We start from the raw sequence: 57,671 nt of genomic DNA, 5'->3' as shown, positions 1-57,671 counted from the left end.
CGATAAATAAATGGCACGGCACCGACCGTGCCTTTTGCGTTGGTGTCTGAGAAAATGCCCGCACTTTTTTTCCGGATGCCGACATGACTGCCCTGAAGAACGACCGTTTCCTTCGCGCCCTGCTCAAGCAGCCTGTTGACGTCACGCCTGTATGGATGATGCGCCAGGCTGGCCGCTATCTCCCGGAGTACCGCGCCAGCCGCGCCAAGGCCGGAGACTTCATGAGCTTGTGCATGAACCCGGCGTTCGCCTGTGAAGTCACCCTGCAGCCCCTTGAGCGCTATCCGCTCGACGCCGCCATTCTGTTTTCCGATATCCTCACCGTTCCCGACGCCATGGGCCTAGGCCTGTACTTCGAAACCGGCGAAGGCCCGCGCTTCCGCAAAACCGTCACCACCCTGGCTGATATCGAAGCGCTGCCGATCCCTGACCCACAAAAAGATCTCGGCTATGTCATGGACGCAGTCAGCACCATCCGCCGCGAGCTCAACGGACGCGTTCCGCTGATCGGGTTCGCCGGTAGCCCGTGGACCCTGGCGACCTACATGGTCGAAGGCGGCTCGTCCAAGGACTTCCGCAAATCCAAGGCCATGCTCTACGACAACCCGCACGCCATGCGCCTGCTGCTCGACAAGCTGGCGCAATCGGTGACGGCGTACCTGAACGGCCAGATTCTCGCAGGCGCTCAGGCGGTGCAGATCTTCGACAGTTGGGGCGGCAGCCTGTCGGCCGCGGCGTACCAGGAGTTCTCACTGGCCTATATGCGCAAGATCGTCAACGGCCTGATCCGTGAGCACGACGGGCGCAAAGTGCCGGTCATTCTGTTCACCAAGGGCGGCGGTATGTGGCTTGAAAGCATTGCCGACGCCGGCGCCGACGCACTGGGCCTGGACTGGACCTGCGACATCGGCGAAGCCCGCCGTCGTGTCGGCAGCAAAGTCGCGCTGCAAGGCAACATGGACCCGACCGTGCTTTACGCCAACCCAAACGCCATCCGCCAGGAAGTCTCGAGCATCCTCGCCAGCTACGGCAGCGGCACCGGCCACGTCTTCAACCTCGGCCACGGCATCACCCCCGAAGTCGACCCGGCCAACGCCGGCGCCTTCATCGAAGCAGTGCACGAAATGTCGGCCAAATACCACCAGTAAGCGCTTTGCAGCTATGAAAACGCCCGGCAATTGCCGGGCGTTTTTATGTGGGGTCAGGCTGCGGTAATCGTCGGGGCGATATACAACGGCGTTATGGGCGGCTGCTCCCGATGCTCGGCCTGCCAGAGGTCGTGGCTCATCTGTACAGCTAGCCAAAAGCGAGCAGTGCTTAAACCTGCACGTTCCAGTCGTACCGCCAGATCTGGGCTAACCGGAGCACGGCAATTGATGACCCGAGACAACATTTCACGTGAAAAATGGAGCCGCCGTGCCATTTCGGCAATTTTGATGTTCATCTCCGGCAGCATCTCCTGGATCATTTCGCCAGGGTGGGGAGGGTTGTGCATTCTCATGCATGAACTCCTGTCAGTGGTAATCGAGATAATCGACAAGCTCGACATCGTTCTCGATAAATCTAAAAATAATTCGCCAGTTCCCGCTTACTGATACTGACCAATATTGCGTCAGATTGCCTTTCAATGGATGCAGCTTCAGTGCTGTTAAGCCCAGTTCATGGGGTCCTTTAGCGATCTCTAGCGCACCCAAGATAAATCGCAGGCGGTTTGCGTGAGCCGCGCGAATCCCTTGCGTCGTTCCAGTGTGGAAGAAAGCCCTAAGGCCCTTATGTTTGAAAGATCTAATCATAGCAGCAGAGCGTGAATCAATTAGTCACGCTTTGCTGTCAGGCGATGTAGATGCGGGGGATGTGAAACGATGCCGCGTTTTGTGTGAAAACGCCTATATCCATCAAACCTGCACATTCACCGCCAACGGCTTCACTTTCGCCAGTTTCAGCGCCACAGCGAGGGCGATCAGCAGGAGGGTGCCGATGAAGGCGCCGATGCCGTTCCAGCCGGCGTAGTGCCAGAATACGCCGCCGCCGGTGCCGGCGACGCTGGAGCCTACGTAGTAGCTGAACAGGTACAGCGACGAGGCCTGGCCTTTGGCTTTGATGGCGCGGCGGCCGATCCAGCTGCTGGCGACGGAGTGGGCGCCGAAGAAGCCGAAGGTGAACATCAGCACGCCGACGATCACCACCAGCAGCGGGGTGAACATGGTCAGCGCGACACCGACGAGCATCAGCACGATCACGGCCCACAGGACGTTACGACGGCCCAGTTGGTCGGCCAGTGCGCCGATCTTCGCCGAGCTGTAGATGCCGGACAGGTACACCACCGAAAACAGGCCGACCACGGCCTGGCTCAGGTTGTACGGGTCGGCCAGCAGGCGGTAGCCGATGTAGTTGAACAGCGTTACGAACGCGCCCATCAGCAGGAAGCCTTCAAGAAACAACCACGGCAACCCGGCGTCACGGAACTGCAGGACAAAGCCTTCCAGCAGGCTGCGGCCATTGAGCGGGCGGGCGCGGAAGTTACGCGACGGCGGCAGGATTCTCCAGAACACCCCCGCCGCGCCCAGCGCAATGATGCCCATGATGAACAGCGCCGTGTGCCAACTCACGTAATCGCTCAAGACCCCGGTGATCACCCGGCCGCTCATGCCACCGATGGCGTTGCCGCCGATGTACAGGCCCATTGCCAGGCCGATGTGCTGTGGGTGGATTTCTTCGCTGAGGTAGGTCATCGCGACAGCGGCCAACCCGCTCAGCGACAAGCCCACGAACGCCCGCGTGATCAGCACGCCCTCCCAAGTGGGCATCAGTGCGCTGGCGATGGTGAAAAGGGCGGCCGAGAACAGCGAGAACACCATCACCGACTTGCGCCCGAGGCGGTCGGAGATAGGGCCGGTGATGAGCAATCCGATCGCCAGCATCGCGGTGGACACCGACAGAATCATGCTGCTCTGGGCAGCGTTGATGGAGAAGTCCCGCGACAGCACCGGCATCATCGGTTGCACGCAGTACAGCAGCGCAAACGTCGCGAAACCGCCGGAGAACAGCGCCAGCACCGTGCGGATGAAAGCGGGCGTGTCCTTCTCGATGTAGGAATCGCCCAACGGGATGGCCGCTGTGGCGAACTCGGCAGACGCGGCGGGGGATGCAGCAGTATTCACGGGTGACCTCAGGCGGGAGAGCGGGGAGCAGTGGCAAAAGAATATAGCCGCCTAACGATCGCTTCCAATATATTGTTCGACCTGTTTGATAGGTTTGACGACCTAATGGAATGACTGTGGAATTACGACACCTGCGTTACTTCATCGCTGTCGCTGAAGAGCTGCATTTTGGACGCGCTGCTCAGGCGCTCGGCATCTCTCAACCGCCGTTGAGTCAGCAGATTCAGGCGCTGGAGCAAGAGCTCGGCGCGCGTCTGTTTGAGCGAACCAATCGAAGGGTGGAACTGAGCGAGGCGGGCCGGTTGTTCCTCGCTGAAGCCCGTCTGGTGCTGGCGCAGGTCGAGAAGGCCTCGGACGTCGCTCGGCGTGCGCAATTGGGAGAGCTGGGCGAACTGAAAATCGGCTTCACGGCATCCGCGCCGTTCACCTCAAGCATCCCGCAGGCCATCTTCGCGTTTCGCCAGCGTTATCCGGCGGTGCACCTGGCGCTTCAGGAAATGAGCAGTCGGGAAGTCGCTGAGCGGCTCGAGAACGAGTCGATGCAAGTGGGCATCATGCGGCCGCTGCCGTTGCCGGATTCACTGGTCGCCGTGGAGCTGCTGCACGAACCCTTGGTGGCGATATTGCGCTCGGACCATCCACTGGCCGAAGGCTCGGAACGCGGCATTCATCTGCGGGAACTGGCCAGTGAGCCGTTTGTGTTCTTCCCGCGCAGTTACGGCAGCGGGCTCTACGCACAGTTGCTGGATCTGGCGCGGGAGGCGGGCTTCAGCCCATTGTTTACTCAGGAGGCGGGGGAAGCCATGACCATCATTGGTCTGGTGGCGGCGGGACTGGGCGTGACCGTGTTGCCGGCGTCGTACCAACGCATGCGCATCGACGGTGTGGTTTACCGGACGCTGCTGGACGCGCAGGCTACGTCAGCGGTGTGGCTGGTGCAGCGCAAGGATCAGAAATCGCCCATGGCCAAGGCGTTTGTCGAACTGGTGACGCGCAAGGCGGGGTAACTGACCCAGAGCAAAGCAGATGGGGTTGTGGGAGTGAGCTTGCTCACGAACGTGGCATTACAACCACTGAAGATGGGGTGAATGTACTGACCTCTTCGCGAGCAAGCTCGCTCCCACACGGCCTGCGTCGCCCAGTGACCCGTGACGAATGCAAATCTGCAGACTCCCCATTGTTCTGACACCGCACTGGGCTGCGGCAAACGGCGCTCATGTGGGAGTGAGCTTGCTCACGAAGGCTCAGGTGGGTTCGCCGATGATTTGTCGGTTGAACGACCATTTCGCAACCTCCCTCCCATAGCGCAGCCATCCAAGCCAGTGAGCGAGGCAAGACGCCTCAACTCACTGGCAAAAACTTACTGCACCTTCGCCAGATCACCCTTCAACGCAACGCCTGCCATGATGGCGCCGGCGTGGCACTCATAGGTGGCCGGGTCTTTGCGTTCGATCTTTTTGTAGTAGCTGGCGATGTTGACCACCGCGTTGGCGCCTGCGCTTTTTGCGGCCTCGTTCAACTGCAGGATGGCGGACTGCAAGACCCACTCGCAGGCCTCGTTGTCGCTCTTGTTGAAGGCGTTGGTTTTCTTGTTGGTCACCGCATTGGCTGACAGTACCGACACCTTGCCTTTTGGCTGCACGCCAGCGAGGTAGAACTTGACGCTGCCGTCGAGCTTCTTCTCTTGGGTCATCTGTGCGACCACCTTGTCGAACGGCAGATACAGGGCCGTGTCCCGAGCCTGGCTGATGCCCGGCAGTGTGCACAAAACGACGGCGGCCGTTGCTGCCCAGACTTTCAATTTCATGGTTTCGCTCCTTGAGGTGGTTAACGGGTGTAGAAGATCAGTGATGTGCCCCGCCGGGAGCGTCTTCCGTTGCGCCGGCGGGTTGAACGAATTACGGGGTCAAGACCAACGCCGGAAGATCAGCGACGTGTTGACCCCGCCGAACGCAAAATTGTTGTTCATCACAAACTCGTGACTCATGTGGCGGGGCTCGCCGCGCAGGTAGTCCAGTTCGCCGCAGCGGCTGTCGACCTCGTCGAGGTTGAGCGTGTGGATGTAGCGGTCGCGGTTCATCATCTCGATGCTGAACCAGGATTCCAGCGCACCGCAGGCGCCGAGGGTGTGTCCCAAAAAGCTCTTCTGCGAACTGATCGGCATGCGCGAGCCGAACAGGCTTTGCGTGGCAAGCGTCTCGGCGATGTCGCCCTGTTCCGTCGCCGTGCCGTGGCCGTTGACGTAACCGATGGCCTCGGGCGGCAGGCCCGCGTCTTCCAGCGCCAGTTCCATGGCACGACGCATGGTCACTTGTTCAGGGCGGGTGGTGTGGACGCCGTCGGCATTGCTGCCGAAGCCGACCACCTCGGCGTGAATCTTCGCCCCACGCGCCAGCGCGTGTTCCAGCTCCTCGAGCACCAGCATGCCGCCGCCTTCGCCGATCACCAGGCCGTCACGCCCATTGTCGTAGGGACGCGGGCTGGTGTGGGGCGCATCGTTCTTCAGGCTGGTCGCGTACAGCGCGTCGAACACCATGGCTTCGGTGGGGCACAACTCTTCGGCGCCACCGGCCAGCATCAACGGCAGACGCCCGAACTTGATCGCTTCATAGGCATAGCCCACGCCCTGGCTGCCGCTGGTGCAGGCGCTGGAGGTCGGGATCAGGCGGCCGGTGAGGTTGAAGAAGATGCTGATATTCGCCGCCGTGGTGTGCGGCATCATGCGCACGTACGAGTTGGCATTGAGGCCTTCGGCGACGGAATTCAGCAACATGTTGCCGAACGCCTTGATCTCGTCGGTGCTGCCGGTGGACGAACCGCAGGCCACGCCCATGCGCCCGTCGCGAATGATCGGGTCGCCCAGCAAGCCGGCGTCACGCAGCGCCTGTTCTGCGGCGCCGACCGCCAATCGCGACACCCGGCCCATGCTGCGCAGCTGCTTGCGCGTCCAGTACGACGGCACCGCGAAATCATCTATCGGGCCGGCCAGACGGGTGTTGAGCTCGGTGAAGCGATCCCATTCGTCCATGCGCCGGATGCCGCTGCGATTGCCGCTGAAATTGGCCTCGATACTGGCCCAGTCGCTGCCCAGTGACGTAATACCGGCCATGCCGGTGACGACAACGCGTTTCATCAGCACAGGCCTCCATTGACGGCCAGCACCTGGCGCGTGATGTAGGAAGCTTCCGCCGACATCAGGAAATTCACGGCGCCGGCGACTTCTTCCGGCGTGCCCATGCGTTGCGCGGGAATCATCTTCATCAGTTCATCGACCGGCACGTTTTCGTCGAGCATGGCCGTGTCGATCAGCCCGGGCGCGACGCAGTTGACGGTGATCTTGCGTTTGCCCAGTTCTATTGCCAGCGCCTTGGCCGCGCCGATGACGCCCGCTTTCGATGCGCTGTAGTTGACCTGGCCACGATTGCCGATCAGCCCGGACACGGACGTGATGCAGATGATGCGCCCGGCAGCTCGGCGGCGGATCATCGGCATGATCACCGGATGCAGCACGTTGTAGAAACCGTCGAGATTGGTGCGGATGACCATGTCCCAGTCGTCATCGGTGAGCGCCGGAAAAGCGCCGTCACGGGTCAGGCCGGCGTTGCAGACCACGCCGTAATAGGCACCATGGGTTTCGACGTCGGCTTCGAGGATCACCTTGCACGCAGCACGGTCGGCGACGTCGAATTGCAGCACGCGCGCCTGACGCCCGAGCGCCTCGACTTCACGCTGTACAGCGTCGGCTTCAGCGCGGCCACTGCGGCAGTGCAGCACGATGTCGTAGCCGGCCTGGGCCAGGCGCAGCGCAATGGCGCGCCCGATACCGCGGCTTGAGCCTGTGACCAGAATTGATTCAGTCATTTACGGCTCCTTCGGCCAGATAGCTCGCCGATTGCGGCGGGCAATAAACATTGAGTCGGGCGCGGACCTGAATGCCGGCACCGCTCAGAGAGCACTCGAACACGCCCATGCCGCTGTCATCCTGCAAGGACCGCCGTGCATGGATGATCAGATCGCTGCCGACCGGGAAGTGCTCGACATTGCATTCGAATTTGCGCGTGCCCAGCAGGAAACCCAGCTCGACCGGGTCACCCTTCACCCGTGCCTGACAGCCGGCAAACGCCGCAACGCTTTGGGCCATCAGCTCGACGCCGACCCAGGCCGGCATGCTCCCGTCGGGGCCATTGAACAGCCCGCCGGGTCGAACGATGACGCGGGTGTGAATCTGCTCTTCGTCGAACGACAGCACTTCGTCGATGAGCACCATGTCGCCAGCGTGGGGCAGTAAATCAGCCGGCGGCCACGGGCATGAAGGTACAGCGGTCATGGGTGCTCCCCGATGATCAGGCTGACGTTGTTGCCACCGAAGGCAAAGGAATTGCTCATCATCCGGCGTGGTGAATCACGCAGCAGGGTGTCGTTTGCCTTGACCCAGTTCAGCGCGGGCAGGCTTGTATCGGCTTCGCCATCCCACACATGAGGCGGCAGCTGATCCTCGTTATTTTCAGGGGCCAGCGCCAGCCAGCAGAACGCGGCTTCCAGTGCCCCGGCGGCGCCAAGGGTGTGGCCGCTCATGGGTTTGGTCGACGAGCACGCTACGCCGTGGGGGAATATGGCGCTGACCGCCAGACTTTCCATTGCGTCGTTGTGCTGGGTTGCGGTGCCGTGCAGGTTCACGTAGGCGATGTCGCTGGCGGTCAGTCTGGCGCTCGTCAGCGCCTTGCTCATGGCTTCTTGCGCGCCGTGCCCGGTGGGTTCGGGAGCGGAAATGTGGTGGGCGTCCGAACTGGCACCGGCGCCCAGCAAGGCGATGCGATGATCGTCCGCTGGCTCGCGCGTCATCAGAAACAGCACGGCCGCTTCGCCGATATTGATGCCGTTGCGATTGCGCGAGAACGGGTTGCAGCGCTCGTTCGATACCGCTTCAAGGGACGAGAAGCCGTTGATAGTCAGCTTGCACAGGCTGTCGACGCCGCCGCACAACACCGCGTCGCACAGGTTCATGTCGAGCAGCCGACGCGCGCTGAGCAGCGCGCGGGCGCTGGAGGTGCAGGCGGTGGAAATCACGTAGGCCGGGCCGCTGAGGTCCAGCCACGCCGCGAGGAAGTTGGCCGGAGCGCTGAGTTCCTGCTGGCGATAGTCGTAGCTGTCCGGAAAAGTCTGATCGGCCAGGTAACTGGCGATCCCGCGGCTCGCTTCGTCGATGCCCGACGTGCTGGTGCCCAGAATCACGCCGATGCGGCCACGACCATAGCGGGTGATCGCCTGCTGAATGTCAGGCTCGATCTGGAGGGCGGCGGCAAGCAACAGCTGGTTGTTGCGGCTGCTTTGCTGGCCGAGCGCCGCTGGGATTGTCGGCAACAGGCTTTTCACGCCGGCCACGGGCAGCGAGCGATCAGGTATCCAGCCGCTTTCCGTGCGCATGCATGAGGCGTCCCCGGCGAACAGCGTCCGGGCCACGCTCTGGCGGTCGTCGCCCAGTGCGCAGATCAGCCCCAGGGCATTGAGGTATGCCGTCATTGACTCGCCTTGCCTTCGAGCGGGCTGACGACGTATTTCAGTTCGCCGCTTTCCATGCTGATCTTGAAGAAACCCTCGGAGGCGTAATCGACGATCCAGCGATCATCCAGACTGCGGCCATAGGGACGCAGCTCGACGCCAGGGTATTCAAAGCGCACTTCTTTCAGTGACGTCAGGGCAAACAGCACGGCCGCGAACAACTCGCGCGCTTCAGGATTGGGCGGCAGCAGACCATCGGCCTTCCAGCGATCTTCGCGAAGCTGCTGGCGCGCCACCGGAATACCGAGGGGGTCCATCAACGAGAACCGCAGGCCGTGGCGTTCTTTCTGGATCACCATCACCCAGTCCTGGCGCTGACCCGCCTGTTCGCGCTGCACGTGCAGCTGCACGGGGAATTTGATGTGGGGCGTTTGCGCGGGCAGCGGCGCGTGGCTGGCGCAGCCACTCGCCAACAGGACGCAGAGCAACAGAAAGGCGCGAATCATAAGGCTTTACCTTCTAGGATGGCCGAGAGAGGTTTGCGTGCGACGACATTGATCAGCGTCTCTTCACGTTCCCCAAAGGCCTTGGGTTTGACCAGTTTCAAACGTTCCAGCAGACCGAAATCTTTGGCCCGGCTCCACCAGAGATAGGGGTAAGAAACGTTGTGCGCAGTGAAATGAAAACCTTCATCGCTCAGCATGTCCAGGTATTGCGCGGCGCTTTTCTGGACGTGCATCGGATGACGGAAGAGCCAGCGAATCACCCACGTGTCGATGTAGGCCTCGGTGGACTCGGCGAACAGCAGGTAACCGCCGGGCTTGAGCACCCGATAGAACTCGGCGAGGGATTTTTCCTGCTCGACCAGATGATGGAACGTCTGATGGCAGAAGACCATGTCGACACTCGCGTCCGCCAGTGGCAAGGCTGCGCAATCACTGCCGATCAGCTCAACGTTCAAACCGCGACGCTGGGCTTCTTCAGCGCTGAGTTGCAGGCTGAGGGGGTCGGCGTCGATGCCGAAAATCTTCGCCGGATTGAACGCGCTATGCAGGTACTGAAACGACTTGCCCTGCCCGCAGCCGGCGTCCAGCACCACCGGGTTCTCAGGCAGGGGCTCACTGAACAAGCTGCGCAGGTCGTCGATGGCCACTCGCAAAACGTGGTGCTGCCACGTGTGACTGCGCAGAAACAGAAAGCCCAGGCGCGTTTCTTCAACGTAACTGTCGCTGAAGTACTGGCCGCTCATGGGCGAGGGCTCGCACAGATTTCGGCGAGCATGCGCAGGCGCCGCTTGGGCTCGGCGACGAACGGGTTGCGCTCGTCCCACGCGTAGCCGGCCAGGATCGAGCTGATCATGCGGCGTATGTCGGGGCGGCTGTCCGGATAGAAAATCACATCCTGAAAACTGCCCTCGTACCAGCCTTCGACGTAGGCGCGGAAGGTGTCCACACCGCGTTTCAGCGGCGCGGCGAACTCGCTTTCCCAGTCAACGCTTTCGCCTTGCAGCTGACGATGCAAAACACCGGCCGCCATGCTCGCCGAGCGCATGGCGATGGTGACGCCAGACGAAAACACCGGGTCGAGGAATTCCGCCGCGTTGCCGAGCAAGGCAAAGCCTTCGCCGTGCAGGGTTTTGACGTTGGCCGAATACCCGCCGATGCTGCGCGCCGGGGTGTCCCAGACAGCGTTTTGCAACACGCGGCTCAAGCTCGGGGTCTCGTCGATGAACGCGCGCAGGCAGGCGTCGAGGTCATCGGGCTTGCCCGCGAAACGCTCGGCAGACGCCACGACGCCGACCGAACAACGACCGTTACTGAACGGAATCGACCAGAACCACACGTCCTTCAAGGTTGGGTGAACCGTCACCAGAATCTTTTCGCGATCAAAGCGTTGGTCGTCGATGCGGTCTTCGACGTGGGTGAACACCGCCTGACGCAGAGGGAAGTTCGAGGGTGCTTCCAAGTCCAGCAAGCGTGGCAGCACGCGGCCATAACCGCTGGCGTCGAGCACGAACGTCGCTTGCACGCGGTAGGCCGTACCGTCTTCGCGCTGCACGTCGAGGGTCGGCTGCTCGCCGGAGAAGTCTGCGGCGGTGATGGTTTCCCGGTAGCGAACTTCAACGCCTTGGCGCTCGGCTTCGTCGGCCAGCAGTTTGTCGAAGTCGGCGCGCTGCACCTGAAAGGTGGTGGGCTTGCCGTTGCTGAAGGTGTCGCCGAAGTCGAAGGCGCTGTACTGCTCACCGCAGGCGAAGGCCGCGCCGTTTTTCATCTGGAACCCGGCGGCATTGACCGCTTCCAGCATGCCCGCTTCTTCGACGAAATCCAGGCAATGGGACAGCAGGCTCTCGCCGATGGAGAAGCGCGGGAATTCCTGGCGCTCGATGATCAGCACATCGTGGCCCTGACGTTTGAGTAACGCAGCAGCGATGGCTCCGGCTGGCCCGGCGCCGATCACGACGACCTGACGACATTCCATTTCAGCTATTGGCACAAGGTTTCCTTTTCGAGTGTTCGACGACATCGACGTCATGCAAATCAAGAGGGCGGTTCATGCCCAGGAGGGCTGGCAACAGGGTGGCGATCAGGCTCATGAGCATCAGCGCGAAATACAGCGACGGGCTGATCAGCCCCTGTTGCAACAGCAGGTTGAGAAAGACGATTTCGCTGAGGCCACGGATGTTAAGCAGCAGGGCTTCTTTCCAGCGCACGGCACCTGCAAACGATGGCGCCGCCCAGCGCACGCCGATCCAGTTGCCCAGCAGTTTGCTGGCGATCGGCAGCACGAGCAGCCCCAGCAGAGTCAGCCAGCCCAGTTCGCCGATGGCGCTGTGAATATTGATCTGGACGATGCCGAACATGAGGATCAGCGGGATCGCCACGTAGTGCTGCAGCGCCTTGAACCAGGCGGCTTTCAGCGGCAGCGCAAAGGGTTGCTTGAGCGCGTTCATGCACAGCAGATAGCCGATGCCGACGATGAGCGCGTTGAGGCGGTAGTGCTCGGCGACCATCAGCAGCAGAAAGAAAACAGCCCCGTAAACCTGTGGCTGGCGAACCCGCAGCAGCCGTAACAGCAGCGGCACGCCGGCGAGCAGCAGCGGGATAATCAGACTGGTCAGGTGCAGGCTGCCCTGGGCCAGCCCGAACAGCCCCCAGCAGGCCAGATCGATCAGGATCGCCGTCTGCACCAGACGTCGCGTGGCGTGCAGCGGGTAGCCGATGTGGTTGAGATAGAGATACAGCACCGGAATGGCAGTGATGGCGAACACCAACCCCAGCGCCAGGCTGCTCAGCCAGCTCGACGCCGGTAGAAGCCACACGGCGCAGGCTATGCCGCAGAGAAAGGGTACACAGAAGCTGGGCAGCGCGACTTTGAGGCTCTGCGGGTCGAGACGCACATCGATCACGTCGCTGAGGATATGCCCGAGCACGACCGCGAAACTCACGCCGTACAGGGTTTTCAGCCAGACCGGCGCGACCAGTTGCGCGCCGGTGAGCTGCCACTGCGGTTCGACGAGGAACAGCATCAGCAGCGGGATGGCAAACGTCGCCAGCAGCAATTGGCTGACGATGGGGATCAGGTTCAGTCGGGCGCCGAGCCGGCTGGCCAGCGCAAACAGCCCGAGCACCATCGCCCAGAACGCGACGGTTATCACGAGCGTTTCTCGTGCTGGTTGTTCGCGGCGCTCTCATCCTGACGCGCCGCATTCTCATGCTGACGCCCTGCCCAAGGCGCCAGAATGAAGCTGAAGGCCAGACCGAGGCTCACCGACAGCCCGAAATTGCTCACTGCCGGGGTGCTGGAGATCGCCAGCAGACCGAACGACAGCCACGTGGTCGCCGCCGCCAACAGCGTGCCCAGCAGGCTCACGGCCGCGCCGCCAATCTGCTCGCGCATGAGGATCGCGTAATCGACGCTGATCGCAGTGACCAGCAGCAGACCGAACAGGCTGAACAGCGTCAGCGGCTGACCCAGCCAGCCGAGGCTCGCCAGACTGCACACTGCCGCGAGCAGTGGCAGGGCGATCACCCTCAGTGCCCCGCGCAGACCGAATGGCAAAATCAACAGCAGAACGATCAGCACGCAGGACGCCAGCTTCAGTTCGGCGGCGCTGATCTGGGTGGCGGCGAACACCTTGTTCAGGTCGCCAAGGCGGTCCACCAACTGGACGCCCGGAAGGTCCTGCGCCTGCACGCGGAGCAGCGCCGCATCGTTCAGGCCCTGCAGGCTGACGATTCCGGCCACGCCTTGATCGTTGCTGCCCAGCCATAGCAGACGCCAGGGTTCGCCCAAAGGCCCGGCCAGTACATCGTCGATGCCTTGGACGGGAAGGGCGCGCAGGTTTGCCAGTTCGTTATTGAGCACTTCCGGCGGCACACCCAGTGCGAGCAACGGCTGCCAGTGCGCAGGCAGCGTGTCGAGGGCGGCGCGCGCAGCCTGTTGTTCGGCGGGCGTCGCCACCAATTGGTTGAGGGACAGATAGCCCTGCAGTTTGCCTTGGGTGGCCAGTTGATCGAGTCGCTGGCTCAGCGCGGTCTGACGTTCCAGTAATTGTTGCTGATCGGCGCCGCGCACCAGGAAGAACTGGCTGGTGGGTTGGTAGCCGGTGATGCGCGCCACGGAGCGCGCTTCGTCGGTCAGGCTTTGCGGCGCGGCGATCCATTGGCGGATGTCATTCTTGGTGGTCAATTGCAGCAGGCCGGCTGCGCAAAAAATGAGCAACGCCCCCAACAGCACCGGCGTGCCCACTCGAGTGAGCAGTCTGGCGCGTGCGTTCATCAAGGCTTCAGCGATCTTCAGCGGCCATTGCGCAGGCCGCAACTCGACACCGTTGAGCAGCGCCGGGAGCAGGCACACCGCCGTCAGATAAGCGCCGACCAGACCGGCCGCCGAGAACACGGCGATCTGGGTCAGGGCCGGGAAGGGTGTCCAGGCGAGGGCCAGATAGCCAATGCAACTGGTGGCCAGACTCAGGCTCAGGCCCGACAGCGTCAGGCGCAACGCCGGCCAGCTGCGCCAGGGTTTCAGGCTCCAGCTTTTGGAGAGGTAGTGCAGCGGATAGTCCACCGCCACGCCGATCAGGCTTGAGCCCAGCACCAGCGTCATGACGTGCATCTTGCCAAACAGCGCGACGCAGGCCGTGGCGCCGAACAGCATGCCGACCATCACCGGAATGAACGCCAGCAACACACGCCAGCGTTTGAACGCCAGCAGCAACAACAACAGGATGCCCAGGGTGGCGCCGCCGCCGACCCAGGTGATTTCCCGGGTGGCCTGTTGCTGGCCGTGGGCGGCGTACAACAGGCCGCTGGCCGCCAGCAATCGTGCATCGCTTGCGCTCGCCTGTTGGCGCGCTTCGTCCATCAGCGCGGAGACATGCAGCGGCAAGCGCATGTCGAACGCATCGGCGCGGGTGCGGGCGCGGAGCAGGACCCAGCTTTTGCCATCGGCTTTGGCGATCAGCGCGCCGCTGCCGATGTCCAGTTGCACCGAGCCGTGCATCGGCTGCCCGTTCTGAATGCGCCCCGTCAGCCCGAGCCAATCCTCCTGGCTGGGCACCAGACTGAAACTGCCAAACGGATCGAACAGGCTTTGCACGCGCTTTTGAATAAAGGCTTCCGGATGCTCGATGAGCTCGGAGCGGTCCTTGGGCGGCAGCATCGCCAGACGACCGTGCAGCAGTTGTTCACGCAGCGCCGGAAGATCAGCCTGCACGTTCCACTGGACCTTTTCGAAGAGCCCACTAGCCTGCCATTTGTCGCTCAACTGCCGCGCCAGCTCGACGGCCTTTTCGGCATCGGCGTGACCCACCAGCACCAGCATCTCGCGGTTCATCGGCTCCTGAATGCGCTGTTCGGCGCGCAGCTCCAAGGCATCCGGCGTGCTGCCGGGCACCAGTTCCATGAGGTTGGCCGACAGCGGCGCGCCATGACGCCATTGCCAGCCGGCGAGTGCGAGCACGGCCAGCAAGGCAATCAGGAAAAGGCGCGGCAGCAGGCGTTCAATCGGCAAAGTCAGCGCGCTCCGAATCGCTCAGCGGTTGGGCGCTGGAGCTGTCGATCATCTTCAGCAGCGTGCTGTCGCCCTGGGTTTCAAGCAGCTCGATACGTTGCACCAGTGCGCCGCCATTGATGTTGATCTGGTTGAACACCTGTTTCAGCAACATCGAGCGCGGCACCAGGGTCAGTTGCCAGGCCTGGGCGTCGCCGCTCAACTGCACGTCGAAATCACGCTGCAGGCCGCTGCTGTCACCTTGTAAAACGGCGAGAAACAGCCGGTTCTGCTCGGCGCCTGCGCTTTTGCCCGGCAGCATCTGCCAGCTGCCATCGGCATCGCGGCGGGCGATGCCGGCGGCGGTGATGCGGTAATCCTGTTTCAGCGGCGTATCGAGCAGCCACAGCAGACCTGAATCTTTCGCCAGTACGAAGTCGCCCTTGCTGGTCAGCGGCTGGGGCAGGGCGCGCAGGTGTTTTTCCTGCACGAAGGCGCCATGAATGACGGCAGGTTTGGCCAGTTGATCGCTCAGTTGCTGCAGATCGAAGGCGTGGGCCAGCGAGGTCAGCGTGAGCAGCATCAAGCTGAGGAGGCCTTTAAAGGCGCTCATTTCAAAGCCCTCTCGACCGCTTCCACAAACACCATGGGGCAGGCCAGTTGCATTTCGCGGGTGTTAACGTCGACGGCCACTTGCACGGTGCTGGCGCGGGTCAGGCGCTCGCCGGTCGCGATGTCGGTGATCAGATAATCGATCTTCAAGCGGTTCTCCCACTCCACGAGACTGGCGCGCACGTTGATGCGCTGACCGAACACCGCGCCGCGCACATAGCGCAGTTGCAGATCGATCACCGGCCAGGCGTAACCCGAATCGAGCATGTGCGTGTAGTTGTGGCCGAGCTTGTCGAGGAGCGCGCAGCGCGCCACTTCCAGATACTTCACGTAGTGCCCGTGCCAGACGACGTGCATGGTGTCGACGTCGAAAAACGGCACCAGGATTTCGGTGTCTTCGTGGATCACGCCTTTACTACGCATGCAGCCTCCAATGTTGTTCGGCGATGCGCTTCAAGCAAAGCCGGAGTTCGCCTTCCAGCGCGCGGTCTTCTATTACCGGCGGGAAGTCCTCGCGCAGTTGTTCGTGCATCGCTGCGAGAGCAGGCGGCAGCGGGCGCGCATCGGCATCGCGGCTGCGCAACCAGACGCCCTGATTGGCGGCGATCAGCGTGGCGGCGGCGACCTGCTCGGTCAGCTCCAGCACGCGGATGGCGTCTCGGGCGGCGATAGTGCCCATGCTCACCTTGTCCTGGTTATGGCATTCGGTGGAGCGGGAAAACACGCTGGCCGGCATGGTGTTTTTCAGCGCTTCGGCGGTCCAGGCGCTGGTGCCGATCTGCACGGCCTTGAAGCCATGGTTGATCATCGCGCGGTCCGCCGGGGCGCCGGACAGGTTGCTCGGCAGGCCGTGGTTGTAACGCTCGTCCACCAGCAAAGCGAGCTGGCGGTCCAGCAGGTCGGCGACGTTGGCAACGAGATTCTTCAGGCTGTCCATGGCAAAGGCGATGTGGCCGCCATAGAAGTGGCCGCCGTGGAGCACGCGTTCGGCTTCGGCGTCGATGATCGGGTTGTCATTGGCGCTGTTCAGTTCGATTTCGATGAAGCTGCGCAGCCAGTTCAGGCTGTCCGCCAGCACGCCGAGCACATGGGGAGCACAGCGCAGGGAGTAGCGGTCTTGCAGGCGATGCAGCGGGGCGGTCGGCGCGTCGATGGCCAGATCCTTGCGCAGCCAGGCGGCCACTTGCATCTGCCCCGGATGGGGTTTTGCAGCAAACAGGCGCTCGTCGAAATGCTCTGGGTTGCCTTGCAGCGCCACGACGTTCATCGCGGTAATGCGGGTTGCCAGTTGCAGCAGATAATCGGCACGGGCGAAAGCCAGGCACGCCAGGCCGGTCATGACTGCGGTGCCGTTCATCAAGGCCAGCGCTTCTTTCGGACGCAGCACCAGCGGGTCCCAGCCCAGTTGACGATGCACATCGGCGGACTGCCGACGCTCGCCGTTGAACAGCACCTCGCGCTCGCCGGACAGTGTCGCCGCGACATACGAGAGCGGCGTCAGATCACCACTGGCGCCCACCGAGCCTTCTTCCGGAATCAGCGGCAGGATGTCGTGGTCGAGAAAGGCTTGAAGACGCTCAAGCAATTCGACCCGAACGCCGGACACGCCGTGGCACAGCGAGCGCAGACGTGCGGCCAGTACCGCGCGGGTGGCCTGGGCATCAAGCAACTTGCCGAGCCCGCAGCCATGAAAGGTGTACAGATGACGAGGCAGCGCTTCGACGTGTTGCAGCGGTACCGCCACCACGCACGAATCGCCGTAGCCGGTGGTCACGCCGTAGATCACGCCTTCCTTGTCCAGCAGCGAATCAAGAAACTGCGCGCCCTTGGCGATGCGCTGGCGGTAGGCACTGTCGTTCTGCAACGCCGTCGGCCGCTGGCGGTTGGACAGCGCCAGTACGTCTTCGATGCGCAGGTGGCCTTCGCCGAAAATAATGGGCTCAGGTGCTTGGTTCGTCATCGGATTTCCAGAACGGGTAGAAGTTGAACCACTGCTGCGGCGCTTGCACGCAGTAGTGCGCCAGACGGTCGGCGTAGCGTTGGGTCCATTGGGTGATCACTTGCTGGCGATCGCTGCGCCGCCATTCGATGGCAGTGGCGAACGGTTCGAGGATCACCCGGTAGCCGGTCGCGCCCTTGAGGCAGAAAATCAGGTTGATCGGGCATTTCAGCAACCCGGCCAGCAGCCATGGGCCCTGGGGGAACGCCGCCTGATGGCCGAGAAAATCGACCCGCGCGTTGCGCCCGCCGTGCAGCGGAATCCGGTCGCCGGCGATGGCCAGCCATTCGCCGCGATCCAGGCGCTGACTCAGCTGCAGCATGATCGCCGGGTCCAGTTCGCTGACCTGAATCAGCCGCAGATTAGTCGCGCCGGCCTCGCCCAGCAGGCGGTTGAAACGCTCGGCATGCTTGGTGTGCACCAGCACGTTCATGGTGACTTTTTCGCCCAGCTCGGCCAGCGCCCGACAGACTTCAAGGTTGCCCAAATGCGCGCCGACCAGCATCTGCCCGCGCTCGCCGCGCAACTGATCACGCAAGTGCGCGTCGTCGATGATTTCGATCTGCTCCAGACCGAGCTTGCCGTTCCACACGTCCAGCTTGTCGAGCAGGGCGTCGGCGAAGGCCATGAACTGCCCGAACACGCGCCAGTGCGTGGGTCGCAGCTCCGGTTGCTGGGTCCAGTCGGCCAAGTGCCGTTGGTACTGCCAAGCGCTGCGGCGAGCGCGGCGGCCGAACAGGAAAAAGTACAGCACAATGCCGTGCAGGATCGGGCTGAGCACCCGTCGCCCCAGGACTTTGACGCCCCAGGCTGTGAGCTTCATCAGCAGGAAACTGCCACGCTCTTCGTGGGCTGCCCAGTGCTGCTTCTGATCGGCGTCACTCATGGCAACCACCGCCGCCAGAGGATCAGCGGAAAGCGCCCGAGCATGCCGAAGAACAGCTTGGCGTGCATCTTCGAGATGAGGGCGTTGTCGTGAAACAGCCGAAAATGCGAGAGGCCGTCCTGGGGATAGTGAACCTTGGTTGGCAGCCAGCGCATCGGCTGATTGCGCCACGAAAGGCGCACGAGGATTTCCGGGTCGAAGTCCATGCGCTTGCCCAGATTCACGGTGTCGATCAGGTGCAGCACCGGCTTGAGCGGGTAAACCCGAAAGCCGCACATGGAATCGGGAATCTGCAGTGACAGGCTGTTGATCCAGACCCAGACGTGGGTCAGGTAGCGCGCATACAAGCGCCCTTTTGGCACGCTGGCGTCGTACTGCGGATAACCGCAGATCAGCGACGTCGGGTGCTCGCGGGAATGATCGAGAAACACCGCGATGTCGTTCAGATCGTGCTGGCCGTCGGCGTCGACTTGCAGGGCATGGCTGAAACCCAATTTCGACGCCTCGCGCAGGCCGGCCATGACCGCGCCGCCCTTGCCCTGATTGACCGGCAGCTTCACCAGAAAGACATTGGCCTGTTGGGCGAGGGATTCAAGCACGGCGGCGCAGGCCGGGCTGCTGGCGTCGTCGACCAGCACGCAGGGCAAGCCGGCGTGCAGCAACTCCTGAACGACAGCCGGTACGGCGAGTTCGTGGTTGTAGACCGGAATCACGGCGCAGGGGTTATGCATAAGCGACCTCTTCCTTGAATGTGCAGAGCTCATGCATCCGCGTTCACCAGTAAAATCCGCCCGCTGGAGCAGGCCGCTTCGCCGTTGCGATAGGCAAAATGCAGCTTGCTGCGCTCGGGGTCGAAACGCAGGGTCAGGCTGATGCGATCGCCGGGGCGCACCAGTTGTTGAAACTTCAGCACTTCCATGCCGGCAAACCGCGGCGGCAGGTCCATCAGACGCTGTGCCAGGTTCATCGCCCAATCGACCTGAACCACGCCGGGTAAAATCGGCGTGCCCGGAAAGTGGCCGGGGAAATGGGCGAGGTCCAAGGGGACGATCAACTCCAGTCGCAACTCATCGTCGCGCTGCTCCTGGGCGACCAGATCAGGGGCTTGAGTGCGCGGCGACACCAGCAGGGTCTCAATCAGCGCTTGTGGCAGTTTCCCTTGGGCGTTGAGGGGCAGATGGCCCAGCAGTCGCCAGCGACGCGGCAATGCCAGCGCCTCGCAGTGCGGCACCAGATGCTGACGCAGCGCCTGGGTCAGCGCGCGCCGCCCCTGATTGCGCAACGCGTGCACGCCGCTGGCGCTCAACACCACCAATGCGCCCAGCGACGCGCGGTTTTCCCGGACCACGCCGAGGCGTGCTTCGCTGACCCACTCATGGGTCGCGAGCGCTTGCTCCAGAAGCGGCAGGGAGATGCGCTTTTCTTCCAGTTTGACGATGCGGTCCAGTCGGCCCAGCAGCTCGAAACGACCGTCTTCCAGAAAGCGCACCGCGTCGGCTGTCTGTTCGACATGGTCGCTCGGCAGGTACGGCGACTCGATCCGCAGGGCGCCGTCGGCATCCTGGCTCAAGGTGACGTCGTCGAAAGCGCGCCACAGCGAGTCGCCCTGGCGCCAGGCGATGCCGCCGGTTTCGGAGCTGCCGAGTATCTCGCTCGGCCACTGCCCGAGTCGCTGATGGAGGCTGGCTGCGGCGTCGGCCGGCAGCGCACCGCCGGAAGAGAACACCCGGCGCACGACGCTCAGGTGGCTCCAGTCGAGATTGTCGCCCATGCGCTTGAGCAGTGCAGGGCTCGCCACCCAGGCGAAGGATTCATGCTCGCGGCTGGCGCGTTGCAAGTCTTCGGGAAACGGCAGTTGCTGGCGCACGAAGCTGCGTCCGGCGCACAACGGCCACAACACCCGGAACAGCAGGCCATAAATGTGCTGCGCCGCCACGCTGCCGATGATGCAGGCATCGCCCAGTTCTGCGCCCCACAAGCGTTCGAGTGCACTGACTTCGTTGGCCAACTGGCGCAGGTGTTTCTCGATCAGCTTGGGTTCGCCGCTGGAGCCGGACGTGCACAGGCTCAAGCTGCACTGATCCAGATCGAGCGCGGCAGGGGGCAGCGGATCGGCGTTCAGTTGTTCGAGGCGGGTGTCGTCCGGCAGATCCGTCAGCCACAGGTCGACATGACTGGCCCAGCGCTGTCTCGTCTGCGCCTGCAGATCGGACGGCAGCAACACCGCCACATCGGCGCGCCAGGCCGCAAACAGCGCGATGGCCAATTCAGCGGCGTCTTCGAGGTGGACCGCCAGGCGTGTCACGCCACGCTGCTGCAATGCGGCGGCGACACACAGCGCGCGTTCCTGCAATGCGGCATGGCTGAACGCCGGAGCATGGGCAACAACGCGCTTTGGATGAGCGTCAAGCAACAAGTGTTCGAGATCGATCCAGCTCATGCCCGACCCCGGACGCGCTGACGAACGATCCATTCACCCGCAAACAGAAGACCCATCAAACCGTAGGCAATGAGCCCTGTGTATAACGTCCACCAGCTCAGCGGCGCCCAAAGGGTCAGCGCGGCGGCGACAAGGCCATTGAACAGGAAAAACAGGCACCAGACGCGGGTGACCTGGAGGGTGTAGCGAACCACAACGGGCGGCAGGTCAGGCTCCGTCAGGCGTGCCAGTCGCTCGATCAGCGGCATGCCGCGCATCAGGCTCAGCCCGAACAGGGTCAACATGAAACCGCTGATCAGCACGGGGTACCAGCGTAGCAATTGCGGGCTGTTGAACAGCCCGAGCAGCAGGCAAAAACCCATCGCCGTCAGCGCCATCGACACGCCGCCCGGACGTCGCTCGCTGGTCAGCGCACGCACCGCCCACAGCGCGCCGAGCAGCAGTGCGAACTGCCAGGGGGCGAAGTGGCCCATGCCGAAGTAGACGGCAAACGGGTACAGCACACCTGCAAGCACCAGGACCAGGCCAATCAGTCGACTCATGCGGCGCTGTGGACCAGGCGATAGACCGCGTCGACGACATCGCCCACGGTGCGCACTGACTTGAATTCTTCGGCGGCGATCTTCTTGCCGGTCTTGCGCTTGATGTGGTCGATCAGGTCCACGGCATCAATGCTGTCGATTTCCAGGTCCTGATACAGGTTGGCTTCGAGGGTAACGCGCTCGGGTTCGAGCTCGAACAGCTCAACCATCGACGAGCGCAGGGTGTCGAAGATGTCTTCACGGGATTGCATGTTCTGTCCTCAGGCCACTTGGCGCGCGCTGACGAATGCCGCGAGGCTGTCGACGCTGGTGAAGTGATTGCGAGTGTCTTTGGCGTCGGCGTCGATCTTGATGCCGTAGCGTTTCTGGATGGCCAGGCCCAACTCCAGCGCGTCGACCGAATCCAGTCCCAGGCCTTCACCGAACAGCGTCTGGTCGTTGCCGATGTCGTGGGTGCTGATGTCTTCGAGGCCCAGGGCATCGATGATCAGCTGTTTAATGTCCTGGTGCAGATCGCTCATCTGTGGCGAGCTCCTTGGTGAAGTGTTGATGCAGATAGTCGTTGAGCTTGCGCGACGCCACAGGGGCCGGGCCAAGCGCGGCGAATGCCGCTGGATCGATATCGTTGCCCACGCGCAGGTGAAAATGCGGGCGGCGCAGGGGAATGCGGTACCACGGCTCGGCCTTGGTCAGCGTGGTCGGCGACACGTGGATGGTCACCGGCGTAATGACGTGGGCGCCACGCAGGGCAATGGCCGCAGCGCCGCGATGGAAAGCGGGCGCATGGCCTGGCTGGGTCCGCGTGCCCTCAGGGAAGATGATCAGGGTTTGCCCGGTCCGCAGCAGATGCGCGGCTTGCTCCAGCATGTCGGCGCTGCCGTCGTTGCTGACGTAGCCGGTGGCCCTGACCGGGCTTCGGGTGAATACGTTTTGCCACAGGCTCTGCTTGACCACGCAATTGGCGTCACGCACCAGCCCGATGAGAAACACCACGTCGATCAGCGACGGATGGTTGGCAATGATCATCTGCCCCGGGCGGCCCAGGCGCTCGGCGCCCTGGATTTCGTAGGTCAGCACCCCAGCGTTGCTCATGATGCGGATAAATGCCCAGAACAGGCGGCTGATGGTCCGCCGGGCGCAGCGTTGATGGCTGCAGGTATCGCCGGGCAGCAGCGCCAGCAGGGGAAAGACGAACACACGCAGGCACAGCCCGCCCACACCGAACAGGGCAAAGCTCAGGGCCGTGGCCAGCAGGCGCCAGTAATAGGCGTCGCGGCTTTTGCTCAGCGGTTGTGTTGCCAATTCCATAGCCGATTTTTCCAGGGATGTTGCAGAGCGCTCTGTTGTGTCGACAGCGCACGTAAAAGGTTGAGCGCGTGGGGCCATTGGCTGCGCTCGGAATCCGTCTCGATCGGTTCGCGGGTCGTCAGCGAAAGCTGCCACTCATCCCCCGGCGTCAGCAGCAGGCCGAGCGCATAGGGAAACGGCACATCGTCGATCCACGGCGCGTACGCGGCAGGCGGCTGCTCTTCGGTGATCACCAGCAATACCGCCGGCGCACCTTCTTCAAGCAGGGAGGCCGCCTCGATGACGCCATGTTCAAGCCCGTCGCCCGCACAGGCCAGGGCCGTCATCTCGCTGGTCTCGCCGCGCAGGATCGACCACAGGCCAATAACGGCGTTGTGCACGGACAGGCTGAACTGGGTGGGCGACAGCGGCTCGTCTTTGGCCAGATCGCTGAGGATGTCGAAGGTCCGGGGCGTTTCGCCGTGGCGCGACACGAACACCAGCGGCAATCGCTCCAGACCCTCCGCCAGCGGCCAGCCTACGCCGAAGGCCATGCGGGCCAGACGGCTCAACCGGCGGCGCTGCATGGCCGGCAAAAATGAAACGTCCGGCGCTGCGTCCGTCGGGGCGGGGATCACGGGTTCGTGGCTCCATTGGCGCCACTCTTCGACCGACGTCAGCCCCGGCGCCCACGCGCGCCACTGTGCAATGTTGAACTTGATCACAAAATTATCCTGCCCTGACACGGGCATACTTCCGGGCTTCGAGTCTCCGAAGTGGCACCAACCATGGCGCGGCGCTATCACCGAGTGGCGGGCATTATCCCGATGCCCAGGCACCGAGGCAAACGTTGAAACAAAAGGTTTGTTTACTGGCGATTATTCTTACTGGTAGGGCAGCGGCGTCTGACACTGTTTTGTAGGATCAATAGGACTGTATGCGTTGCAGGCTTCGCCTTTGCAGTCAGATTTTTCCGAGAGACTCGCCCTACTCATCGCGATTGCCTAGACTCGGGACCATTCATCGGGTCGCTGGCGATCCTTTACGGCTAGACAGCAACAGGGAGTCTTACATGCGGCGTGTGGTGTTCAATCAGAAGGGCGGCGTTGGCAAGTCCAGCATCGCCTGCAATCTGGCGGCTGTCAGTGCTCATGAGGGTTATCGGACGCTGTTGATCGATCTTGATGCCCAGGCCAACTCGACGCAGTACCTCACCGGTCTGACCGGCGACGAGATTCCCATGGGGATCGCCGATTTCTTCAAGCAAACCTTGTCTTCCGGGCCTGGCGCCAAGAAGAATCAGGTCGACATCTACGAAACGCCCTTCGACAACCTTCATGTCGTGACCGCCACGGCGGAGCTGGCGGATCTGCAGCCCAAGCTGGAAGCCAAGCACAAGATCAACAAGCTCCGCAAACTGCTGGATGAGCTGAGCGAAGACTACGATCGCATCTACCTGGACACGCCCCCGGCGCTGAATTTCTACGCGGTATCGGCATTGATCGCAGCGGATCGTGTGCTGATTCCGTTCGACTGCGACAGTTTCTCCCGCCAGGCGCTGTACGGGTTGCTCAAGGAAATCGAAGAGCTCAAGGAAGATCACAACGAGGATCTGGAGGTGGAAGGCATTATCGTCAACCAGTTCCAGTCGCGGGCGAGCCTGCCCCAGCAGATCCTTGATGAGCTCATCGCTGAAGGGCTGCCGGTGCTGCCGGTCTACCTCACCAGCTCGATCAAGATGCGTGAATCTCATCAAGCCAATATGCCGCTGATCCATCTGGAGCCGCGGCATAAGCTGACCCAGCAATTTGTCGAGCTGCATCACTTGCTGGAAACGGGTGCGGGTAATCGGTAGCTGCTAGGCGAGGGGTTCGGGGCTCTCTCGACGGGCTCGCGTCATCTGCTTGGCTCGCTTGCGCGCCTTTTCGGCCATGTCCTTGGGAATGTCGATGGTCGCGTCCATGTCGGCCTGAAGCTGAGTCTGGCTGGCGATCAAACGATGGGTGCCTTCCTCGCAGCCGCAGCGCACTGCCTGGCCATGGGTCGCCACGGCCACGAGTTCGTCGATGAAGGTCGGATTGCCTTGGGCAATGAAGCCGATCTGCGCGCACAGCTCGCACCAGACCGGATCGCCCATGCGCGCCAGGCGCCGGTCCTCCCATGTGTGCGAGCCTGAGGCCCGCAAAACCACGCCGCCGGTTGTTGTTGAATCGCCCTCTCTGACCACGTATGTCATTGCTAACCACTCCAGGGTGCCGATAGGAGTGGCGAAGCCTAGACTCAGAATTCGAAGAATTCGGGGCAAAAGAGCGCTTTCAGAACATGCCTACAGCGCTGGCTGTCACGCACTTCGATCGCTGAAGAAACGCCCCTCATATTCCCTGACTGGTCAGCCAGGCCATCAACTGTTGCAACGGCATCGCGCCACTCTGCCGGGCGATTTCACGGCCGTCCTTGATCAGGATAAGACTCGGGATCGAGCGAATTCCAAGCTGTGCTGAAAGCTGCTGATTGGCCTCGCTGTCCAGCTTCGCCAGCCGAACGCGCCCGCTCAGCTGAGTTGCCGCTTGCTCGAACGTCGGCGCGAACGATTTGCAGGGGCCGCACCATTCCGCCCACACGTCCACCAGCAACGGCAGATCGCCCTTGATCTGGCTGGCGTAATCGCCCTGCGTCAGGTTGAACGGCTTGCTCAGCAAAACCGGCTGCTTGCAGCGCCCGCATTTCGGCTGGTCGGACAGCCGCCCGGCAGGAATGCGATTGAGCCCGTTGCAGTGCGGGCAGGGGATCAGCAGTGAATCGGACATGAGAGAGACCTGACTAGGATGGATGACTGTTACGTGGAGTCTGGGGGATGGGTTATCAAGCTCTACGGCTGCACCTGTAGCGACGGGATGTCATCAATGGCGGTCGGCATTCACTGATCACCTGAAATGCCAGGTGTGAACTACCCCAGATTTCTCCGCTCGTTTAAGCACCCACGCCCAATAAAAGCTCAAACCTGAAGACGCAACGAATTCCCCTTTGACCCTTCGTACCAGCCCCTGACTGCGCGGGTCAAGCCACATCCCCGAGCGCTGATTACCCGAAAGCATCCCCCGTTCGCCCAACTGTTCGCCCTGCCTGGCTGTCGCTAGTGTCGACGCGAGGGGCTGACTGACGAACATGCGCGTCGGCCCTTGTCATCTCATAGCCAGGGAGTCGCCCATGATCAACCAGATCCAGGCCGCGGTTGCAGCGGTTGTCGCGAACAAAAAGCCAGTCGTTGACGCCGCTCTAAACAGTGACCCCAAACCCGTCGACAAGGCGGCTACGACAGCTACCGACAAGGCGACGTTTTCGACACTGGCGGCTCAGCTTAACGAGAGCGCAGCGCGAGCCCAGAAGAGGGACGCAGTGATGACCCAAACCGAGTTGGGGCAGTACGGGCGTAATCGCATCAATGAGTTTTTGATCGAAGGCCGCACAGTCAACAGCGGCACCCGGGCCATGGAAGTGCCCAAGACGAACGACCCTGAATTGCTGGACCGCGCGCGCGAGGCCAGTGCGTTTGTGACCCGGACCCTGGCCGGCGACAAGAACGCCAAGAGCCCGTTCGAAAACCTCTCCCGCGAGCAACTGAACCTGATCGCCTTTGACGACAGCGGAGCCTTCACCCTGAACGAGCGGCGCGCGGCCTGGCAGGGCGTGCAGAAGATGGACGAGGACTGGCGCAACGTTGTGATAAACGAGGGCGTGATCGAGCAAGCCCGGACGGGCAAGGCCACCCGGTTCTACAACGACGCCCTGAGCTACCTCAAGTCGCTGCCAGCGATTGAGAGGGCGGTGAGCTATCCCAAAGGAGCGGAAGCCATTCTGGAAGCGCGGATCAAGAGCGACCTGACGCTGCCCAGCCTGCCGGGCGCTTTTGGACGCCACGCCCCAGACCGCAAGCTGACCCTTTACGACATCCTCGCCGGCATCGTCGACACCACCAAAGACAAGAAAACCGACCCGAACAACATCGTCCACACGAAGAAATTCTCGCCCCGCACTTCTCCGGTGCCGACTACCGCAGCTCAGGAGGTTGAGAAGCCAACGGCTGCGAATGCCAATGCGCAAGTTAAGCAAGCGGGTACCACGTCCAAGAATGAGAAGGCAGCAGGATAAAAGATGCTCCGGCTATTGCGGTTGGTGATGGTCGGATGGGTAGCTAGGCTGGATATTGCACGCACAACGGTAGGGAAATGCACGTCATCACTGAAAAGCGAATATGGGAGGCAAAAAAGAAATGGCCACAATCGGCAACGGCTCTTGACGCTTGGTACCGCTTAGTCAAAGCATCCAGGCTGAACGATTTTAGTGCGATGAGAGCGATGTTGCCCTCGACAGATAAAGTGGGAAGATTTCATGTTTTTGATATCGGCGGGAACAAGATCCGGCTGATTGCGTCGGTTAACTACTCAGCACAGCGGCTGTACATAAAGCATGTGTTCGACCATCGTGAATACGACAAAGGTAAATGGAGGGATGAGCAATGAGCGCGCTCATTAAACAGGCTGCGGAGCACTGGCATCACTTGGCGCCATTACTGACTCGGCCTGAAACGGAAGCTGAATATGATCTGCTTGTCAGCGGGCTCGACGAACTGTTGGAGATCATCGGAGAGGATGAGCAGCACCCTCTGAATCGTCTCGCCATATTGGTCAGCGAAATGATTGAAGCCTATGACCATGAGCATCGGCCCATGCCTATGGCCTCAAGCGCCGAGACGCTGCGTTACCTGATGCACGAGCACAACCTCGGCCAAGGCGACATGCCTGAAGTAGGGACGCAGTCCGTCATTTCCGAAATACTCTCAGGCGAGCGCCAGTTGAGCCTAAAGCAGATCCGCAAGATTTCGGAGCGTTTCGGCGTGCCGGTAGAGGTCTTTATCTGACCTCAACTCACCCCCACTCACGACGAACAGCTGATCTCCAGATGCTTCCCCCAATCCGGCGGACGCTGTGCATAACTTTCCATTCCGGGCTGTTCGTCGAACGGCTTGCACAGCACCTGATGCAGGCGGCGGACTTCGCTGTCGTCGCCCTGTTCGGCCGCTTCGATGGCGCGTTGGGCCAGGTAGTTACGCAGGATGTACAGCGGGTTAACCGCGTGCATGCGCGTGCGGCGATCCTCTTGGCTGGACTCGGGCTCGCGGGCGATGCGGGCTGTGTAGGCGTCGGCCCAGGCGTCGAAGCCGAGCATGTCGACGAAGTCGTCGCGCAACTTTCCTGCCGCGACGTCGGCTGACTCCTCCCCCAGATGGCGGAAAAACAGGGTGTAGTCGACGCCGCTGTTTTGCATTAGCTGGAGCAACCGCGCGATCAAGTCAGCGTCATCGTCTTCAGCCGTTGTCAGCCCCAGCCGTCGGCGCATTAGGTCCAGGTAATGCGCCTGATACAGCGGCAGGAACAGGTCCAGCGCCTCACGCAGAGCCTCGACGCTGACGAAGGGTGTCAGCGCCTGGGCAAGCGCGCTGAGGTTCCACTGGCCAATCGGCACCTGGTTGCTGAAGGAGTAGCGGCCTTCGTGATCGGAATGGTTGCAGACGAAATGCTGGTCGAAGTCATCCAGAAACGCGAAGGGGCCGAAGTCGAAGGTGATGCCGAGAATCGACATGTTGTCGGTGTTCATCACGCCATGACAGAAACCATAGGCCTGCCATTTGGCGATCAATTCGGCCTGACGCTCGACGATCACGCGAAACATCGCCAGGTACGGCTCTGGCTGTTCCAGGCATTCGGGGTAGTGCAGGGACAGCACGTGATCGGCCAGTTGCTTCAGCTGTTCCGGCTGTTTGGTGTAGAAGAAATACTCCAGGCTGCCGAAGCGCACGTGGCTTTGCGCCAGTCGCAGCACCATCGCCGCGCGCTCCTGGGTTTCACGCCACACCGGGGTGCTGGAGCCGATCACGCAGGCCGCGCGACTGGTCGGGATGCCCAAGGCATGCAGGGCTTCTGAGGCGAGAAACTCGCGGATCGACGAGCGCAAGACAGCGCGACCATCGCCCATGCGCGAATATGGCGTCTGCCCGGCGCCCTTAAGGTGCAGGTCCCAGTGTTCGCCGGCGTCGTTGTACACCTCACCGAGCAGCAAGCCGCGGCCATCACCCAGGCGCGGGTTGTACGAACCGAACTGATGACCGGAGTAAACCATCGCCCGCGGATCGGCTTCGGCCCACAGTTTGTGGCCGCTGAAAATTTCAGCAAAAAGAGGTTGTTCTGCCTGAGCGAGGTCCAGATCGAGCAACGCGAGGGCGGCTTCGCTGGCAACCACCAACCGCGGGTCGGCGATGGGCTCGGGCAGCACGGTGGTGGAAAACGCATCGCCCAGACGGGCAAAGCGATTATCGAAGGTCAGCTCGTCGAGGGCTTTCAAGGGATGCCTCCAGCAGAATGTCCGACCATTCTGCTGGGTTTTTCCCGGTCAGTCGAGTTTGGCTTCGGGCGGCTCCGGTGCATCTTTTGGCGCCGGGGGCACGGCAGCGGGCGGTGTGATGGTTTTCTGCTCGGACTCGATGGGCACCATCTTGTACTCCTGTCCCTGCATGTTCTTGAGGTAAACCTCCATCTGCCGGAACGAGATATTGATGTGCTGCTTCTTGAATTCCTTGTTGATGAACCGGTTGATTTCGTCGAGCACCGGGTTGCGGTCGCCCAGGTCACGCACGTGCATGCGCAGCTCGTGGTCGAGGGTGCTTTCACCAAAATTGAGGAAGTAGACAATCGGCTCGGGCTCTTTCAAGACCCGTGGATTGTCACGGGCGGCCTTGAGCAGCAGGTTGCGCACCAGATCCAGATCCGAACCGTAATCCACGCCCAGCTTCAGCGTCACGCGGGTGATCGTGTCGGTCAGCGACCAGTTGATCAGTTGCCCGGTGATAAACGTCTTGTTCGGGACAATGATGTCCTTGCGGTCGAAGTCGGTGATGGTGGTCGCGCGGATGCGGATCTTGCTCACCGTACCCGACAGTGCGCCAATGGTGATCGTGTCGCCGATCCGCACCGGGCGTTCGAACAGGATCATGATCCCGGAGATGAAGTTGGCGAAGATCTCCTGCATGCCGAAACCCAGGCCCAGCGATAGCGCCGCCACCAGCCATTGCAGCTTGTCCCAGCTCACGCCGAGGGCCGATAGCGTGGAGACGAAACCCACGCCGACGATGGTGTACGACAGCAACGTGGTGGTCGCGTACGAACTACCTTGTTTGAGGTTGAGCTTCGACAGCACCAGCACTTCCAGCAGGCCCGGCAAGTTGCCGGCCAGCACGAAGGTAATGCCGATGATCACCAGGGCGCCGATCAGGTCGCCGAGGCTGATCGGCACCATGCTGATGTTGGCGCCGGTACCGCTGGTGTACTCGTACAGCGTGATGTTATCGAGGTACGAAAACACCGAAATAAGGTCGGCCCAGACGAAGTAGAGCGCGCCGATGAAGCCGGCAATCAGCGCCAGACGAATCAGCCGCAACGACTGCTGGTTGACCTGCTCGATGTCCAGCGTCGGCTCCTCGATCAGCGTCTCGCCTTCGCCGGCTTCTTTCGCGGCCTGACGTTTGCTCAGTGCGCGCTGGTACGCCAGACGGCGCGCGGCGACGCTCAGCCCGCGTACGAAAGCGGCTTCGATGACCAGCCACAGCATCAGCAGATACAGCGTGTCGATCAGGCGATCACTGAGTTTCAGCGCCGTGTAGTAGTAGCCAAAGCAAACGGCGACGAACAGCGCGACGGGCAGGGCAGTGAAGGCCAGACCGACGGCGCGGCGAAACAGCGAAGCGCTGCGGTGGGTCGGGCTGGTGAGCAACAGGCGCGCGAGCAGCCAGGTCATGAGCGCGTAGCAGGTCAGCACCACCGCGATGCCGATCACGTCGTCGGCCAGTGCTGAGGGTTCGTGCTCGGCTACCGCAACCACCGTCACCAGCGCCAGCACCACCAGACCCAAGCGCCGGATCCAGCCGCGCAGGAATTCAACCTGCGGCTTTTCCCAGCGGAAGTGCAGTTGCGCCACGCCGCCCGGCGCGAGAATCCGGTAAGCGGTGTAGAACACCAGCCAGGCCAGCGCCACTTGCAGCAGTGCCGAACCCAGATTGACGTTCTGCCCGCGGGCGTCGATCTGCAACGCGAACGCGCATACCGCGAGGGTCAGCGACAACGGCATCGCCAGCAACACGTTGATGAAAATCGCCAGCGGCGTCTGCCATTGCCGGTCCCGCTTGAAGTGGCCGATGTCGGCGTGCAGGCGATTGAGCTTGTCGTACAGTGCCTTGCGTTTCCACATCAGCGCGCCGATCACCAGGAACAGCGGCAGGAAAATCAGTGGGCGCTGGGTCAGCCCGTCATACAGTTCGCTGACACTGGACGTCCAGGGCAGGGTGGTGACCTGTTTGACGAGTCGTGGCTGGATGCGCTCGAACCACTCCAGGTCCAGCGGCTTGTTGCTCGGAATCCAGAACATCTGCTCATCAAGGGTGGCCCGCAGGCTGTTGGCTGTGCTGACCAGCTGCTTTTGATTGAGCTGCAGGGTGATGGATTCGTTGAGCAGCGCACTCAGCTCGCGATTCAGCCGCTCCAGCAGGTCGCTGCGCGTGGTGGCCAGATCAAGCAACGTCTTGCGCAGTGCGGGTGTGACGTCTTCGGGCTTCTGCGTCGCCAGCAACGTGTCGACGTAAGCGCTCGGACTGCTCATCTGCTCGCGCTGCTGATTGACCTCGAATTGATACAGTCGAATGTCGGCGATTTCGTCGGCCAGGCCGCTGTCGAGCTTGAGCTTGGGCAACGACTGCTTCTGTTTGTAGAGGATTTTCGACAGCAGCAGACTGCCGCTCAACACGTTGATCTGCTCGTCTAGCGCCTGATCGGTCTGCGTGATGGCATCCAGTTGGGTCTTGGTCTTGAGGTTCTGCTGGGTCAGCTCGTTGAGGCGGTCGGTGCCGCGCAGCAGGTAGTCGGAAAGCTTGAGGTTGGCCGCGCTTTCACTCGCCAGCAGGCTGCTGCCGCCGGCTTTCTGCGCTTCAAGGGACAACTGCGTCACGGTTTCCTGGGACTGGGCGCGACGCTTCTCGTTGATCAGCGTCTGCAGGTCCTGGATTTCCTGATCTTGTCGATTGACCTTTTCCGTGAGCAGATCGCGCTGACTGCCGCCCAGGTCCTGCAACTGGCTGTTGCCGGCGAGCTCCTGACGACGCAACGCAATCAACGCGTTCAATGAGGCCTGTTCAGCGTTCAACGCGTTGCGCTGGTCGGCGTTGATGGTTTTGCCGCCGTCTTTGCCCGACTTTAGGATGCCATTGATGGCCTGAATGCGCGTCTGGCTGCTGCTGATCTCGGCCTGGGCGCGCTCGGGCCGGGTTTGCGCGGTGATGGTCAGGCTGTTGGCGTCGTTGAGGGCTTTTTGCAGGTCAGCCTGCTGGGCGCTGCGCTGGCTCAGCACTTGCTCAAGCTGCGGCACGTCCAGATTGGCGTAGCGCTGGGTCACCGGAATGACTTTGCTGGCCTTTAGCTTGGCCAACTCGCGCTGGTTTTCGGCGGTCTGGCGGGGCGCGTCGGCAAGCTGCTTTTTCAGGTCCTCCAGCTTCTGCTGATTGTCCTTCTGGCTGGACAGGAACGTCAGCGTCTGTTCCAGCACCTGCTGCAGCGCTTTCTGGTCGTCAGGGGTCAGTTTGCGGTCGGCGATCTTGTCCAGACTTCGCTGGACGGCCTCGCTGGACAGGGGAGGCGTATCGGCGGCAAGCGCCGGTACGGACGACAGGCAAAGCCCAAGCAGGGCCGAGGCAAAAAAGTTACGCAGCGTGAACATAGACACCGGGTCGAGCGAGCAGAAATGGGGGGCAGTTTAAAGGAACAGCGCGGGCCCCGGGCTGCTTCCTTCGGGGAATCTGACGCCCACTTTGAGGATCTTGTTCCCGTCCATAACCGCGACGGTCCAAATAGTTCCATTCCATTCGATCTGGTCGCCCACGATCGGCGCACCGCGATTCTTCTGAATGATGAACTGACTCAGCGGCATGCCCGGGTCCAGCCCGTCGAGTTTCAGACCGTAAAGTGCCGCGACAGCCCCCAGCTCAGCGTCTCCCTCGAGCACGAAGTCACCGAAGAAGCGCAGATCCAGACCGCGCTGCGGCGCCTGGCTGAACAGCTTGCCGAGGGCGGGAAGGTCATGTTCGTGACCAATGACGCACAGCAGATCGCCGACTTCCAGCACCGTACTACCCGACGGGTGGAGCAGTTGCTGGCCACGAAAAAGGGCTGCGATCCGCGTGCCTTCGGGCATTTTCAGCTCACGCAACGCGGCGCCGATGCACCACTTTTCGGCGCCCAGGCGATACACGAACAGCTCCCACTCGCTGGTGACATGCACTTCCAGCGCTGCGCGGGAAATCGGCGCCGGATCAGGCGGCACCGTCACTTTCAGCCATTTCGCCACCCACGGCAGGCTGGTGCCCTGAACCAGCAGCGACACCAGCACGATGAAGAACGCGAGATTGAAATACAGCTGCGCATGGGGCAGACCGGCCATCAGCGGGAACACCGCCAGAATGATCGGTACGGCGCCGCGCAAGCCCACCCAGGCAATAAAGGCTTTTTCGCGGCCATGGAACACCCGGAAAGGCAGCAGGCCCGCCAGCACAGACAACGGCCGCGCCACCAGAATCATCCACAGCGCCAGGCCCAAGGCTGGCAGCGCGATCGGCAGCAAATCGTGGGGCGTGACCAGCAGGCCCAGCACCAGGAACATGCCGATCTGTGCCAGCCAGGCCATGCCGTCGAGCATGTGCAGGATGCCGTGGCGGCTGCGAATAGGCTTGTTGCCCAACACCAGACCGCACAGATACACCGCGAGGAAGCCGCTGCCGTGAATGGCGTTGGTCAGTGCGAAGACGACGAGACCGCCGGCCACCACCAGAATCGGGTACAGGCCGTTTGCCAGATTAATCCGGTTGACCAGCTGTAGCATTATCCAGCCGCCGCCCAGCCCGATGATCCCGCCGATGCCGAATTCCTGAACCAGATGGCCCAGCAGGCTCCAGTGCAGGCCGGTCTGGCCGCTGGACAGCATGTCGATCAGCGTGACCGTGAGAAATACCGCCATCGGGTCGTTGCTGCCGGATTCGATCTCGAGACTGGCGGTCACGCGTTCGTTCAGGCCTTTGCCGCCCAGCAGCGAGAAGACCGCAGCGGCGTCTGTGGAACCGACGATGGCGCCGATCAGCAGGCCCTGAATAATATTGAGGTCGAACAACCAGGCGGCGACCATGCCGGTCAGCCCCGTGGTGATCAGCACCCCGACTGTCGCCAGGGACAAGGCCGGCCAGAGTGCGACCCGGAAACTCGCCACCCGCGTGCGCAGGCCGCCGTCGAGGAGAATGACCGCCAGCGCCAGATTGCCGACCAGATAGGCCGTCGGGTAGTTATCGAAGATGATGCCGCCGCCATCGACGCCGGCTACCATGCCGACGGCGAGGATGATCACCAGAATGGGAATGCCAAGGCGGGAGGACAGCGAGCTGACCAGAATACTTGCACCCACCAGCAACGCGCCGATCAGGAACAGGCTGTTGATGGTCGTGGCATCCAAGGGCGGTACTCCAGAAAACGAATTCGAACAAACGAGGGCGCGAACTGACCATGCAGTCCGCGTGCCAAGGGATTTAACCTGTTGAATTGCTTGGCTGTCAAAGCGTAATTCCAGATGGGCAGGCTAATGGCCGTGCAACGGGCCTGTTACTCGCAGGCCGCTGATCACATCCGTTCCCGGATGACAGCAGCAATACATATTTATGCCAGCCCGCGCTGCCAACTCTGATCACCTCTGGCTCCTATTTCAGGAGAAGTGATCATCATGAACGTACAAGCCCACCCATTACCCGAATCGGATGAACGTCAGCTCAAACTGATAGCCAGCCGTTACGTCATCGACTATCCCGATCTCAATGCACTGGCGAGATCCGCTGCCCAGAGCATTATTTTCAGACACACGGGTAAGCATCTGGACCCCGATCGGGTGTATTGGCATCGGTTCTCCAGTGCCAGCAGCAGTTCGCGCTCCTTTACCGGATGGAAGCACGCTGGCGCTACGATGGAATCCATGACGATGACCGAACTGGTGATTCGTCGTTTCAACGCAAGCGAGCAGCAAGCCCCCGACGAGCTTGCGGTGTATGGCGGTTTCTACACCGACGGTCCGCAGCATGGCTTTTATGACGAACGGAATGAAGTGCGCATGCTCCCGACAGAGGTGCTCAACGATTTCTGGGCCCTTGATTTCACTGCGGGCTACCGCCGCAGGATGGACAGGTTCTGGGCGCAGCACGGCGACAACTTCTGCGTGCTTGCCAAGGTTCGCTACCTAGCGTCTGCAGGAGAAGGCCTGAGCAGAAACCAGCTGTCAGCCACGGATTTCGAGATGCTGCGCAGCGTCCTGGCGACCGGGCCGGGGCTTGTAACCCTCGCGCAGCTGCGTGAGCCAATGCCTGTGACGTCAGCGGTGTCGGTGTTTTATCTGGAACTGGGCGCGTTCAAGGCTCGGGACATTCTGCGTATCGTCGATGAAAACGGACGTCAGATCCTGTATGTCTGCGGTGCGCAAACGCCGTTCTACTGCTTCGATACCCACCACCAAATGTACGAGTGGTTGAAGGCGCAGTTCCTGTCCATCAGAACTCGGGCGGTCTTTTGCGCCCGATTTCTGCATTCGGCGAGTGACTGGGAGACGCACCGCGCTGCATTCCAGCGCGATGTGGCTCGGCTGCTGAGCAATGATCACGACGACGCTGGAGCCAATCGCCTCCTCAATCGCGGAACAGAGCCGATCTCGGGTGATCCGTTCGTCTACCTGCGAGATGTCGCCCGTCATGACATGACCGCTGACGCCGCCACCCTGCTGACCGATAACAGCGACCTTCGCAAGCAGATCTGGCTCGGCTACCTGAACGCCTTTCTGTCCGTGCTCGGCAATCTGGCGCCGCTGGGTTGGCCGCTGGCGTTGGCTGTGGTGGGCGCGAGCCTGATCAGCACGGGGTTGAATATCGATCAGGCGGTCAACGGTAAAAGCGCCGAACAACGCAGGCGAGGTATTTTGGGCGCCATCGCCAGCGCTATTTATCTGTTCTTGAACCTGCCGCTGCTGACGCGCATGGGGACTGACGTGCGGGAGACCATGAAGGCATCAAGGCCTTTGGGGCTGGATGCAGGCGCCGATGCGATGCCGGCTCTCCTGGCGACCGATCCGTTGTCGGGCATGAGCGACAACGTCGTCCTCGAATCGCTGGCGCCCGTGTTGGAGGAAGGGCCCTACCAAGGGTCATACCGGCTGAGCAGTGGCGAAGCATGGGCGGTCATCGAAGGGCGAGCGCATCGTTTGAACTTCGATCAAAGCCTGGACAGCTGGGTCATCATCGATCCCCAGAACCCGTTTGCGTTCCATGGCAGATGCCCGGTCCGCTTCAGTGTGCAAGGCGGCTGGGAACGGCTTCCGATCCCGGGCTTGTCTGGCGGTGCACCCATGGACGCCGGCGCCGTGACGATCAGTCCGCCGCCCACGACGGCCATTGCCAATGTGCAATCGGCGTTCTGGGATCGCTTCATGCAGCTCAACCTGTTCGATGAGCAGCTTTATTCGGAGGCGGCGCTGGCCCGGCAAAAGGCAGTGGTCGAGGTGTTCTGCATGGAGCCCGAAGAAGTTATCGCCACCGATTCCGAGGGTGAAGACGTGCATTTTGATGAGTGGGGGGCCAAACATCGCGTGTTCAAGACCGCGGACGGTGAATATGTCGGTGCTTCCATCAAGCATTACACCCATGAGGACGATGCGTATAACCGGTTCTTGCGAACCGGCGTGGCGACCTATTCCGATCAAGTGGCGCTGGTGCAAAGGCTTGCCGAGGACGTCACCACGCTGGGGTACAACAATGACGTCGCGCTGTATCGAGGCGGCAGCGGGGCACGTGGTACGTCGGGCGCCTTCTTCCGTACCGGCGACGTCAGCGTGGGCGATGTGCTGGTCAACACCGATATCACCTCATTCAGCGAAAACCCCTATCAGGCGCGCACCTTTGCCAGCAGTCAGGGCGGCGCCCATGCCAGTGCCACGAGTGCGCCGATCCGCTTTGACGACACCAGCGTGGTGTTCGTACTGCCGGAAAAACAGTACTTGAGCGCAACCCCGATCGCGCCGTTCTCTGCGAGTCCGGAAGAGGCCGAGGCTATTTTTTTACCCGGCCACTACTTTCAGATCGACAGCATCGAACACGTCATCGGGACGTTCTACCGGTTCATGAAAGTCCAGCTGCGTGAAGTCACCGGGCCAGTGCCGGGCCGAAAATTGCTCGACATGCGGACCGCTGAGCCTTTCAGTCGCCAGGGTTATGTGGCGCGATTGGGAAGTGCCGGGCGGGTGCTGGTCGATCGTTTCTTTCCGATTCAACAACCCTGAACAGCCTGCACATTTCGTAAGCAATAATTATCTATGGCCGCCCTGCGTGCCTGTCGGTGGACTCTACGGACTCACTCACTGACAGGATGTCGGGTTATGAAAGACAGAAAGGATACGACCGCTCTGGAGCGCAGGGCTGACGAGCTTCGGCGCAGTCGCGACATGTCGCGAGTCTCGGGCTGGCGTCACCAGAGAGGCGAGGACTGGGAAGACAGTGGCTGGAACGAGCCACGTGTGCCGCGCGACGAAAACGGGTGGCCCATCGAGCCGGCGCCCGGGAACGAAGTCGACCCTGACGCCATGCTGCTGAGCGACTGGCTCGATCAGCAGCACGTCAGCTACGAATCGCCACGTGAGTATGCACGCACCCAAGCGCAAGCCTATCTGTTCCAGCATGTGTTCGAAGAGACGGATCCGGACGAACTGCTGATGACCACGCTGTACATCAATCAATGGGAGAAGGAACCGGGCCGGGCAAAGGTTGCTTATTCCATGACCCTGACCGAGGCCTTCATGCGGGACTGGCAGCAAAACGGCAACGGACAGTTCTTCATCATCTCGGGCACTTGAGTCCTTACAAGGAAGGCGGATATCCGGCGCGCGTCGTTGAGGGACGCCTGGACCTCGGACCGTGCCGGGCCTATGAGGCGATTTATCGCAAGACCAGCCCCCAGCGCTATGACAGATCGACCCATATGGCGATCAATCCACAGGACTTCAAACGATATGTGTGGGACTTCGATTTGCAGTCCCACTATCAGGAGGCGCTCCAGCGCTTCTGGCATCGCCATGGTGATGACTACAACCTGTTGATCAAAGCTGCGCTGTTGAAATCCGCTTTCGTACAGCATCAGGAGGGTTCCCTGAGCGCTGAGGATAAAGAGCTGGTCTTGCGAGCGCTTGGCCTGACGCCGGATCAGACCTGGGACGCCTTGACGTTCAGAGCATTCGCCGACGCGCCTTTGCCCCATGACGTGACGATTCGGGAATTGATTCTGTATCGGTACGTCGCCACTGACATCATCGTCATCAGAGACGAACACACCGACAGGCTGGTGATGTACATCCCTGGCAACTCGTCGCCCCTTCACGCCTTCCAGCATCTTTCCGAATTACGAAGCTGGATTGCGCTGCAGTGCCAGGGGCCACGTCGAAGGAAGGCCCTTGAAGGGCATTTCAAGGTGGAAGACGTCGCCGACGGTTTCACCTACACCGGACTTCACCAGACCCTGGCAGGACTCGCAGCGTTTCCGCACAAACTTGACGTGAAAACGGGGCATTGGGACCCGGCGAAGATCATCCATCTCGGCGATGCCCTTTCACCCTGGCCTTTTTCCCACTTCAAATACAACGTGCAGAGCCGACTTGAATCCGACGGCAATCAACTGATCCGTAGCCAGGCGGATTACAACAAAGAGATATCGGCGGAGGTGTTGTACTGGGCCGTAACAGTGACCGGTGTTGTCGCAATGGCGGTGCCGGCGCTCTGGATTCCACTGGCCGCAATGTCCGTGGCGCTGGTCGGGCTTGGCATCGATGAGGTCATTGAAGGCAGGACCCTTGAAGAGCGGCAAGACGGCGTGGACCGCATTGTGTTCGGCGTTCTAAATGCGGTACCCGCTGTCATCGGCGGAGCAGCGGCTTCGAGCAGGCTGGCGGCGGCTGCCACCCGTGTGGCGGAAGAGACGGCCTCTGATGCTGTGGATGAAATCGGGCAAATGATTGCTGATCGAAGTCCCGAGGAAAAGGCGGTGGCTGTTCAGCAGCAACAACGAGCGCAGACTGAAAGTATTGAAGAGGAACTGGCGCAGGCGAGCGAGTCGGCGAGTGATCGCCAGGCACGGCTAAGTCAGGAAGAGCGGGATCGCATCGCGCTCAAAGCCCATCGCATCAACACGTACGACAGCATCAAAGCGTTTGGCGTGGAGCCGGAGGGTTTGCGTTCGCTGCAGCCGGCCCTGAGAGCGTCACTGGCCCGCTTCGAATACGGGGCCGCGCTGGGTGACATCCCTGGCGCCTGGCAAGTGGACGACCTTGGAGCCGTCTATAAAGTCGAGCATCCCGCCCCCGGCGAGATAGCTTACTTCGCCCGTGTGCACGCGAAGGTGTATCCGGTGGAGCCCGTCGAGAAGGTCGGGCAGTACCGCATCTTCTCGGCGGAAGATCCGCAGGTGAAGGGGCCCTACGTTAAACCCACCAGCGGTTTCTATTCCGACATTGACCTGCGTCCCGGCCTGCGCGGCGGCGCCAGTTTCATTGAGGAATCGCCCCGGACGGCACTGCCGGGCGAACGGGGTGAAATCACACTCACGCGCGCCCAGCCACCCGTGACGGTCGAGATCCCCATGGACGGCATCGAAATGAGGTGGGTAGAGAACGAGGAAGGAAAGCAGGTACTTCGATATTTCGCCAACAACGTTCCTGAGGGGACCAAGGTCGCTTACAACGCTGAGGTAGCCTGCTGGGAATCGAGTAACGAGCGGTTTCTCTGGCTGGACAATAAGGGCCGCTGGCGCACAGGGACCGAGACGGATTATCTGAGGGTCAGGGATAACTTGAGGGCAGGGGTGCGTGACGTGTTTTACACCTTCCGGCGCCTGCCGGGTGTTCCTGCCAATGCAGAGCCGGTCGAGCAGATGGTGCACCAGGTCTGGCTGGGCCGGCGGTTGCCGAGTGAATCGCTCATCGAAAACATCAAATCCAACATGCGAATCAGTCCCGAGCTTAAGTTCACGATGCATGTGGATATTGACGACACGGCAGAGGTAGAGGGTCTGTCCCCTCAAGCGCAGTTGCAGCATGCGTTCGCCGACTTTCCCAACATGACCATTTCCAGGCTGCAGGATGAGCCCTTATTCGAGGGCTTCATGAACGACCCGCACACCTCGACAGCGTTTTCTTGCTTTCGCCGAGGAGAATTGGAAAACTTCGCCGCAGCCTCGGATATCTTGAGGTATCGATTGATCAGGGAGTACGGCGGCATCTACATGGACTGCGACGACGTCATCGGTCGCTCATTCTCGGGAGCCGAGCTGTTGGCGGGACCCCATGACGTGCTGGTGGGCGGCACACTGGAAAGCCCGACGTTGTCGTTCAAAGGCCCCGGTAACAGTCATTTCGCCAGCCGCCCCGGCAATCCCGTGTTCAGGGAAATGGAGCGGGAAATTCATACCCGGTTCACCAGACAATACGCCGCCCTTGAAGCGTTGACGTCTTCCCGACATCAATCCAAGGCGGCGATGACCGCCTACATGACGCAGATCTCGGAAGTCACGGGGCCCAGGTTGTTTCTGGATGTACTCAAAGAAACCCGGCCGGATTATGCCGACCTGCTCGACGACGGGTTCAAAATGGATACCAATGTCTATGCGTCCGAATACTACAAACGCTTGAATCGGGTAAAAGAGTTTTATCGCCCGTTTGCTTCACGGTTCAGAATCTTTCCGGGCGCCGAAAACTCCTGGAAGGCACCAGGGGCTTGAATCAACGCTTAGCGCGAGCGAGTCGCTGCGGCTGTCATGTGGCGGGCTTAAAACCAGCCCGCCTGCATCGACAGACAAGCGTCATCCCGGCGCTCAAGAATCGCCAGCTCATGATGGCAACCCGGTACTTCCCACGTCAGGAAGTACCGGGCGGCCTGCAACTTGCCCTTGTAGAAGTCAGTGTCGGCTTCGTTGTTCTTCTCCAACCCCTCCTGCGCACGAATCGCCTGTTCCAGCCAGCGCCAGCCAATCACCGCGTGCCCGAACGCCTTCATGTACAGCGCCGAGTTGGCCAGCGTCCCGTTGACCTTGCCCTCGCTCAGATCGGTCAGTAGGCCGAGGGTCACCGCTTGCAGGCGAGCGACCAGTTGCTCCAGCGGTTGGCGCAATACCGTCAGCGATTCATGGGCCTGGGCCCGCTCACAGGTGTCAGCGATCAGACGAGTCAGTTGCTTGAGCCCCGCGCCTCCGTTCTGCGCCAGTTTGCGTCCCAGCAGATCCAGGGACTGAATGCCGTGGGTGCCTTCATGAATCGGGTTCAGGCGGTTGTCGCGGTAGTACTGCTCCACCGGGTACTCACGGGTGTAGCCATGGCCGCCGAGAATCTGGATCGCCAGTTCGTTGGCCTTCAGGCAGAACTCCGAAGGCCAGGATTTGACGATGGGCGTCAGCAGGTCAAGCAGCTCGTGGGCGTGTTTGCGCACGTCCTCGCTGTCGCCCGTCTGCGTGTCGTCGAACAGCCGAGCGGCGTAAAGGCCCAGGTCGAACGAACCCTCGACGTAGGCTTTTTGCGTCAGCAGCATGCGTTTCACGTCGGCGTGCTGAATGATGGACACCGGCGCCCCGTCCGGTGACTTGCTGTCAGGCAGTCGGCCTTGCGGACGTTCGCGGGCGTATTCCAGCGAGTACAGGTAACCGGCATAACCCAGCATCACCGCGCCCATGCCGACGCCGATGCGTGCCTCGTTCATCATCTGAAACATGCAGCTCAGGCCCTGATGCGGCTTGCCCACGAGATAGCCGACGCAGTTGCCGTTGTCCCCGAAGTTCAGCGCCGTGGAGGTGGTGCCGCGCCAGCCCATCTTGTGAAACAGCCCGGCCAGAATGACGTCGTTGCGCTCACCGAGACTGCCGTCGTCGTTAACCAGAAACTTCGGGACGATGAACAGGGAAATGCCTTTCACCCCCGCGGGTGCGTCGGGCAGTTTGGCGAGGACCAGATGGATGATGTTTTCGGACAGTGGGTGATCGCCGCCCGAGATAAAAATCTTGTTCCCGCGCAGGCGATAGCTGCCGTCTTCCGCAGGCTCGGCGCGTGTGCGGATGTCCGACAGCGACGATCCGGCGTGGGGTTCGGTCAGGGCCATGGTGCCGAAAAAGCGGCCCTCGATCATCGGTTGCAGAAAGCGCCGCTTTTGCTCGTCGGTGCCGAAGTTTTCAATGAGATTCGCCGCGCCCATGGTCAGGAAGGGGTACGACGCCGTCGCGGCATTGGCGGACTGGAAATGGGCAAAGCAGGCCTGAGACAGCAGGGTCGGCAGTTGCATGCCACCGGCGTCGAAGTCCCGGGCGGCGTTCAGAAACCCAGCCTCGAGAAAGGCGTCCACGGCGGGTTTCACTTGCGGAATCAGCACCGCTGCGCCGTTCTCGTAGCGCGGCTCGTTCTCGTCGTTTTTGCGGTTATGGGGCGCGAAGTATTTCTCCGCGATGTTGCGCGCCGTGCTGATCGCTGCATCGAAGGTTTCCCGGCTGTGCTCGGCAAAACGCTCGCGCCGAGTCAGCGCCTCTGCGTCCAGCACTTCATACAGCTCGAAAGCCAGATTGCGGGAACTGAGCAGCGTCTCGGACATGGCGGCGTACCTTTCTTGGGAATGCCGTCGAGTCTAGGGGCGAGGAGAAGGGGTGAACAGGATGATTGATGCGGGTGATGGGGCGCTCAAACGGCCACCAAACGGCAAGGATGCATCGGCGCCATCGCAAAACGGATGGCGCCCGCACTGGCTTCTTCCCGGCTGAAGCCGATTCCACTGAATAGCGCGTGCACTGAGTGGGACCGGCTTTGGCCGCGAAGGCCTCTAGCCGATGGTCATGAGGCTCGCATTACCGCCCGCTGCCGCGGTGTTGACGCTCAGTGCACGCTCGATCACCAGACGCTCCAGCGCAATGTTGGTTTCGCCTTTGGAAAGCCCGTGAACGCCGATGATCGCGCCGCTGCGTTGAGCGACCTGTTCGCAGATAGCGCGCAGTTGATCGGAATCGCCATGGTGCAATACCGCGTCAATGGCGACCGCGTCCTTGTTCCAGTCGGCAACCAGCTTGATGCGGGACTGCACATCCTTCGGCAGACGATTGCGCAGCGACTTGGCCGGTTCAACGTCCGGCACGATTGCCATACTGCCCACCGCCATCACTGCGGCCAGTTGCGCCAGCAGATCTGTCTCATCTTCGGCCAGACACAGCACGTGCTCACGCGGCAGGATGCTGTAGCTGTTGCGCTCGCCGGTCGGGCCCATGAGCGTGCGGGTCACGCCGCTTTGGGATTGCTCGGCGAACTGGCTGCATAACACCTCCAGATCGCTGAGTTGTTGGCTGCTTGCCCAAGCCTTGAGCGCATGCAGCGGCTTGAGCATCGCCTCCTGCATGCGGATGTCCGGCGCCTGTTGCGCATCGCGGGCGGCGAAGGATTTCTGCACGGCATCGGCGGGACGCGTCGACAGCAAACGGTAGAGATACAGCGGGCCACCGGCTTTCGGGCCGGTGCCCGACAAACCTTCGCCACCAAACGGTTGCACACCCACTACGGCGCCGACGATGTTGCGGTTGACGTACATGTTCCCGGCGTTGACGTTGTCGATCACCTTGGCGATGGTCTCGTCGATGCGCGTGTGTACGCCCAATGTCAGGCCGTACCCGGAGGCGTTGATCTGCGCGATCAGTTGATCCAGCTCACGACGCTTGTAGCGCACGACGTGCAGGACCGGGCCGAAGATTTCCCGTTGCAGTTCGTCGAAGCTGTCCAGCTCAATCAGCGTCGGCATCACGTAGGTGCCGCGCTTGATCTCGTCGCTGTCGGCAATGGCGACCTGATACACATTACGGCCTTTGTCGCGCATGGCCTGAATGTGTTTCTCGATGCCGGCCTTGGCTTCCTGATCGATCACCGGGCCGATGTCCACCGACAGGCGCTCCGGGTTACCAAGGCGGCTTTCGGCCATTGCGCCTTTGAGCATCTCGATGACGCGGTCCGCTGAATCTTCCTGCAAGCACAGCACACGCAGTGCGGAGCAGCGTTGGCCGGCGCTGTCGAACGCCGAGGACACCACGTCGATGACCACTTGTTCGGTCAGCGCCGAGGAGTCGACGATCATCGCGTTCTGGCCACCGGTTTCAGCGATCAGGGGAATCGGCCGGCCCTGAGCATCGAGACGGCCGGCGACATTGCGTTGCAGCAAGCGAGCGACTTCAGTGGAACCGGTGAACATGACACCCTTGACGCGATCATCGCCGACCAGCCGTGCGCCGACGGTTTCACCGCGGCCCGGCAGCAGTTGCACCACGCCTTCGGGAATACCGGCTTCGAGCAAAATGCGGACGGCCTGCGCGGCGATCAGCGGTGTCTGTTCGGCGGGTTTGGCGAGCACCGGGTTGCCGGCCGCCAGGGCTGCCGCCACCTGACCGCTGAAAATCGCCAGCGGGAAGTTCCACGGGCTGATGCACACCACAGGGCCCAACGGGCGGTGAGCGTCGTTGCTGAAATCGTTGCGTGCCTGCACCGCGTAGTAGCGCAGGAAATCCACAGCCTCGCGCACTTCGGCGATGGCGTTGGCGAACGTCTTGCCGGCTTCGCGAGCGAGCAAGCCCATCAGCGGTTGTATTTCGGCTTCCATCAGGTCCGCGGCGCGCTCAAGGATTGCGGCACGTTCGGCCGGCGGCGTCGCCTGCCAGATCGGTCCGGCGCTGAGTGCGCTGAGCAGGGCGTTATCGACGTCTTCCAGGCTGGCTTCCTGTACGTGGCCAACGACGTCGCGCAAATCGGACGGGTTCAGGACCGGCGTTTCAGTGCCAGCGCTGACCGGGCTGCCCAGCATCGGGCCCGCCTTCCAGTCGTTGTGCGCCGTGGCGAGCAGGGCAGAAGACAGCGATGCCAAACGATGTTCGTTGGCCAGGTCGATGCCGGCGGAATTGGCGCGCTCGCTGCCATACAGGTCGCGCGGCAGCGGAATGCGTGGATGCGGCAGGCCGAACCCGCCTTCCTGGGTGGCCATGCGCTCGATGCTGGACACGGGATCGGCAACCAGTTCCTGAATGGATATCGACTGGTCAGCAATGCGGTTGACGAAGGAGGTGTTGGCGCCGTTTTCCAGCAGTCGACGCACCAGATACGCCAGCAGCGTTTCATGGGTGCCGACCGGTGCGTACACGCGGCACGGTCGGTTCAGCTTGCCATCGGCGACTTTGCCGACGACCTGTTCATACAAGGGTTCGCCCATGCCGTGCAGGCACTGGAACTCGTACTGACCGGGGTAATAGTTCTGACCGGCGATGTGGTAGATGGCCGACAGCGTATGGGCGTTGTGGGTCGCGAACTGCGGGTAGATGACTTCCGGCACCGAGAGCAGTTTGCGGGCGCAGGCGATGTAGGAAACGTCGGTGTAAACCTTGCGCGTGTAGACCGGGTAGCCTTCCAGGCCCTCGACTTGGGCGCGCTTGATTTCACTGTCCCAGTACGCGCCTTTCACCAGACGGATCATCAGGCGATGGCGGCTGCGGCGGGCCAGGTCGATGACGTAGTCGATCACATAAGGGCAGCGCTTCTGATACGCCTGGATCACGAAACCGATGCCGTTCCAGCCGGTCAGTTGCGGTTCGAAGCACAGGCGTTCAAGCAGGTCCAGCGACAGCTCCAGGCGATCGGCTTCTTCGGCGTCGATGTTCAGGCCGATGTCGTATTGCTTGGCCAGCAAGGTCAGCGACAGCAGGCGCGGGTACAACTCATCCATCACGCGCTCGTACTGTGCCCGGATGTAACGCGGGTGCAGCGCGGACAATTTGATGGAGATGCCAGGGCCTTCATAGATGCCGCGACCGTGGGAGGCTTTGCCGATCGAGTGGATGGCTTGCTCGTAGGACGCCAGGTATTTCTGCGCGTCGTGCTCGGTCAGTGCTGCTTCGCCGAGCATGTCGTAGGAGTAACGGAAGCCTTTAGCCTCGAACTTGCTGGCGTTGGCCAGAGCTTCGGCGATGGTCTCGCCGGTGACGAACTGCTCGCCCATCAGGCGCATGGCCATGTCGACGCCCTTGCGGATCATCGGCTCGCCGGACTTGCCGATGATGCGGCTCAGCGAGGAGGTCAGGCCCGCCTCGTTGTGGGTGCTGACCAGTTTGCCGGTCAGTAACAGGCCCCAGGTGGCGGCGTTGACGAACAGCGACGGGCTGTTGCCGAGATGCGGGTGCCAGTTGCCGGTGCTGATCTTGTCGCGGATCAATGCGTCGCGGGTGCCTTTGTCAGGAATGCGCAGCAGGGCTTCGGCCAGGCACATCAGCGCCACGCCTTCCTGCGATGACAGCGAGAATTCCTGCAGCAGGCCCTGGACGATACCGGCGCGGCCACCGGTGCTCTTCTGGTTGCGCAGCTTTTCAGCGATCGACGCCGCCAGCTTGTGGGTTGCATCGGCCATTGGCGCAGGCAGGCGCGCCTGCTCGATGAGCATCGGCACCACTTCAGGCTCGGGACGGCGGTAGGCGGAGGTGATGGCGGCGCGCAAAACAGACTGGGGAAGGATGCTTTCGGCGAATTCGAGGAACGCCTGATGGGCGTTGTCGGCGGGCAGATCACCCTGATCATCGGCGTCTTTGCCACCCTGACCACTGAGTTCATTCAGGGTCGCACCGCCCTCGAGCTTCTCCAGATAATTGAAGATCGCCTGCTTGATCAGCCAGTGGGGCGTCCGGTCGATGGACTGCGCCGCCGCTTTCAATCGCTCGCGGGTGGGGTCGTCGAGTTTGACACCGAGGGTGGTGGTGGCCATTTCTTATCCTCATGACAGCCACGGTCATGTGGCTTAGCTGCGGCAAGATTAGCCGCGGGATCGAAAAGGTGCAACCGGGTGCAACCGCTTTTTTCAAAGTGTTTCCAAAGTGCCCTGTTTTGAGTCGAACTGGCCTGGCCTTGCCCGGTTCGGGTACCTGCCTTGCCAAGTCTATAGCTGGCTGTTGCCCTGCAAATACGGGGTATATGGCACTCTGATCTAAATTGTAAAAAAGCCATGGAATGGCGTTTTTCGGGTTGCACCTGCGCCAGAGTGTCCTCTAGGATGCGCCGCTTTGGTGCATTCAAGCGGTGTGCAGTGGCGAGGTTCTCGCCAGCCCGCGACGCACGCGAGCGGCCAATAGCGAACCTGATGCCTCAGGAGGACTTCGCTCTGCTCGCGCCTATAAAAACAACGCCGGAACCTAACCGATGAGTGTCAGCAACCCTACCTTGATCACTTTCGTGATCTACATCGCCGCGATGGTCCTCATAGGACTCATGGCCTACCGTTCCACCAATAATCTCTCGGACTATATCCTCGGCGGGCGCAGCCTCGGCAGTGTGGTCACGGCGCTTTCGGCCGGTGCATCGGACATGAGCGGCTGGTTGCTCATGGGGTTGCCGGGCGCGATCTACATGTCCGGTCTCTCGGAAGGCTGGATCGCCATCGGGCTGATCGTCGGCGCCTACCTGAACTGGCTGTTCGTTGCCGGTCGCCTGCGGGTACAGACCGAGCACAACGGCGATGCGCTGACCCTGCCGGATTACTTCTCCAGCCGCTTTGAAGACAACAGCGGTCTGCTGCGGGTGATTTCCGCCATCGTGATTCTGGTGTTCTTCACGATCTACTGCGCTTCCGGCATCGTCGCTGGCGCGCGGCTGTTCGAGAGCACCTTCGGCATGTCCTACGAAACCGCGTTGTGGGCAGGCGCTGCGGCGACGATTGCCTACACCTTCGTCGGCGGCTTCCTGGCAGTCAGCTGGACAGACACCGTACAAGCGACCCTGATGATCTTCGCGCTGATCCTTACGCCCATCATCGTGCTGCTGGCGACCGGTGGCATCGACACCACGTTCATGGCCATCGAAGCCCAGGACCCGAGCAACTTCGACATGCTTAAGAACACCACTTTCATCGGCGTCATTTCGCTGATGGGCTGGGGCCTGGGCTACTTCGGTCAGCCGCACATCCTGGCGCGCTTCATGGCCGCTGATTCGGTCAGGTCGATCGCCAAGGCCCGTCGCATTTCCATGACCTGGATGATCCTCTGCCTGGGCGGCACCGTCGCGGTAGGCTTCTTCGGCATCGCCTACTTTTCGGCGCACCCTGAGGTGGCCGGTCCGGTGACTGAAAACCACGAGCGCGTCTTCATCGAGCTGGCCAAGATCCTGTTCAATCCGTGGATTGCTGGCGTTCTGCTTTCGGCCATTCTTGCGGCGGTGATGAGCACGCTGAGCTGCCAGTTGCTGGTCTGTTCAAGTGCGCTGACCGAAGACTTCTACAAAGCGTTTTTGCGCAAAAGCGCGTCCCAGGTTGAGCTGGTGTGGGTCGGCCGGGCCATGGTGCTGTTGGTGGCGCTGATTGCGATCGCCTTGGCGGCGAACCCGGAAAACCGCGTGCTGGGTCTGGTCAGCTATGCCTGGGCAGGCTTTGGCGCCGCGTTCGGGCCGGTGGTGCTGATCTCGGTGATCTGGAAGGGCATGACCCGCAACGGCGCACTGGCGGGGATTCTGGTCGGCGCGATCACGGTCGTGGTGTGGAAGCATTTCGAACTGCTGGGCCTGTACGAGATCATCCCCGGCTTCATCTTCGCCAGCATCGCCATCGTGCTGTTCAGCGTAATCGGCAAAGGCCCTACGCCGGGCATGCTGACCCGCTTCGAAGCAGCGGAAAAAGAATACAGGGCGGCATAAGGGCTGCCCGCTCAAGAGCCCGAGCAACACTGGCGCTCGGGCTCCCTTGCGAGCGCATCAGCTCTTGTTGTGGTCGGCGTCCAGGTTGAAGAACATGGTCTTGCCGCCTTCGCTGGTGTAGCCCGTGTTGTCCTGGGTGTAGACCCCGGCCTTGAAGTACAGCTGCTGTTTGCTCCAGGTGGCGCTGATCCGGTCGTTCCAGGCCATGCCGTGGGCGGTCACGCTGAGCAACCCGGCTTTATTGAGGTGGATGACGTAATTGAACGTCTCGTTCAGGCTCACGTCTTCCGCCACCGTGATCACGCGCGCTTTTTTGTCGGTGGGGTGGTAGCGGACCTTGGCGACGATGTTGCCCATGTGCGTCGCTTCCAGGTACTGATATTCGAGCTTCAACAGCGGCTGCGTGCTGTCGTAGACGTGGATCTGACCGATGACGACCCTGCCTGAAGATGGCACCTGGAGAACCTTGAGCTTGGCATTCAGATAATTGTCGGCATCCTGGTAGTACCAGTTGTGCAGCGTGCCGTTGGACCAGGTCTCGCGCAACTCGGTACGCGGGTAGATCGCATTGGCGGTCTTGCTTCCGGTAACCGGAGCCCAGAATGTGATGTTCGATGAGCCGGACTTGAAGTATTTGCCGTCGTAACCTTGAAGCAGTTGTTGTGTCTCGATGGTGGCGGGGGGCGAGCCCACTGGAATGCTCAGATTCCACGTTCCCAAATCAATCATGTCTAGTCGTCCGATATGTCTCATTGCCAGCAAAGATGCGGGCGAAAGGGGGTTGGGGGCGGCTTTTTATACGGTTCCACGGCGCATTTGTTAACGCGAATCTGTCGGATGGTTGACGTCAAAGTGCCGCTATCTTCGCTGCAGCTCAGGGTGTTCCTGACATTGAGCACCGTTACCGTTAGTCGGTTGGATGGCACTTTTCGAATTGCACTACTATGGCTGCCTTCTTTTTTCTCCAATCGAAGCTAGAGTAATGGCCAATCAGTCCATCAGCGGGGCCATTCCCCGGGCAGTAAAGTGAATGATAAGTAGCAGCATGGAATGCGCGCAGTCCCTGCCACCCAGTGGCAAATCAGTATTGTTGGTTGTTGACGATTACCCGGAAAATCTGGTGACCATGTGCGCGGTACTGCAGCGCCAGGACCGGGAAATCATCACCGCCGCCTCAGGCATGGAAGCGTTGGGTATTTTGCTGGACCGAGATGTCGATCTGGTGCTGCTGGATGTGCAGATGCCGGACATGGATGGCTTCGAAGTTGCCCGCCTCATGCGTGGCAGTCTGCGAACGCGATTGACGCCGATCATCTTCCTCACCGCCAACGAACAATCCCGCGACTCGGTGCACAAGGGTTACGCCAGCGGCGCAGTCGATTACCTGTTCAAACCCTTCGATCCCAATATTCTCAGGCCCAAGGTTCAGGCGCTTCTGGAGCAGCAGCACAATCGGCGTGCCCTGCAGAAGCTGAGCCGCGAGCTGGAATCGGCGCGGGCGTTCAACGCCTCGGTGCTGGCCAACGTGGCCGAAGGCATCCTTGTCGTCACCGAAGACGGCGTCATCAGTTTCGCCAATCCGGCGATCTGCCGGTTGCTGGGCATGACCGACGGCGAGCTGCGCGGCACCGGGTTGTGCACCTACCTGCACGAGCCCAGCGTTGGCGAATGGGCAGATTCCGGCTTTTATCATCACTATCGCCGTGCCGATACCTATCGCGTCCATGACGCCGTGCTGCGAACGCCCGAGGGGCGTCAGGTCCCGGTCGCGTTGTCCTGCGCGCCGCTGCCCGCCGAGCAGCGCGCGATGGTGCTGAGCGTGCTCGACATGTCAGTGGTGCGTGACCTCTATCGTCAGCTCGAGCATCAGGCCGTGACCGACTCCCTCACCGGCCTGCTCAACCGCCGCGGCTTCTATCAGACGGTCGAAGGGATGCTGCTGCGCAACGAACACGCGGGCAAGTATCTGGTGGTGTTGTACCTGGACCTCGATGGCTTCAAGGATGTGAATGATTCGCTGGGTCATGACGCCGGCGATCAGGTGTTGCAGTGGGTCGGCGCGCAATTGAAAGACTGCCTGCGCCCTTACGATGTGCTTGCGCGCATGGGCGGCGACGAGTTCGTGGTGGTCATCGACGGACTGGACTTCCCCGAACACGCCGCGAAGGTCGCCGAAAAGCTGATCGAGAGGGTGTCTGCACGGCGCATGATTGACGGGGTCGAAGCCACACTCGGCGCGAGTATCGGCATCGCGGTCTACCCGGACTGCGGCACCAATCTGGATGGCCTGCTGCGCGCGGCGGACATTGCGATGTACGAAGCCAAGCGCGCAGGGCGTCAGCAATACCGCTTCTTCGATCAGTACATGAATGGCCGCGCACGCTCCCGTCTGATGCTCGAAGAGAGCGTGCGCACGGCGATCGACGGCAAAGACTTTTCCATGGTCTACCAGCCGCAGGTCAACGTGGTCACCGGCAAGACGCGGGGTTTTGAAGCGCTGCTGCGCTGGCATCATCCGGACGCGGGCGATGTGCCGTCAGGCGTGTTCATTCCGCTGCTGGAGGAGACGCGTCTGATCAACAAGCTCGGCGGCTGGATTTTCGAGCAGGGTGCGGCGCAGCGCCAACGCTGGAGTGACGTCTTCCCGGACGATCTGGTCATGAGCGTCAGCGTGAGCCCTGCGCAATTCAGCCTGCCGAATCTGGCGGCCGAGTTGCAGCGCGCGATGCAGATACACGGCCTGAAACCCCGGCAACTGGAAGTCGAGATCACCGAGCCGTCGCTGGTCCACAACCTGGTTCACAGCCGCAAGCAACTGCAGGACCTGCATGACATCGGCGTGCGTGTGTCGCTGGACGATTTCGGCGCAGGCGACAGCTCCCTTGCCCATCTGCGCAACCTCGATCTGGACACCTTGAAGCTCGACCGGCACTTCATTGGCGGCATGCTGGGATCGTCCCGGGATCTGGCCGTCGCGCGCAGCATCATTGACCTGTGTCGCATGCTCGATATCGAGGTGATTGCCGAAGGCGTCGAAACCTACGAGCAGTATGAGTGGCTGGTCGACAACGGTTGTCAGATCATTCAGGGCTTCCTGATTGCTCATCCGATGCCGCCATTGGAGGCAGAGCGTTTTGTCGAGCCGGTCGATCTGCCGGTCGCGTTACAGCTGCTCGGGCAGGACTGACGCGGTAGACTCGCGTTTTTCCCGCGACCCGATCCGACCATGACTGTCACTCCCCCAATGCCGCTCAAATACCTGCAGGCTTATCCCGAAGGCCTGCAGGATCAGGTTCGGCAGCTGATCTCGCAGGACCGGCTGACGGAGTATCTGCAGCAGCGCTACCCGGATCGTCACGAAATCCAGAGCGACAAGGCGCTGTACGCCTATGCGCTGGCGCTCAAGCAGGAATACCTGCGCAACGCGCCGAACATCGACAAAGTGCTGTTCGACAACCGCCTGGACCTGACACACCGCGCGCTGGGCCTGCATACCACGGTGTCGCGGGTGCAGGGCGGCAAGCTTAAATCCAAGAAGGAAATCCGCGTAGCTGCGCTGTTCAAGGAGGCCGCGCCGCAGTTTCTGAAGATGATCGTGGTCCACGAACTGGCGCACTTCAAGGAGTCGGACCACAACAAGGCGTTCTATCAGTTGTGCGAACACATGCAGCCGGGCTATCACCAGCTGGAATTCGACCTGCGCATCTACCTGACCTGGCGGGACATGCAGACGGCCGTGCGCTGATCAGCCGCTAGCGCTTTTCAAGGAAGTTTTAATGGACGTCAGCAAGACCAAGAGCAGTTTCTACCGCCGCCTGTACGTGGCGTATCTGATCGACAGCGGCATCGCCAGCAGCGTACCGGCACTGACCGACGTCACCGGCATGCCCCGTCGCACGGCCCAGGACACCATCGCGGCGCTGGCTGATCTGGACATCGTCTGCGAATTCGAACAACTGGATGGCGGCCGCAATCATGCCGGCGGTTACCGGATTCATGACTGGGGCGCGATTGACCGCCGCTGGATCGAGGGCAATTTGCAGGCCATCAAGACGGTGCTCGGGTATCCGTGACGTCGTGTCAGGGGCGTTGATTCTAGAGCTTCCCGGCTAAAGCCGGTCCTGCGAGGGCCATCGGGGTCCCCGCGCCGGATCAGTCCAGATCGCGACGCATGCTGATGTGCGGGATGCCGTCCTCGACGTACACCTCGCCCACCGGATTAAAGCCGTAGCGGCTGTAGTAACCCTGCAAGTGCGCCTGGGCCGAGAGAAATATCGGCTGGTCCGGCCACTGAAGTTCGGCGTGTTTCAGCGCCTGAACCATCAATTCATGACCCATGCCCTTGTTGCGCATCGATGGTGCAGTCACCACGCGGCCAATGGTCACGTCACCGTTCTGCTGAATCGGGTCCAGCAGGCGCAGGTAGGCGACCAGCTGATCATCCTGCCAAGCCATGAGATGGCAGGTATCGCCCAGCAAATCCTGGCCATCGACGTCCAGATACCAGCATTTCTGCTCCACCACGAACACCTGCGCCCTCAGTTGCAGAATGGCGTACAGCTGCTCTTTTCCAAGGTCGGTATGGTGTTTGCAAATCCAGTTGATAGACATGACGCCGGCCTGCGAGAAGAAGTGGATGCCGGATACTAAACGCATATCGGCGCAAGCCCAAATTCGCGGCGAGCAGGGCTCGATACTGATTCAATCAACGGCGCGTCATTTTGTTGAACTGCAGCACAAACATCGCAGTGTTATGAGTTGTGCAATGCGCAAAATGCGTCTTCACTGAAGGCCAGTTGCCACAAGGAAGCTGAGCATGTCGCGTTTGCTGTGCGCCGCAGGGCTGTTGGGAATGATGCTGATAGCCCAAGGCGCGGTCGCGCAGACATTGCGTCTCGCCGGCGATGCGTGGGCGCCTTATGCCGACGTGTCATTGCTGCACGACGGGCTTTCCACTGATCTGATTCGCACGGCCCTGGGCCGCGCCGGTTATGACACCGAATACGAGCAGGTCCCCTGGGCGCGGGCGATTCACGGGCTGAGCGAAGGGCGGTATGACATCGTCATCAACGCCTGGTACAGCGAAGACCGCACGCGCATTGGGGTTTTCTCTGCGCCATACCTGATTAACCGCCTGCTTTTCCTGAAACGCAAAGACGCCGCCATCGACTTTCAGAGCCTGTCGCAGCTGCACGGCTATTCCATTGCCGTCGTGCGCGGCTACGCCTATTCGCCCGAATTCGACGCCGATGCCGAGCTGAAGAAGGTGCCGGTTGCGAATTTCTCGACCTCTGTCAGGATGCTCGCGGCGCGCAGGGTCGACTTGACGGTGGAAGACGAGTACGCGGCGCGCTTTGCCCTCAATCGCGAGCCGGCTGACGTACAGGCCAGCGTTGAATTTCTGCCCAAGTCACTGAGCGAAAACAGTCTGCACATGCTGGTCAGCATCAAACGGGCGGATCATCAGCAGATCGTTCTGGATTTCGACAAGGCCATCGCCGACATGAAAGCCGACGGCACGTACGACAAGCTCATCAAGCTGCACGGTCTGTGAGGTCGGGTTCTTTGACGGGATCTTTGATCAAGTGCGCTGCGAGGGTGCGCAACGGCCCCAACTGACGGCAGATCAGCGCGAGTTGGGTTTGCACCAGCCGTTGGCCTTCGTCGATTTCTTCCGGCATCTGTTCCAGGCTCGTCGCCAGCGCCTCCTCTGCGTCGCTTTGCACCGCAACAGGCTCACGCATCGCCAGGCTCTGGGCGATTTCATCGATGCTCGCGGCAAGGCTGGCCCCGGCGCCCTCGATCAGCTGCTCGCGCACTTCGGGCGGCAGCGGTGCGTCCCGATGGGCCCCCAGGCCCGACAGATAACTGAGCAGCGTGTGTGACAGCACCAGGAAGCGGAAACCCACGTCGGCCTCTTTGCGGAAATGCCCGGGCTCCATGAGCATGTTGGCCAGCGTGGTGGACAGCGCCGCGTCGGCGTTATGGGCGTTGCGGCGGGCCAGTCGATAGGCCAGATCGTCGCTCTTGCCGTTCGCGTACTGCTGCATGATCTGGCGCAGGTAAATGCTGTTGCACGACAGCGTGTTGGCCAGCACCTTGTTCAGTCGACGGCCTTGCCAGTCGGGCAGGAACAGGAACACCGCCAGGCCGGCGATCAGGCTGCCCAGCAGCGTGTCCAGCAGGCGCGGCAGGAACACGCCGTAACCGTCGCCGACCTGATTGAAGCAGAACAGGATCATCACCGTGATTGCCGCCGTCGACAGCGTGTAGCGCGTGGTGCGGTTGACGAAGAACACCACGCCGGCCAGCACCGCGCACATCGATTGCAGGACCGGGGTGGTGATCAGGTCGAACAGAATCCAGCCCGCCGTCAGGCCAATGGCGGTGCCGATGATGCGCTGTCCGAGTTTGCGCCGCGTGGCGCCGTAGCTTGGCTGGCAGACAAACACCGTGGTGAGGATGATCCAGTAACCCTGGGACGGGTGAATCAGGTGAACCATGATGTAGCCGATGACCAGCGCCAATGGCAGGCGCAGGGCGTGACGGAACAACAGCGAGGTCGGCGTCAGTTGCAGGCGCAAGCGCGTCCAGACGTCCTTGAGGTTGCGCGGCGAGCGGTCCAGCAGACTGCTGTCGGTGGCGTCCGCCAGGGCGTCGGGGTTGCTCGCATCGCTGAGCAGCCGGTCAAGGGTGCCAAGGTTATTGGCCAGCGCCCGCAACGAACGCAGCAGCCCGCGCCACGCCGGATTGCTCTGAATGCGCAGGTGTTCGAGGGAGGCGCGCAGATCATTGAGCGCGTGGGCGAAGCTGTCGTCATAGATGAACGGCTGGCGCAGCTGGATCGACGCCGACAGGTCACGGCAGGCGCGACCTTGCTGGCGCAGCAGGCGCTGGCAGCGAAACAGCACGTCACTGTGGAAGAACGCCTCGGCCAGGGAGTTGTAGGGATAGTGCGACGAACTGGCACGTTCGTGGATGTCCTGGGCCAGAAAATACAGCTTCAGGTAGCGACTGACCTTCGAGCCGGGGCGGCCACTGCCCACACGGTTGAGGATGATTTCCTTGGTCACGTTGAGCGCACCGACGACCTTGCCGTTCTGTTTGGCAAGCTCCAGGCGCTTGGCTTCGATATCAAGGGTGCGAATCGGCTCGAACAGCTCTGATTTGAGCTTCAGGTACAGGCCCAGCTCGCGAAACAGTCGGGCCAGGGCCTGCTGCACCGGCTGATTGGAAAACAGCATCTGCCACAGTACCGACAGCAGGCCGTACCACGCCGCGCCTGCGACCAGCAGCATGGGTTCGTGCCAGAAATCGGTGACTTCGCCGCCGCGCTGATCGACGCCGATCATGGTGTAGACCGACAGAATCAACGTCGCGTAGGCAATGGCGCCGTAGCGCTCGCCCAGCGCGCCGAGCATCGTCAGGCAGAACGCCGCGAAGGCAAACGCGCAGATGAACACCACGGGGTAGGGGAACAGCAGCTCCACGGACAGCGCTGCGATGCTGAAGCACACCAGCGTCACGGCCAGCGCATTGAGCCGGCCCTGCCAGCTGTCATCGGTTTCCGACAAGGCGCTGGCGATAATCCCGAGGAACAGCGGGATCAACTGAGACATCTCGTTCTGGTACCAGCACAGCGCCATGCTGCCGGTCAGCGCGATGAAAACCCGCACGCTGTAGGAAAACTTGTCCAGCGCCCAGAGACGGCGGAATGTATTGCGCAACGATGTCGATGCCATGAACGCTGACGGCCTTGTTCGCGATTGATTTTGCTGAGGGATATGTACAGCGCCGGATGCGCGCTGTACATCCGGTTAGCAAAATTTATTCCGGGGCGGATGCCAATACCTCAAAACGCACCTTGACCCCAAGGGTGCCTCTCTCATTTGCGACACGCACTTGTAGGAGCAATCGGAGGTAACGACGGTCGCGAAGGCGCAAGGTCAGGCACTGAATGTGTATTGCCTGACCCGGCCTCTTCGCGACCGTCGCAAACTCCGATTGCTCCTACAGAGATCGCGCGCGTGTGTGACGTTGTGGGCTTGCTCGCAACGACTGCTCAGACGAACTGCGCCGCCGCATACGCTGATGCCCAGGCCCACTGGAAGTTGAAGCCGCCCAGATGCCCGCTGACATCCAGCACCTCACCGACAAAATACAGCCCCGGTGATTTCAGGGATTCCATGGTCTTGGACGACACCTCGCGGGTGTCGATGCCGCCCAGTGTCACTTCTGCCGTGCGATACCCTTCGGTGCCCGCCGGTACCACTTGCCAGCTCGCCAGTCTGGTGGCGATGTCGGCCAGCTCAGCGTGGGTGTACTGCTTCATCGGCTTGGACACAAACCATTGCTCGGCAATCAGGTTGGCCATTTTCTTGGTGAAAATCTCGCCGAGCAGCGTCTTCAGCTCGCTGTTCGGGCGTTCAGACTGTTGCTCGGTCAGCCAGTTGTGGGCGTCGTGGTCGGGCATCAGGTTGATTTCGACCGTGTCGCCCGGCTGCCAGAATGACGAAATCTGCAGAATGGCCGGCCCGCTCAAACCGCGGTGGGTGAACAGGATGTTCTCGCGAAAGCTGACGTCGTTGCAGCTCACCAGGCAATCGACCGACGTGCCGGTCAGCTCGGTGCACAGCTCTTTCAATTGATCGGTGATGGTGAACGGCACCAGGCCCGCCCGGGTAGGCAATAGCGTGTGGCCGAACTGCTTGCCGACCTGATAACCGAAACCGGTGGCGCCCAGCGTCGGAATCGACAGCCCGCCTGTGGCGATCACCAGCGACTCGCAACGGAGCTCGCCCAGGGTGGTTTTCAGCAGGTAACCGCTGTCGGTTTTCTCGATGCTCTGCACCGAGGTGTCCATATGCAGGCTCACGCCGGCGGTGTGGCATTCGGCGAGCAGCAGATCGAGGATGTCGCTGGACTTGTTGTCGCAGAAGAGTTGGCCGAGTTTCTTTTCGTGGTACGGCACGCCGTGCTTGCCCACCAGCTCGATGAAATCCCACTGGGTGTAGCGGGCCAGCGCCGATTTGCAGAAATGCGGATTCTGCGAGAGGAAGTTGGCGGGCTCGGTGTACAGGTTGGTGAAGTTGCAGCGACCGCCGCCCGACATGAGGATCTTCTTGCCCGGCTTGTTGGCGTGATCGATCAACATGACCTTGCGCCCGCGCTGGGCCGCCGTGAATGCACACATCAAACCTGCGGCGCCGGCGCCGATGATCACAACGTCAGTAACGGGCAAAGCGGTGTCCTCGGAATATCGGGAAGAAGATCGTGGAATCTGTCAGCGATCAATGTTGATTCTGCTGACGCTTTCGCGAGCAAGGTGGAGCGCCACCCCGGTCGCTCCCACAGGGGTTGCGCGGCCTTGTAGGAG

Annotated in this window: 49 protein-coding genes; 14 read left to right on the top strand and 35 right to left on the bottom strand. The window is 61.5% G+C overall.

Features of this window, described 5'->3' with window-relative positions; all coding sequences use genetic code 11:
- Positions 1–83: 83 nt before the first annotated feature.
- Positions 84–1,148 (top strand): uroporphyrinogen decarboxylase, encoded by a 1,065-nt coding sequence (hemE, locus tag QMX88_RS09960; protein WP_282368755.1) that lies wholly within the window; start codon positions 84–86, stop codon positions 1,146–1,148.
- 53 nt (positions 1,149–1,201) lie between these two features.
- Here the strand turns inward: hemE and QMX88_RS09955 are convergent, their stop codons facing one another.
- From QMX88_RS09955 to QMX88_RS09945, 3 genes are all read right to left on the bottom strand, one after another.
- Positions 1,202–1,501 carry a HigA family addiction module antitoxin gene (locus tag QMX88_RS09955; protein WP_282368753.1) on the bottom strand — a complete coding sequence of 100 codons (300 nt, stop codon included), beginning with the start codon at positions 1,499–1,501 and terminating at the stop codon, positions 1,202–1,204.
- 13 nt (positions 1,502–1,514) lie between these two features.
- On the bottom strand, positions 1,515–1,793 hold the full coding sequence (locus tag QMX88_RS09950; protein ID WP_282368751.1) for a type II toxin-antitoxin system RelE/ParE family toxin: 279 nt from the start codon (positions 1,791–1,793) through the stop codon (positions 1,515–1,517).
- Between the two features lie 102 nt (positions 1,794–1,895).
- Complete coding sequence (locus tag QMX88_RS09945) at positions 1,896–3,161, bottom strand: MFS transporter (protein WP_282368749.1); 1,266 nt, start codon at positions 3,159–3,161, stop codon at positions 1,896–1,898.
- Between the two features lie 116 nt (positions 3,162–3,277).
- On the opposite strand from QMX88_RS09945, the gene QMX88_RS09940 reads away from it, so the two are divergent.
- A complete protein-coding gene (locus tag QMX88_RS09940; protein WP_282368747.1) occupies positions 3,278–4,168 on the top strand; it encodes a LysR family transcriptional regulator in 891 nt (296 codons plus the stop codon).
- Between the two features lie 353 nt (positions 4,169–4,521).
- Here the strand turns inward: QMX88_RS09940 and QMX88_RS09935 are convergent, their stop codons facing one another.
- The 21 genes from QMX88_RS09935 to QMX88_RS09835 all read right to left on the bottom strand — a co-directional run bounded on the left by QMX88_RS09935 (position 4,522) and on the right by QMX88_RS09835 (position 23,169).
- Positions 4,522–4,968 (bottom strand): excinuclease, encoded by a 447-nt coding sequence (locus QMX88_RS09935; RefSeq protein ID WP_192171201.1) that lies wholly within the window; start codon positions 4,966–4,968, stop codon positions 4,522–4,524.
- A gap of 99 nt (positions 4,969–5,067) precedes the next feature.
- Entirely contained in the window at positions 5,068–6,294 is a 1,227-nt protein-coding gene (locus QMX88_RS09930) for a beta-ketoacyl-ACP synthase (protein ID WP_282368744.1), read from the bottom strand.
- A complete protein-coding gene (fabG, locus tag QMX88_RS09925; RefSeq protein WP_282368742.1) occupies positions 6,294–7,022 on the bottom strand; it encodes a 3-oxoacyl-ACP reductase FabG in 729 nt (242 codons plus the stop codon). The genes QMX88_RS09930 and fabG overlap by 1 nt, the downstream gene beginning before the upstream one ends.
- Entirely contained in the window at positions 7,015–7,488 is a 474-nt protein-coding gene (locus tag QMX88_RS09920; RefSeq protein ID WP_282368740.1) for a hotdog family protein, read from the bottom strand. Before QMX88_RS09920 ends, fabG begins: the two co-directional genes overlap by 8 nt.
- Positions 7,485–8,681, bottom strand: a complete 1,197-nt coding sequence (locus tag QMX88_RS09915) for a beta-ketoacyl-[acyl-carrier-protein] synthase family protein (protein ID WP_282368738.1) — start codon at positions 8,679–8,681, stop codon at positions 7,485–7,487. The genes QMX88_RS09920 and QMX88_RS09915 overlap by 4 nt, the downstream gene beginning before the upstream one ends.
- On the bottom strand, positions 8,678–9,166 hold the full coding sequence (locus QMX88_RS09910; RefSeq protein ID WP_282368736.1) for a hypothetical protein: 489 nt from the start codon (positions 9,164–9,166) through the stop codon (positions 8,678–8,680). The genes QMX88_RS09915 and QMX88_RS09910 overlap by 4 nt, the downstream gene beginning before the upstream one ends.
- A complete protein-coding gene (locus tag QMX88_RS09905; protein WP_282368735.1) occupies positions 9,163–9,909 on the bottom strand; it encodes a class I SAM-dependent methyltransferase in 747 nt (248 codons plus the stop codon). Before QMX88_RS09905 ends, QMX88_RS09910 begins: the two co-directional genes overlap by 4 nt.
- Positions 9,906–11,153 carry an NAD(P)/FAD-dependent oxidoreductase gene (locus QMX88_RS09900; protein WP_282368730.1) on the bottom strand — a complete coding sequence of 416 codons (1,248 nt, stop codon included), beginning with the start codon at positions 11,151–11,153 and terminating at the stop codon, positions 9,906–9,908. The genes QMX88_RS09905 and QMX88_RS09900 overlap by 4 nt, the downstream gene beginning before the upstream one ends.
- Entirely contained in the window at positions 11,140–12,315 is a 1,176-nt protein-coding gene (locus QMX88_RS09895; RefSeq protein WP_282368728.1) for a sodium:proton antiporter, read from the bottom strand. Before QMX88_RS09895 ends, QMX88_RS09900 begins: the two co-directional genes overlap by 14 nt.
- A complete protein-coding gene (locus tag QMX88_RS09890; protein ID WP_282368726.1) occupies positions 12,312–14,672 on the bottom strand; it encodes an MMPL family transporter in 2,361 nt (786 codons plus the stop codon). Before QMX88_RS09890 ends, QMX88_RS09895 begins: the two co-directional genes overlap by 4 nt.
- Positions 14,662–15,264: an outer membrane lipoprotein carrier protein LolA gene (locus tag QMX88_RS09885; RefSeq protein WP_192171191.1), complete on the bottom strand. Its 603-nt coding sequence runs from the start codon at positions 15,262–15,264 to the stop codon at positions 14,662–14,664. The genes QMX88_RS09890 and QMX88_RS09885 overlap by 11 nt, the downstream gene beginning before the upstream one ends.
- On the bottom strand, positions 15,261–15,686 hold the full coding sequence (locus QMX88_RS09880) for an acyl-CoA thioesterase (protein WP_192171190.1): 426 nt from the start codon (positions 15,684–15,686) through the stop codon (positions 15,261–15,263). Before QMX88_RS09880 ends, QMX88_RS09885 begins: the two co-directional genes overlap by 4 nt.
- The gene (locus tag QMX88_RS09875; protein ID WP_192171189.1) at positions 15,679–17,223 is read right to left on the bottom strand and encodes an HAL/PAL/TAL family ammonia-lyase; all 1,545 of its coding nucleotides are present in this window, start codon (positions 17,221–17,223) and stop codon (positions 15,679–15,681) included. The genes QMX88_RS09880 and QMX88_RS09875 overlap by 8 nt, the downstream gene beginning before the upstream one ends.
- Positions 17,204–18,148, bottom strand: coding sequence for an LpxL/LpxP family acyltransferase (locus QMX88_RS09870; protein WP_282368722.1), 945 nt, complete (start codon positions 18,146–18,148; stop codon positions 17,204–17,206). Before QMX88_RS09870 ends, QMX88_RS09875 begins: the two co-directional genes overlap by 20 nt.
- The gene (locus QMX88_RS09865; RefSeq protein ID WP_192171187.1) at positions 18,145–18,879 is read right to left on the bottom strand and encodes a glycosyltransferase family 2 protein; all 735 of its coding nucleotides are present in this window, start codon (positions 18,877–18,879) and stop codon (positions 18,145–18,147) included. The genes QMX88_RS09870 and QMX88_RS09865 overlap by 4 nt, the downstream gene beginning before the upstream one ends.
- Before the next feature lie 29 nt (positions 18,880–18,908).
- Complete coding sequence (locus tag QMX88_RS09860; protein ID WP_282368719.1) at positions 18,909–20,588, bottom strand: acyl-CoA synthetase family protein; 1,680 nt, start codon at positions 20,586–20,588, stop codon at positions 18,909–18,911.
- Positions 20,585–21,130, bottom strand: a complete 546-nt coding sequence (locus QMX88_RS09855; protein WP_282368717.1) for a hypothetical protein — start codon at positions 21,128–21,130, stop codon at positions 20,585–20,587. Before QMX88_RS09855 ends, QMX88_RS09860 begins: the two co-directional genes overlap by 4 nt.
- A complete protein-coding gene (locus QMX88_RS09850; RefSeq protein WP_192171184.1) occupies positions 21,127–21,381 on the bottom strand; it encodes an acyl carrier protein in 255 nt (84 codons plus the stop codon). The genes QMX88_RS09855 and QMX88_RS09850 overlap by 4 nt, the downstream gene beginning before the upstream one ends.
- 9 nt (positions 21,382–21,390) lie before the next feature.
- Positions 21,391–21,651 (bottom strand): phosphopantetheine-binding protein, encoded by a 261-nt coding sequence (locus QMX88_RS09845; protein ID WP_192171183.1) that lies wholly within the window; start codon positions 21,649–21,651, stop codon positions 21,391–21,393.
- A complete protein-coding gene (locus QMX88_RS09840) occupies positions 21,626–22,438 on the bottom strand; it encodes a lysophospholipid acyltransferase family protein (RefSeq protein ID WP_282368714.1) in 813 nt (270 codons plus the stop codon). Before QMX88_RS09840 ends, QMX88_RS09845 begins: the two co-directional genes overlap by 26 nt.
- Positions 22,414–23,169 carry a beta-ketoacyl synthase chain length factor gene (locus QMX88_RS09835; protein WP_192171181.1) on the bottom strand — a complete coding sequence of 252 codons (756 nt, stop codon included), beginning with the start codon at positions 23,167–23,169 and terminating at the stop codon, positions 22,414–22,416. The genes QMX88_RS09840 and QMX88_RS09835 overlap by 25 nt, the downstream gene beginning before the upstream one ends.
- 320 nt (positions 23,170–23,489) lie before the next feature.
- On the opposite strand from QMX88_RS09835, the gene QMX88_RS09830 reads away from it, so the two are divergent.
- Positions 23,490–24,272: a ParA family protein gene (locus QMX88_RS09830; RefSeq protein ID WP_282368711.1), complete on the top strand. Its 783-nt coding sequence runs from the start codon at positions 23,490–23,492 to the stop codon at positions 24,270–24,272.
- 3 nt (positions 24,273–24,275) lie between these two features.
- On the opposite strand, the gene QMX88_RS09825 is transcribed toward QMX88_RS09830, so the two are convergent.
- Positions 24,276–24,653, bottom strand: a complete 378-nt coding sequence (locus QMX88_RS09825) for a PAAR domain-containing protein (protein WP_192171179.1) — start codon at positions 24,651–24,653, stop codon at positions 24,276–24,278.
- A 136-nt stretch (positions 24,654–24,789) separates the two neighbouring features.
- Positions 24,790–25,224 (bottom strand): thioredoxin TrxC, encoded by a 435-nt coding sequence (gene trxC / locus QMX88_RS09820; RefSeq protein WP_282368706.1) that lies wholly within the window; start codon positions 25,222–25,224, stop codon positions 24,790–24,792.
- Between the two features lie 400 nt (positions 25,225–25,624).
- On the opposite strand from trxC, the gene QMX88_RS09815 reads away from it, so the two are divergent.
- From QMX88_RS09815 to QMX88_RS09805, 3 genes are all read left to right on the top strand, one after another.
- Positions 25,625–26,566, top strand: coding sequence for a hypothetical protein (locus QMX88_RS09815; RefSeq protein ID WP_282368703.1), 942 nt, complete (start codon positions 25,625–25,627; stop codon positions 26,564–26,566).
- A 77-nt stretch (positions 26,567–26,643) separates the two neighbouring features.
- Entirely contained in the window at positions 26,644–26,937 is a 294-nt protein-coding gene (locus QMX88_RS09810) for a type II toxin-antitoxin system HigB family toxin (protein ID WP_192171176.1), read from the top strand.
- The gene (locus QMX88_RS09805; protein ID WP_192171175.1) at positions 26,934–27,335 is read left to right on the top strand and encodes a helix-turn-helix domain-containing protein; all 402 of its coding nucleotides are present in this window, start codon (positions 26,934–26,936) and stop codon (positions 27,333–27,335) included. Before QMX88_RS09810 ends, QMX88_RS09805 begins: the two co-directional genes overlap by 4 nt.
- A 17-nt stretch (positions 27,336–27,352) precedes the next feature.
- On the opposite strand, the gene selO is transcribed toward QMX88_RS09805, so the two are convergent.
- The 3 genes from selO to QMX88_RS09790 are packed head-to-tail and all read right to left on the bottom strand — an operon-like array spanning position 27,353 to position 34,012.
- Complete coding sequence (gene selO, locus QMX88_RS09800) at positions 27,353–28,816, bottom strand: protein adenylyltransferase SelO (RefSeq protein WP_282368699.1); 1,464 nt, start codon at positions 28,814–28,816, stop codon at positions 27,353–27,355.
- A gap of 48 nt (positions 28,817–28,864) precedes the next feature.
- The gene (mscK, locus tag QMX88_RS09795; RefSeq protein ID WP_282368697.1) at positions 28,865–32,233 is read right to left on the bottom strand and encodes a mechanosensitive channel MscK; all 3,369 of its coding nucleotides are present in this window, start codon (positions 32,231–32,233) and stop codon (positions 28,865–28,867) included.
- A gap of 36 nt (positions 32,234–32,269) precedes the next feature.
- Complete coding sequence (locus QMX88_RS09790; protein WP_192171172.1) at positions 32,270–34,012, bottom strand: potassium/proton antiporter; 1,743 nt, start codon at positions 34,010–34,012, stop codon at positions 32,270–32,272.
- Between the two features lie 264 nt (positions 34,013–34,276).
- Here QMX88_RS09790 and QMX88_RS09785 point away from each other — a divergent pair, with 264 nt between their 5' ends.
- The 3 genes from QMX88_RS09785 to QMX88_RS09775 all read left to right on the top strand — a co-directional run bounded on the left by QMX88_RS09785 (position 34,277) and on the right by QMX88_RS09775 (position 40,350).
- Entirely contained in the window at positions 34,277–36,868 is a 2,592-nt protein-coding gene (locus QMX88_RS09785; RefSeq protein WP_282368695.1) for a dermonecrotic toxin domain-containing protein, read from the top strand.
- Between the two features lie 96 nt (positions 36,869–36,964).
- Positions 36,965–37,438 carry a dermonecrotic toxin domain-containing protein gene (locus QMX88_RS09780; RefSeq protein ID WP_282368694.1) on the top strand — a complete coding sequence of 158 codons (474 nt, stop codon included), beginning with the start codon at positions 36,965–36,967 and terminating at the stop codon, positions 37,436–37,438.
- Positions 37,321–40,350, top strand: coding sequence for a dermonecrotic toxin domain-containing protein (locus tag QMX88_RS09775; RefSeq protein ID WP_336620220.1), 3,030 nt, complete (start codon positions 37,321–37,323; stop codon positions 40,348–40,350). Before QMX88_RS09780 ends, QMX88_RS09775 begins: the two co-directional genes overlap by 118 nt.
- A 47-nt stretch (positions 40,351–40,397) precedes the next feature.
- Here QMX88_RS09775 and QMX88_RS09770 read toward each other — a convergent pair whose 3' ends face one another.
- On the bottom strand, positions 40,398–42,200 hold the full coding sequence (locus tag QMX88_RS09770; protein WP_282368692.1) for an acyl-CoA dehydrogenase: 1,803 nt from the start codon (positions 42,198–42,200) through the stop codon (positions 40,398–40,400).
- A 225-nt stretch (positions 42,201–42,425) separates the two neighbouring features.
- Positions 42,426–46,379, bottom strand: a complete 3,954-nt coding sequence (gene putA, locus QMX88_RS09765) for a trifunctional transcriptional regulator/proline dehydrogenase/L-glutamate gamma-semialdehyde dehydrogenase (protein ID WP_282368690.1) — start codon at positions 46,377–46,379, stop codon at positions 42,426–42,428.
- A gap of 431 nt (positions 46,380–46,810) precedes the next feature.
- On the opposite strand from putA, the gene putP reads away from it, so the two are divergent.
- Complete coding sequence (putP, locus tag QMX88_RS09760) at positions 46,811–48,295, top strand: sodium/proline symporter PutP (protein ID WP_192171167.1); 1,485 nt, start codon at positions 46,811–46,813, stop codon at positions 48,293–48,295.
- Between the two features lie 57 nt (positions 48,296–48,352).
- On the opposite strand, the gene QMX88_RS09755 is transcribed toward putP, so the two are convergent.
- Complete coding sequence (locus QMX88_RS09755) at positions 48,353–49,024, bottom strand: polysaccharide lyase family 7 protein (protein WP_282368686.1); 672 nt, start codon at positions 49,022–49,024, stop codon at positions 48,353–48,355.
- Positions 49,025–49,325: 301 nt separating this feature from the next.
- Between QMX88_RS09755 and QMX88_RS09750 the strand changes: the two genes are divergently transcribed.
- From QMX88_RS09750 to QMX88_RS09740, 3 genes are read left to right on the top strand one after another with little or no spacing between them, the layout of a single operon-like run.
- The gene (locus QMX88_RS09750) at positions 49,326–51,482 is read left to right on the top strand and encodes a putative bifunctional diguanylate cyclase/phosphodiesterase (RefSeq protein WP_192171165.1); all 2,157 of its coding nucleotides are present in this window, start codon (positions 49,326–49,328) and stop codon (positions 51,480–51,482) included.
- 57 nt (positions 51,483–51,539) lie between these two features.
- Positions 51,540–52,040 (top strand): YgjP-like metallopeptidase domain-containing protein, encoded by a 501-nt coding sequence (locus QMX88_RS09745; RefSeq protein ID WP_282368802.1) that lies wholly within the window; start codon positions 51,540–51,542, stop codon positions 52,038–52,040.
- Between the two features lie 31 nt (positions 52,041–52,071).
- The gene (locus QMX88_RS09740) at positions 52,072–52,368 is read left to right on the top strand and encodes a winged helix-turn-helix domain-containing protein (RefSeq protein WP_192171163.1); all 297 of its coding nucleotides are present in this window, start codon (positions 52,072–52,074) and stop codon (positions 52,366–52,368) included.
- A gap of 79 nt (positions 52,369–52,447) precedes the next feature.
- Here the strand turns inward: QMX88_RS09740 and QMX88_RS09735 are convergent, their stop codons facing one another.
- A complete protein-coding gene (locus QMX88_RS09735) occupies positions 52,448–52,906 on the bottom strand; it encodes a GNAT family N-acetyltransferase (RefSeq protein WP_192130954.1) in 459 nt (152 codons plus the stop codon).
- Between the two features lie 205 nt (positions 52,907–53,111).
- Here QMX88_RS09735 and QMX88_RS09730 point away from each other — a divergent pair, with 205 nt between their 5' ends.
- Positions 53,112–53,849, top strand: a complete 738-nt coding sequence (locus QMX88_RS09730) for a substrate-binding periplasmic protein (protein WP_282368682.1) — start codon at positions 53,112–53,114, stop codon at positions 53,847–53,849.
- Here QMX88_RS09730 and yccS read toward each other — a convergent pair.
- On the bottom strand, positions 53,830–56,037 hold the full coding sequence (gene yccS, locus QMX88_RS09725; RefSeq protein WP_192171161.1) for a YccS family putative transporter: 2,208 nt from the start codon (positions 56,035–56,037) through the stop codon (positions 53,830–53,832). The two genes, QMX88_RS09730 and yccS, sit on opposite strands and share 20 nt — an antisense overlap.
- A gap of 320 nt (positions 56,038–56,357) precedes the next feature.
- Positions 56,358–57,536, bottom strand: a complete 1,179-nt coding sequence (locus QMX88_RS09720; protein WP_282368679.1) for an NAD(P)/FAD-dependent oxidoreductase — start codon at positions 57,534–57,536, stop codon at positions 56,358–56,360.
- Positions 57,537–57,671: the final 135 nt, after the last annotated feature.

The organism is Pseudomonas sp. PS02290 (assembly GCF_029960075.1).
Taxonomy (GTDB): domain Bacteria; phylum Pseudomonadota; class Gammaproteobacteria; order Pseudomonadales; family Pseudomonadaceae; genus Aquipseudomonas.
Note: the sequence above shows the minus strand (reverse complement) of the source record. Positions and strands in the feature narration are given on the sequence as shown.

Bases quoted from the DNA above. Each gene is read 5' to 3' on its own strand.
- hemE (WP_282368755.1), top strand. From the start codon at position 84: ATGACTGCCCTGAAGAACGACCGTTTCCTTCGCGCCCTGCTCAAGCAG.
- QMX88_RS09955 (WP_282368753.1), bottom strand. From the start codon at position 1,501: ATGAGAATGCACAACCCTCCCCACCCTGGCGAAATGATCCAGGAGATG.
- QMX88_RS09950 (WP_282368751.1), bottom strand. From the start codon at position 1,793: ATGATTAGATCTTTCAAACATAAGGGCCTTAGGGCTTTCTTCCACACT.
- QMX88_RS09935 (WP_192171201.1), bottom strand. From the start codon at position 4,968: ATGAAATTGAAAGTCTGGGCAGCAACGGCCGCCGTCGTTTTGTGCACA.
- QMX88_RS09930 (WP_282368744.1), bottom strand. From the start codon at position 6,294: ATGAAACGCGTTGTCGTCACCGGCATGGCCGGTATTACGTCACTGGGC.
- fabG (WP_282368742.1), bottom strand. From the start codon at position 7,022: ATGACTGAATCAATTCTGGTCACAGGCTCAAGCCGCGGTATCGGGCGC.
- QMX88_RS09920 (WP_282368740.1), bottom strand. From the start codon at position 7,488: ATGACCGCTGTACCTTCATGCCCGTGGCCGCCGGCTGATTTACTGCCC.
- QMX88_RS09915 (WP_282368738.1), bottom strand. From the start codon at position 8,681: ATGACGGCATACCTCAATGCCCTGGGGCTGATCTGCGCACTGGGCGAC.
- QMX88_RS09910 (WP_282368736.1), bottom strand. From the start codon at position 9,166: ATGATTCGCGCCTTTCTGTTGCTCTGCGTCCTGTTGGCGAGTGGCTGC.
- QMX88_RS09905 (WP_282368735.1), bottom strand. From the start codon at position 9,909: ATGAGCGGCCAGTACTTCAGCGACAGTTACGTTGAAGAAACGCGCCTG.
- QMX88_RS09885 (WP_192171191.1), bottom strand. From the start codon at position 15,264: ATGAGCGCCTTTAAAGGCCTCCTCAGCTTGATGCTGCTCACGCTGACC.
- QMX88_RS09880 (WP_192171190.1), bottom strand. From the start codon at position 15,686: ATGCGTAGTAAAGGCGTGATCCACGAAGACACCGAAATCCTGGTGCCG.
- QMX88_RS09875 (WP_192171189.1), bottom strand. From the start codon at position 17,223: ATGACGAACCAAGCACCTGAGCCCATTATTTTCGGCGAAGGCCACCTG.
- QMX88_RS09870 (WP_282368722.1), bottom strand. From the start codon at position 18,148: ATGAGTGACGCCGATCAGAAGCAGCACTGGGCAGCCCACGAAGAGCGT.
- QMX88_RS09865 (WP_192171187.1), bottom strand. From the start codon at position 18,879: ATGCATAACCCCTGCGCCGTGATTCCGGTCTACAACCACGAACTCGCC.
- QMX88_RS09860 (WP_282368719.1), bottom strand. From the start codon at position 20,588: ATGAGCTGGATCGATCTCGAACACTTGTTGCTTGACGCTCATCCAAAG.
- QMX88_RS09855 (WP_282368717.1), bottom strand. From the start codon at position 21,130: ATGAGTCGACTGATTGGCCTGGTCCTGGTGCTTGCAGGTGTGCTGTAC.
- QMX88_RS09850 (WP_192171184.1), bottom strand. From the start codon at position 21,381: ATGCAATCCCGTGAAGACATCTTCGACACCCTGCGCTCGTCGATGGTT.
- QMX88_RS09845 (WP_192171183.1), bottom strand. From the start codon at position 21,651: ATGAGCGATCTGCACCAGGACATTAAACAGCTGATCATCGATGCCCTG.
- QMX88_RS09840 (WP_282368714.1), bottom strand. From the start codon at position 22,438: ATGGAATTGGCAACACAACCGCTGAGCAAAAGCCGCGACGCCTATTAC.
- QMX88_RS09835 (WP_192171181.1), bottom strand. From the start codon at position 23,169: ATGCCCGTGTCAGGGCAGGATAATTTTGTGATCAAGTTCAACATTGCA.
- QMX88_RS09830 (WP_282368711.1), top strand. From the start codon at position 23,490: ATGCGGCGTGTGGTGTTCAATCAGAAGGGCGGCGTTGGCAAGTCCAGC.
- QMX88_RS09825 (WP_192171179.1), bottom strand. From the start codon at position 24,653: ATGACATACGTGGTCAGAGAGGGCGATTCAACAACAACCGGCGGCGTG.
- trxC (WP_282368706.1), bottom strand. From the start codon at position 25,224: ATGTCCGATTCACTGCTGATCCCCTGCCCGCACTGCAACGGGCTCAAT.
- QMX88_RS09815 (WP_282368703.1), top strand. From the start codon at position 25,625: ATGATCAACCAGATCCAGGCCGCGGTTGCAGCGGTTGTCGCGAACAAA.
- QMX88_RS09810 (WP_192171176.1), top strand. From the start codon at position 26,644: ATGCACGTCATCACTGAAAAGCGAATATGGGAGGCAAAAAAGAAATGG.
- QMX88_RS09805 (WP_192171175.1), top strand. From the start codon at position 26,934: ATGAGCGCGCTCATTAAACAGGCTGCGGAGCACTGGCATCACTTGGCG.
- mscK (WP_282368697.1), bottom strand. From the start codon at position 32,233: ATGTTCACGCTGCGTAACTTTTTTGCCTCGGCCCTGCTTGGGCTTTGC.
- QMX88_RS09785 (WP_282368695.1), top strand. From the start codon at position 34,277: ATGAACGTACAAGCCCACCCATTACCCGAATCGGATGAACGTCAGCTC.
- QMX88_RS09780 (WP_282368694.1), top strand. From the start codon at position 36,965: ATGAAAGACAGAAAGGATACGACCGCTCTGGAGCGCAGGGCTGACGAG.
- QMX88_RS09775 (WP_336620220.1), top strand. From the start codon at position 37,321: ATGGGAGAAGGAACCGGGCCGGGCAAAGGTTGCTTATTCCATGACCCT.
- QMX88_RS09770 (WP_282368692.1), bottom strand. From the start codon at position 42,200: ATGTCCGAGACGCTGCTCAGTTCCCGCAATCTGGCTTTCGAGCTGTAT.
- putA (WP_282368690.1), bottom strand. From the start codon at position 46,379: ATGGCCACCACCACCCTCGGTGTCAAACTCGACGACCCCACCCGCGAG.
- putP (WP_192171167.1), top strand. From the start codon at position 46,811: ATGAGTGTCAGCAACCCTACCTTGATCACTTTCGTGATCTACATCGCC.
- QMX88_RS09755 (WP_282368686.1), bottom strand. From the start codon at position 49,024: ATGATTGATTTGGGAACGTGGAATCTGAGCATTCCAGTGGGCTCGCCC.
- QMX88_RS09750 (WP_192171165.1), top strand. From the start codon at position 49,326: ATGATAAGTAGCAGCATGGAATGCGCGCAGTCCCTGCCACCCAGTGGC.
- QMX88_RS09745 (WP_282368802.1), top strand. From the start codon at position 51,540: ATGCCGCTCAAATACCTGCAGGCTTATCCCGAAGGCCTGCAGGATCAG.
- QMX88_RS09740 (WP_192171163.1), top strand. From the start codon at position 52,072: ATGGACGTCAGCAAGACCAAGAGCAGTTTCTACCGCCGCCTGTACGTG.
- QMX88_RS09735 (WP_192130954.1), bottom strand. From the start codon at position 52,906: ATGTCTATCAACTGGATTTGCAAACACCATACCGACCTTGGAAAAGAG.
- QMX88_RS09730 (WP_282368682.1), top strand. From the start codon at position 53,112: ATGTCGCGTTTGCTGTGCGCCGCAGGGCTGTTGGGAATGATGCTGATA.
- yccS (WP_192171161.1), bottom strand. From the start codon at position 56,037: ATGGCATCGACATCGTTGCGCAATACATTCCGCCGTCTCTGGGCGCTG.